Source organism: Paenibacillus sp. Soil787 (genome assembly GCF_001429545.1).
Classification (GTDB): Bacteria; Bacillota; Bacilli; order Paenibacillales; family NBRC-103111; genus Paenibacillus_E.
Window position 1 is genome coordinate 1 of sequence record NZ_LMSP01000027.1, and the last position, 43,902, is coordinate 43,902.

Sequence of the window (43,902 nt, forward strand, 5' to 3'; positions counted from 1 at the left end):
ATTGCTCATTTGCGTTGCTAGCGAGATTTTGCAATCTCTTTTTTGAACGATTTCTCGTTCGTGCTTACTCACTCGTTGTTCAGTTTTCAAAGATCAATTTCTTTCGTATTCCTTCGCCATCCGTTTAGCGGCGACTTTTATAATATATCACATCTAGGCTACTCAATGCAAGCTTTTTTTATTTTTCTTTTTTCTTGCTTTGCTTACATCTTGGTATTGCGTCGGCTTCGAATGCGAACCGTTTTTAGCGGCGAGAGTTAATTTATCATAGAATCGCAATCAAAGTCAAGCAATAAAATAAGAATAAAAAAAGAACCAGAATAATACCTGATTCTTCTTGGGGTTGGCCCGATTAAACACGCGTATATCTTAACTCGATTTCCGAATTCTCTTCATCAATGAGAACGGCCACTTCTTTAATCAATCCTTTTTTGACAAGCTTATTCAACAGCAAGGGAAGCTCCGTCCTAAGCTCAACTAACTGAGAATGCTGCTGCAGTTCGTCTGTACTTAAAGGCATTTCATTTTCTTTTAGGATTTGAATAAATGCCTCACAGCAACGCTCCATTTTCGACATAACCGAAAATTCACAGGCGAGTAGAACAAGCTGAACTCTCTGTTTCAACGTTTCCTTACTCATTGTCAGTTCCTCATATAGCTTATACACGCCAGGATTAATCGCACGGATCTGCCTCCATACGGTGATTTCCGGGTGATAGCCATCTTCGATAATAACAATGCGAGCCCAGTGATGAAGCGCTTCTAGAATATTATTGTAAGCATCCAACAAATGCTCATCTAAGATGTATTCCTTGCTCTGAAGATACTTACGTAGAAAAAGGGAGAATTCAACAAGTAGTTTGTGCTCACGTAAGTCCCCCGGAAACTCGAGTATTCGGTGACGCAAGCCTTCTAAATAAGTGTTCTGATCCAGAAGTATCTCCCCTTTTAGCAGCCAGTGAAGGATATTTCGGTTGACGCCATGACGTATCCATTGCTCTATGGAAGACGGATCTACCCATCTTTCTTGTATCCTCGAATCGTCTCTTATATAATTAGTCGTATGATTGTTCAGGCTCAGGTCGTTCGTTACTATAAGAAGTAGCGTATCAAAACCATCTGTCAGTGAAGGAAGTTGCTTAGGATTATCTACCGCCATGACACTAATGATTCTCTGGTCATTTCGGAACTTAAGCAAAAACTGCTCTTTATCGATTCCCATGGGTCTCCGAAGCTCCTGTCTCCAAATTGTTTATATCTATTTCTACATCGTAGAATGAGTTTCCTGCTGATTTCTGTGACAATTCATACAATCATGTAGCTATTTAATGGGGAGGAACAACGCGTGCGTTTCAGATCAAGTAAAGTAAATGAATTTCGCTTATGGGGACTCGCCATGACCATGGGTGGAATGCTGCTTATGATTATAGGACTTGCGGGCATCGTTTTTGACTGGGGGAAGGTTGGGCGAATCATTGCTGTGATCTTCATGATCATTGGTATGATAAGTATGATGGTTAGCATGGGGATATACTTCTGGGCAGGGATGCTTTCCACATCTGCGACTGTCATTGATTGTCCGGAGTGCGGAAGAAGAACGAAAATGCTGGGGAAAACGGATCGCTGTATGTTTTGTAAAACTATTTTAACAGTTGATCCCCAATACGATCCAACAGCCGAGAACGAGACGGCCGCCACACAAACTGTTCATATCGAAGTAGATAGAGCTCATGAACATAAGCCTCATTGATCAAGGGTAAACGACTCCGTCGTCCTTCCGGGACGAGCGCATTTGTCAAGATAGATGCGAAGCAAAAGTATAAAACTTATACTTTCTTTCTATTGAAAAATAAAAGCCGCAACCCTTTTGGGTTCGGCTTTTTGTTTTGTTATGGCTTAGTTTGTTGCAAAGCATCCTGAATGACTTTCCACGTTGCCGGCTGTTCAAATCCTCTTCGCCATGAGGCGACTCCTGCTAAATCGTACTTCTTCACGAGCTCAAGCCTTACTTTGATTGATGTTTCATCTTCTAACCAAATACGAATGAGCTTCTCTCCCTCTTTGTACTCCACATAGTTCTGACCAGTTTCCTCCATGAAAGTAGGGGTTAGTTTCTTCTCTTTAATAATCGTCTGGGCGGCTTCCATCGTTAAAGTTTTGGAGCTAGTTGTCGTTTTACCATTTTTCGTCTCTTCGGTCCACTGACGTGTATAGAATGGCACACCTAGGACAAGCTTAGATGGTGGCACTTTTTCGCTTCCTAAGAGCTGGGTAACAGAGCGCTCTGTCCATGGCAGCGATGAAACCGAGCCGGATTTGGGGCTAGACGCCCAGTATTCGTCATAAGCCATCAACATCATATAGTCAACAACTTCGGCAAGAGCAGGTCTGTCATAAAACATAGACCACATCTCATTCGTTGATTTCGGTGTAACATCGATGGAAACGGCAAGACCTTGTTCATGCATAAAAGGCGTCAATTCGCGGACGAATTGGACTAGATTATCTTTATCTTTGAGATTCACATTTTCAAAATCAATATTGATGCCCTGCAAATTGTACGTTTGTGCAAATCCGAGCAACTGTTTTATCATTTTCATACGACGATCATAAGTCGATAGCGCTTGAGACGTTCGGTCGGGTTCAAAGCCGTTGCTAAACAACGCCCAGACCTGGTAATTACGCGTTTGCGCCCATTTCACATAGGAAGCATCGGCTAAGTTCTTAATTTGCCCCTCGCCGTCAGCCAGAGAGAACCAGGTAGGGCTAACAACATTTAAGCCGGGCATATCGCCAAGCTTGGAAGTGTCAGGATTCTTCGTAATAACGTGCTCCCAAGTCAGATTTAGTTTACCGTTAAGCGGCTTCCAAGGTACATAGGCTGACGCCTGCTCCTGAGCTGGTATGGTTTCTTCATGATCCTCCAAAATATCGGTTTTACGTACAAAGCCTATAGGACCACTTTGCTGCTGTACGCGATACCAATCTCCCTCTACGGCTAGTATCATAACTTGCTCGTTGTTTGCGACCGTAGAGACTACTGGTGCTTTTATAGAAGCAAATGTCCGAAGCTGGGCATCTTCAGCAGCCACATGCTTCCCCCACTTGACGAGGTCACCTTTTTTGAATAAAAGAATGGCACCTGACTTCTCGGACTCTCTTATTTCAAAAGGATACAGCTGCCGTAAAGGCTCTATGGGCACGTAAACATCATTCCCTTTCTTTTCAACAGGAAAAGATAAGGTGATTGGTTTCTCGTTCATTAACGCTGAAAGCTCTGTAGTCTTTAACCGCAATACTTTATCTTTCGTTGTGATAATAACGGAATCACTGCTTTTTTCATATATAATCGATGGGTCCATCCACTCCTGTATAAGCGTAAGCGGAAGCTTCAGTCCCTCTTTTTCCCCAATTGCGCTGGTCTTATAGTAATTCCCTTGATAAAAAACCGGCTTGCTCAGCTCGTGATACTCTGGCTCTACCTTCGTCCGGTTCGGCGCTAATTGCTGCCATAAGAATGCAGCTGCACCCGCGGCAAACATTCCAATAAAAAGACCACTTATCAAGAGAATTCTCTTCGTTGATCTTCTGTGTTTCGGTTGCTGATCTGTAGGTGTTGAATGCAAAGTTTCACTTCCTTTATGATATATATAAAAAGAAAAAACGTGTTCTCACCTCTCTACAGCCGAAAGGTAGGATCACGTTTCATTATACATCATAGGTACAGATAATGAGGAATTCTGGTTAAGTTAATGCTTGGTAATCCCTGTACAATCCGGGCAAATGCCATAAACCTCTAGTCGATAACCGCCAACTCGGAAGCCCGTTTGCTCAGCAGCGGTAGTTTCTATATCCGAAAGCGGCGGATACTCAAAATCCGAAATTTTCCCGCACAACTCACAAACAGCATGATAATGGTCCGTCATATCCGCATCAAAGCGACTCGAGCTGTCTCCATAAGTCAGTTCCCGAACGAGTCCCGATTCAATAAATACTTTGAGATTATTGTAAACAGTCGCAACGCTCATGTTAGGAAATTTCGATTCAAGAGACTTGTAAATGTCATCTGCTGTCGGATGAGTCATGGAGTCCAGCAAAAAGGATAGAATAGCATGCCGCTGCGGCGTCATCCGAACACCTGTTGTTTTCAACTTAGCTAAAGCCTGTTCTAATTGTGCTGCCATGGTACTCACCACCTGATGTTAGTCATTAAAACCTTACATTATATTGTACGTGTGGTAATTGACTTTTGTCAATGATGGTTGTGCATATAGCACCATTTGGCTATTTATTTTTACGGGAATCTAGTACATACATAGCCAAGCCAGCAAGGACGAGGATAACGGATCCTATATACGAGCCCATGAGATCAAAGAGCCCTGTAAACCAACGAGGCTTGTTACTGAGCAGAAAAAACAATACACCTGCGGCAATGAAAATAACACCAAGATTCGTGCCTTTGATCAGCTTCTGTAACGGATCTTCACGATCATAGAGACCAACAGCAAACTCGCCAAACTCATTGCGCCGATTCACATTGTCTGTGGTTTGAAGCGCATCGAATAGATTATAGAAGTAAATGACTGGAATGAACAATGCAAAGAGCGTTACCATAGGTACACTTGTGTCGGATCGAGACGCGAGAGACGTGATAATAAAAATATCGAGAATGAGAAGCATCATAATAAATAGACCGCGCTGCATAAGGCCTAAGTAAAAGTGTCCAGTTCCCGGGACAATGAACGATAGTATGCCTGCGACCCATTTGCGTTTTCTTGGGGCAGAATAATATGGAGGATAGTGTTGAAAAGATGGATTGGGCGAATACTCCGGAATGTGCGGATTGTCTTTGGGCAGATTCATGCGAATGCCTCCTATCTATTATTTATAAGTATTGGGATAAATGCTGGATATACGCTGTAATCTGAGTGATCCCCGAATTTATATGCATAATTTTGTTGATAATCCCTGATTGCATGAGGAGTACAGTAGCTGCTATCGCAACAAAACTGTTCACCCACTGTTTTCTTCTGCCGACTTGAGGATTCTTTGCAATCTCAGGAATTTCAGCAGATTGTACCCTGCGCATCACACGCTCCGTCAACATTGGGCTTGGTTCGCTAAGCGGCATCTCGTCCAGCAGTTTATTTAGGTATTGCGTGAGCCGAGTGTCTTCCTGATGTTTGGGATTCATGTGCATTCACCTCTAACCATTTTTCTTTGAGCATTGCCTTCCCCCGATAGAGTCTAGTTTCAAGCGTTTTCATGGGCAGCCCGGTCACCTCAGACATTTCTTGGTACGAGAGCTGCTTATAATGAAACAAATACATGATTAATCTATACTTGTCTGGAAGTTCGGAAAGCAGATTCCGCATAAGCTCCTGATCCTCCTTCAGATTAGCTATTTCCTCAGGCTGCTCACGGGCATCTGTGAACCAGCCCTTCATTTTATCGAGCAGTGCTTCATACGGCTTACGCTTCTGAGAACGCCGAAAGTCGGTCACGAGATTCGTCGTCATGCGATACAGCCAAGTTGTGAACTTCGCATCGCCGCGAAAATGAGCTAATGAACGAAACAGCTTAACGAACACTTCTTGGGTTAAGTCTTCAGCAGTTTCCTTATGCCCGATCATTCGGTATACCAGTGTATAGATGTAACTCTTATGCCGTTCTACTAATACACGGTAAGCATCGGAGTGACCCTGACGGACCCGATCGATCAGCTGCTCATCCGTCATTTTATCCATGCCTGATTTCCCCCCCTTTCTGTTCGTCCAAAAGCTTAGACGCTTCTTATGGGCTGACCCCTTCAAATTTTACTTTTTTCGAGGGTAACGCCGGTAACTCCTTTCATTTGATTGATTTCTTCAAGAACGGTCTCGATAATGGACGGCTTAGGAATGGTGACGTGGAAGGTAATTTGAACCTGATTCGGTTTATTCTCGATTTCTTGCTCTTCCATTGCGATCTTACGGATGTCAACTTTCTGTTTACCAAGCAGGGTCGTAATAAGTCCAAGCGTCCCCGGTTGATCAACCGCCAGAATTTTGAGAATACGAATTTTCTTCCCATTAAAATATTTATGCTCCACTTTATTTAAAATCCATAAGGAGATGAGTACCATGAAACAAGCAAGAACTGCCGGATAATAGAAGCCAGCCCCAATGGCAAGGCCAATCCCCGCAACTACCCAAAGGGAAGCTGCTGTCGTCAGACCCGTAATGGATCTCCCATTAAAAATAATCGTTCCAGCACCTAAGAATCCGATACCGCTAATAACTTGTGCAGCTAAGCGCGAAGGATCAATACGGACATTCACTTCATTTACAAAGGCACTAAATCCATACATCGAAAGCAACATAACAAGAGCTGAGCCCACACATACCAAAATATGTGTACGAAGGCCAGCTGCATGGCTGCTAACTTCCCTCTCAAACCCTATTAAGCCGCCAAGAAAAAGCGCCAGAACTAATCGTATAGTGATATGGACTTGATCAATAACCCAAGGATTGTTCATCATGTAACCGCTCCCTTTTTTCATACTGATAGTGCCTTATATCACACATGATAGTGAGAACCACTGAAATAATACTTAGGAGATGATGGCTGGCCGTTCGAAAGTGGTTAAGCTTACTCCCGGTGGAACTGTGAATACTCGGCGTAAGGCGAAACCGAAACTCTCGTAAAGCTGAATAGCAGGTAAATTGTCTGTTCCGGTGGATACAATAAAACGCGTCGCCCCACTTAACTGTTGATCCATTAGTATATGTTGTAAAAGTGACCCAGCAATCCCGCGGCGAAAATAATTCGGATGCACCATCATGCGGCAGATCGTGACTGTGCAGCCTTCACGGGAGTAGGAGATGGCGCCAGCAAGTGTGCTCTCCTCATTCTCATCAACGAAAAAACCATAAAATGTTTCCTCCGCTTCGCGTATTGATTGAATCCCATCCTTCAGCGGCGGGATGTCATCGAAGCCAATAAGGTCTGCTTCCACACGATAGGAAGCCATCTGTAGAGATAACAGGACCAAGATATCCTCGTTTGTTTCCAAAAGAAGTCGTTGAATAGACATTTCTGAGTCCTCCTCTCTAGAAGTTACAAGCTAATTAACTGAAAAAAGTGGCGTCCATAACATCGGATCACCACTTCAACTTTAATCATTTACTGTTCAGGCACTCCACAATTAATTTGTTGACCAGCCCTGGATTAGCTTTACCTTTGGTTTCTTTCATGACTTGTCCGACTAAGAAGCCGACGGCTTTTTCCTTGCCGGCTTTGAAATCCGCTACCGATTGCGGACTGTTCTCCACAACCTGTTCAACTATAGCTTTGATCGCACCTTCGTCGCTGATTTGTACAAGCCCCTGCTCTTCAACGATCTTTTGCGGCTCTTTGCCTGATTCGATCATTTCCTTGAACACCGTTTTGGCGATTTTGGTGGAGATTGTACCTTTCTCAATTAGACCAATCATCTCACCTAAGCCCTTACCCGTGATTTTCACATCAGCTAGTTCCAGGCTATTCGCGTTCAAATACCCGAGCAGATCGCCCATGATCCAGTTCGAGACCGCTTTGGCATCTTGGGTATATTGCAAGCTCTCTTCAAAGAAATTAGCCAGCTTCATGGATGAAGTAATTACATCAGCATCATAGCTTGGTAACCCGTACTCACTGCTGTATCTCGCTTTACGCGCATCAGGCAATTCAGGAATAGAAGCTTTGACGCTCGCTTTCCAAGCATCGTCGATATGCAGGCTGACGAGATCCGGATCTGGGAAATAGCGATAATCATGCGCATCCTCTTTGCCGCGCATAGATAACGTCTTGCCTTGCGTTTCATCCCAGCGACGGGTTTCTTGCTCTACTTCGTCACCGCTGCGGAGAATTTCGGCTTGGCGGTATTCCTCGTACTCGAGTCCTCTTTGGACACCGCGGAACGAGTTCATGTTCTTCAGCTCAGCTCTCGTGCCGAATTTCTCTTGCCCGAAAGGACGCAAGCTGATGTTGGCGTCGCAGCGCAGCGAGCCTTCCTCCATTTTCACATCGGAAACATCGCAATAGATCATGATCGCTCTAAGCTTCTCCAGATAAGCCCGTGCTTCCTCCGGCGAACGGAGATCAGGCTCGGATACGATTTCAATCAGAGGCGTTCCCGCACGGTTCAAGTCCACAAGTGAGGTGTAACCACCATCAACGTGTGTCAGCTTGCCTGCATCTTCCTCCAGGTGAACGCGAGTCACGCCAATACGCTTGCTTACTCCATTCACTTCGATATCGATCCAACCGTTCAAACCGATCGGCTGATCATATTGCGAAGTTTGGTAGGCATCCGGTGAATCCGGGTAAAAGTAGTTTTTACGGTCAAATTTACTATGTGTGGAAATCGTGCAATTGAGTGCCATAGCGGCTTTCATCGCATATTCAACTGCTTGACGGTTAAGTACCGGAAGTACACCTGGGTGACCTAAACAAACCGGACATGTATTCGTATTCGGAGGTGCTCCGAATGAGGTTGCACAACTGCAAAATATTTTGGAAGCGGTATGAAGCTCTACATGAACTTCAAGACCGACTACAGTTTCAAATTGGGTATCTGTTGCCGACAAAATGAATGCCTCCTTCGTTACTCATGAACTATTAACCTACAATTGCGGGCGCTGCTTATGATGATCTGTATGCTGCTCGAAAGCGTGGGCTACACGCAGAAGGGTAGCTTCATCCAACGCTTTGCCGATGACTTGCAGGCCAACGGGAAGTTCGTTCACGAATCCGCAAGGTACGCTAATCGCAGGAATGCCCGCCAAACTGACCGGAATGGTCATGATATCGTTCAAATACATCGTGAGCGGATCACTGCTTTGCTCACCGATTTTGAATGCAGGTGTCGGAGCCGTTGGCCCGATGATGATGTCGTATTTCTCGAACACTTGATCGAAATCTTGCTTGATCAGGGTGCGGACTTGTTGTGCTTTCAAGTAGTAAGCATCATAGTAACCCGAGCTTAACGCATAAGTTCCGAGCATGATGCGGCGTTTGACCTCGGGGCCAAAGCCTTCGCTGCGCGACATGTGGTATAAATCCAGCAAGTTGCGAGCGTTGTCCGAACGCACACCGTAGCGCACGCCGTCAAAGCGCGCAAGGTTCGAGGACGCTTCGGAAGAAGCGAGCAAGTAGTACGCAGCTACCGCATACTCAGTATGAGGCAGCGTCACTTCTTCCCATACAGCGCCTAAGCCTTCAAGCACTTTGAGCGCTTCAAGCACTTTCTCTTTGACGGCAGGGTCGATACCATTGCCCATGTATTCTTTGGGTACACCGATACGCAGACCCTTGATATCACCGGTCAATGCGCTGAGGTAATCAGGGATATCCACTTTCGCAGACGTGGAATCCATCGGGTCGTAGCCGGCAATGGCTTGCAGCAGGTAGGCGGAGTCTTCAACGTTCTTCGTTAGCGGCCCGATCTGGTCGAGTGAGGACGCGAACGCGACTAAGCCATAGCGGGACACAAGTCCGTACGTCGGCTTCAGCCCGACGATACCGCAGTAAGCGGCCGGCTGACGGATCGAGCCGCCTGTGTCTGAGCCCAGCGCGAAGTAAACTTCGCCTGCAGCAACTGCTGCAGCGGAGCCGCCGCTGGAGCCGCCTGGTACGTAATCCGTGTTCCACGGATTACGGGACGGATGGAAAGCGGAGTTCTCGTTGGAGCCGCCCATGGCGAATTCATCCATATTGAGCTTGCCGATCGTAACGGTTTGAGCATCCTTGAGCTTGCTAACTACGGTTGCATCATAGATCGGCGTGAAATTGGATAAGATTTTGCTTGCACAGGTCGTTTTTAAGCCTTCGGTGACCATATTATCTTTGATCCCAATCGGAAGGCCGAATAAAGGGCCACGTTCACTGCTGCTCGCGAACTGCTCGTCCAACTTGGCGGCAGCTTGTCTAGCGTTCTCTTCATCTAATGTAAGAAAGGCGCGAACCTTGTCCTCCACTTGCTGAATTCTTGTATAGGATTGATCCACGAGATCGGCAACTTTAAGTTCTTTGCCTTGAAGCTTCGCGTGAATTTGCTGTAGGTTTAAGTCAAACAAAGACAACGACAGGCACTTCCTTTCATAATGGTTCTTATTCTAAAACAGCTGGGACTTTGAATTGCCCGTCTTCGTGATCGGGTGCGTTCATCATCACTTTCTCTATAGGCAGCGATGGCTTCGTGACATCTTCACGCATGACGTTGACTAACGGCATGGCATGGCTTGTCGGAATAACACCTTCGGTATTCAGTTCATTAAGCTGCTCGGCATATTTTAAAATGGCATTTAGCTGCTCGGTAAATAGTTCTTTCTCGTTATCACTCAGGTCGAGTCTAGCCAACTTCGCAACGTGCTCGACATTTGTTTTCGTTATGCTCAAGTTCTCTACACCCCTTTAATCAATCAGCATTTAGTCATTCTTTTCATTATATCCCAGATATTTTACGAACTCAATCCAGAAAAAACCACATATCAAAAACCACAGTCTCTCTTCAGCTTGGTTTGGAGGCCATCGCTAAGAAGAAGCTGTGGTTGAGTTTGTGGTTAAGAATTATTGGATAAATCCCGTATCCATCGCTTTCGCTTTTTCATTAAACACGTAATATTTGAGCTTAGCAGCGGCTAAGGCCGTTTCGTTCTGACGGACTTTGATCTCGAATTTATTCAGATCATGCTTGGAGATGACGCCAACACTATAGCGAAACTTCATTTTGGACAAATCGGCCTGTACATCATTCAAGTTCCGCTGTTCCGTGAGAACGGCTTGATACGCATTCTTGGCATCGTTGTACGTCGCTTGAATTTTCTTGGTCAGTTCAAGCTTGCTTTGCTCATTTTTCTGCCCGTTTATAGCCAGATTAACGCCTTGATATGTCTCACCATATGTGTTCTGAGTAACCGTGTGACCCGTTTCCCATACGGCTTCGTCGATGTTATTGCCGGCTGTTTTCATCTGATAGGAAGCCTTCAATAAGGTAGTCGTGTCTGTCTCCAAAATGGGATCTACTGAAATAGACTCGATATCCTTGATAACTAGATCAGGGTCGTAGGAAATCCCAATATCGGTCGAAAGCTGAACTAGCCCCAACCGATAGTTATTAAGCAATGTTGCGATATCGTCTTTTTGCTTATTAATAGCTTTCTGCACCGTCTGCACGTCGTCAGGTGAAGCTAATCCTTGCTGCGCGAAAAGCGTAGCTTTCAGCAGGTCTTTGTCCATTACAACTTCGTATTCCTGCATGAAATCAAGCTGCTTCTTCTGTGCTACTAGCTGCACATATTGCGCGATGGTTTGCAGGCGGATGCCCGCCTTAGCTTCATCTGCTTGCAGCAGCGAATTCCGCCCATCCGTCCCGAGCTGATGCGCAGCTGTGCTCATTTGGGCGCGTTGGGAGGATATGATTTTATTCATGCCGCCCGCGAGAGCCCCCATCCCCTGCATCATTTGGTTCATCGCCGTATTTTGCATGACAGTCCAAGCGATATCGGTTGGGCTGGTGAGGTTAGGCAGCTGAGGATTTCCTGTATGGGTGACCTCCGCAGGAGTGCTCGGCAAATGACCGGGCGTCATCGAGGCAGAACCCATTTCGTTCATTTGCTGTTCCAGATCGCCCTTTTTACTGCCTTGAGCTGCGTATTTTAGCGTTAACAAGGCAAGGTTATGGGAATCCTTCAGTGCTTTATCCAGCACATAGGTCAGATCCACGGAAGATACAGTTTCCAGATCGTCTACATTGACGTATACATTTTGATTTGGATCTTGGACCGTATCGGCGAATACGAGAGTTTGCGTTGTGCTTGAAAGGAGTAACAGGGCTGCTGATAAACTTATGAGCGTTTTTTTCATAAAAATCGCTTCCTTCCTCATCAGTTATAACGAGATATTTGATCCGGATGGCAGCATAACTTGCGTGCCCGGAGCAGTATCTTTGGACTTCTTTTTAGAGAAAATAACGAAACGAGTTAATAACATAGCAATGAAATAAGTGAGTGCACCGGTCAAAATCAATGAAACGCAATCATGCCAAATGACAGAAAAGTCATTTCCTTTAACAAATACGTTGCGTACGCCATCTAAAAAATAAGTGAGCGGAAGCATATGCCCGAGCACCTGGAGCACCTTAGGCATGGCTTCGAATGGCCAAGTGAACCCCGATAGCATGAAAGAAGGCACCGCAATTAACATCGCAGTCTGCGTCGCTCCAAGCTGATTGCTCGAGAATAAGCTGATAAGATAACCGATACCGCTGACGGCAAAGGTAAAGCTCAGAACGATAGCCAAGCCGACAAGCAAACTGCCGCTCATAGGTGCACCAAATGCATACAAAGCGATAACGAAGGTAACCGCTGTGTTAAAGAAATTGATTAAGAAATAGGGAGCTGTCTTCGCATAAGCGATGCGCCACGGATTTCTTCTCCACGCCTCGAAACGCTGCCACGTCCCAGCATCTTTCTCGCGAGTGATGGTTAAGGCTATGCCAAGAAACAGAACTTGCTGTAAAATCGCGCCAACTAATCCGTATAGCATAAAGTCACTATAGTTGAAAGCTGAATTGTACATAATGCGATACCGGAAAGGAATCGGAGAGAGTGTGTTCATCACTTCTTCATTCTGCAGTCCTTGCTTTAATTGAAGCTTTTTTTGTGAGTAACCCATGCTGAAGGTTGTGATGACTTCGTTTGCACCCTTGGTAGCGGAGTTCGAAATCATCATGTTGCTGCCGTCGATCAGTGTGAGCAGCGGCAACGTCTCGCCATGCTTCAGCTTCGCTTCGAAATTAGAGGGAATGATAAGACCTACCTTGGCCTCTCCCATAGAAAGCGCCCGCTTCACTTCTTCCTCCGAGTGATATTCCTTCTTGATCTGGAACGTTTCACTTTGCTCGAAGGCTTGAATAATTTGACGACTAAGAGGACTTTGGTCTTCATCGATAACAACCGTGGCCATTTCGGTCACTTTATGGTGTAAGTAAATCGATCCGAAGAGCACCGTATAAAGAATCGGAACGAAGAACAAGATCAGAAAAAGACGCCGGTCCTTCAGAATGTGCTTCCATTCTTCTGTAATTAGCTTGCCAATCTGAAGATCCATCTCCTTCATCATCCTTCCGTTTTACCGTTCCATTGCAAGGTCATCCCTGTTGTTGCTGTGTCTGGCAATGTGTTCAGTTCGATTCTGATCCCAAACGAACGAATGTCCGTTTCGCCTGAGGTTTGTGTCGCTTTCTTGATGGCGAAATCCGGAGCAGCCGCTACAGTTCTAACTGTACCAACGATTTTCTCGCCCGTTGACAGCATGGTCATGCTGATGTTGTTGCCTACTTTCAGTCCTGCTATAGATGTCTCCGGCAAGTAAAACTTAGCCCAACGTTTCTCCGTTGACTCGACCGAGAGTACCGGGAATCCAGAGCCTACAAGCTCGCCTGCCTGTGCTGATTGACTAAGAATGACTCCGTCGACTGGTGCGACCAACTCTGTGTAGCTCAAGTAAGTCTCTGCTTCCAGCTGAGCCGCTTTCGCTTGCTGTTCACCGGATTGCGCTGATTGAATTGCTCCTTGAGCTTGCTGCACAGCCGCTGTCGCCGCCGCTACATCGCCCTCTCTTACCTGTACGTTGCCACGATTAGCTTCAGCCAGCTTCAAGGTCGCTTGCGCTTGGGCTAGCAAAGCTTCCGCACCACGAATTTCTTCCTCACGCGGTCCTTGATTCGCCATGTTTAATTGCTGCTGGGCCAGGTCGCGTTTCGTTTTCGCTTCTTCGAAGCTAACCTTCACTTTATCCACGTCAGCCTGGGCAACAAGTCCTTGCTCCAGCATCGCTTTCATCCGATTCAAGTTCTGCTCAGCAATAGTGTATACTTCGGAAGCCGCTTGGAACTGGATCTCAGCTTGCTTCTTCTCTTCCGGACGCGCCCCATTATGCAGCCCATCTACTTTGGCTTGTGCCGCGCTAACCGCTGCTTTGGCCTGCTCGACTTGCTGCTCGGCAGTATCAGCCGTTACGTTAACACCGGCAATGCCCTGCTGCTTCTTCGCTTGAGCGGTCGCAGTAGCTCCTTGCGCCTCTGCGATCTTGCCTTGAGCGAGCGCGACGGCCGCTTTGGCCTGCTCGACCTTCGCTTCAATCTCGGTGCTTTGCAGACGGGCCAGCACTTGCCCTTTTTTCACAACATCCCCTTCTTTCACGAGGATTTCGGTGACTCTTCCGCCCACTTTGAAGCTGGCGCTTACTTCGTTCGATTCAATATAAGCCGTAGGATGCAGCTGGTTAACGACATCTGTTTGGCTAGTTGCCTGTTTGGTTGTTAATAGAAATGCACTCGTTCCGATGACAATAGCCATCGCGGAATAAACCATTGGTCTAATAAAACGCATAATTACCCCTCCATGAAATAAAAATGAAAAAAAATTACTTAATCAGAAAGTTATCAAAATAGAGCTGCAGCGTGTTCATAATCCGCTCGTCGGTTAATGGCACGTTCTGCTTCTGCTTCTCCCAATCAAAAACTAACGCGACATACAGCTTGAATAAAATGAAAGCCGTCATCTTCGGGTCACAGTTCTTCATCGTGCCGTTATGTATCGCGCGATCCATATGTTCACTCATGAACTGGATCACTTCTGTTTCGATACTAGCTAGCGCTTCGATTGTTACTGGACTGCCAAATTGTTGAACCTCGTGAGCTAATTGAATGAGCAGCTCATGCTCTTTGCGAAAAACGAGAATCCCATAAATAGCACCATGAATTTTCTCGAAGGGTGTAGCCCCTTCTGCAATTGCTTTATCGGCAACTGCTTTCATTTCAGCAATTAACGACTGTACAATTTCATGCAAAAGATCTTCCTTATTGGCGAAAAACGTATAGATCGTCGCTTTGCCGACACCGGCAATTTTGGCGATTTGATCCATCGTTGTACCTTTGTACCCAAAAAGTGAAAAAGATTTCTTCGCTGCTTCCATAATCAACAATTTTTTGGCATCCATATGCGCACCTCAGAACTGAAATACTAAAATAGTTTTGTGTTCGGATATTAATGTACCACCATTTCATGATTTTAGCAACTAAATTAAATAAGGATAAACGATTCCGTCGTCCTTCAGGGACGAGCGCGTTTGTCAAGACTGATGACGCGAAGCAAAAGTATAAAACTTTTTGTCCATCCTTTTAGTGCGAAAGCAAACGTTCCTCCAAATGATTATCTGGCACACACAATCCCTATGGGCAGCGGTTTAGCTCGAAATGAGTTTAAGCAAGATCAGCCTGCTTATTCAATCTACAATCGAAGCATCATGTCAGATAAGACCAATGTACATGCTTATTAGCTAAACAACGTTATATTTCCCAAAGGGGCTGTCCCAATAGTCATTTTAGGATGTTATGCCACTCTACTACCCTTTACTATACGATTCGATGGTAACCAGACTTTGCTGAGGGAACGTCGATGCGTTATTTGGATGAAAAGCACCAGAATTCATGAAGAAGTGGAACAACAATGCGTTATTTCTCTGTTTTTTGCCTCGGATCGTTCTTTTTGAGCAAATAACGAACTGAAGTTCCTCATATTCGGTTTTTATTGCAGATTTCCCAAAATAACGAATCGACGTTCCGCACAGAAACAAAAAATGAGATGGCAAAACCTTGCCATCTCATTTTTTTGTTTTCTGCGCTCCTAAGCGAAAATTTCTATTTTTGAGACAGCATCAAAACAAAACCCGCACTAGTGAGCACTAGGCGGGTGTTTGATGAAACATGTATTAAATCCAGGCCTTCAGCCCGATTTGTTTAATGAAATCTTCGGTTGATTGAACTTCCTTGTCTCTTTCAACTTCCTGTTGTTCACTCGGCTCACCGTTCATAATCTGACGAAACAGCTCTTCGTTCCTCGTGGCAAGCGCGAAATCAATTAACGCTTCTCTCTCGACCTGGTCCGCTTGCTGATGGAGAAGAACTTCTTCAAGCTCGATATCAGACGCAGGTACGTAGTAGTGTTTATTTTCCTTGGGGACACGAACGACGTAGTCGAAAATGTTATCGTTATTCCTGTCGTAAGCAATAATATATCCATACCCGCCTATTGGCAGATTCTGTTCTAAACTATCTGCAATTACTATTATTTTCTCACCAAGACGAAGCATCTGAATTCCCCCCACCTATATAAACCCATAATCTATAAGTCAACCAGACTTAACCTATACTCTACTAAAAAAAATAGATTGTGTCCAATTGATAGAGGGATCACTTGTAAAAAAAATCAGAACAGCTGTTGAAAAGAGCTGATCTGATTTATTGATAATCATTGAGGGGGTAATTATCCTTTTACCGCCCCGGCAACCATACCTTTGATAATAAATTTCTGCATGAACAAGAAGAACAGGATCGGAGGCATCGTTGTGAAGACAACCGCTGTCAACGCGTAGTTCCATTCACTTTTATACTGGCCAAAGAATTTATAGGAAGCTAGCTGTAATGTGGCTTCTTTGCCATTTAACATGATGAGTGGCAGCAAGAAATCGTTCCAAATCCACATCACGTTTAATATCGCTACCGTGCTGATCACCGGTACCATGATTGGAAATACGATCTGATAGAATATCCGATACGAAGAGCAGCCATCTATGGCCGCGCACTCTTCAAGCTCCATCGGGATCTGTTTCACGAAGCCGTGAAACATGAAAATCGCAAGCGGACAGCCAAGTCCCCAGTAAATGACATTCAAGCCGCTTAAGCTGTTAATGAGATGCAGCTCTTTGGACAGCTTCGTCAGTGTAATCATGAACGATTGGAACGGCAGCATCATAGGCGAAATCGCAAGGAAGAAGAGGAATGCACTCAGTCTAGTTTTGGTGCGGGACAATTTATAACCAGCCATCGATCCGAAGATGAGAATACCTATGACACTGACTCCGGTAATAAACAAAGTATTCCAAAACAATTTCGGATACTTCATCAAATCCCAGACTTGCATGTAATTCTCAAAGCTGAACGTACGCGGCAAGCTAACTACATTCGTGACGACTTCCTTATAGTCCTTGAAGGTGTTGATCAAGACTAGGAAGAGCGGGTACATAAACGCACAAGTCAGTAATATGACGAAGATCTCCAACAGAAGCAAATTTCTTCGGCTTCGTCTTGTCATGCTTCCACTTCCTTACTTTTGAAAAATTTAACTTGAAGAATAGTAATGAGCAGGATGAGTATTACGAACAGCAGCGATTTGGCCGTTGCATATCCGAACCTGTTATTCACAAAAGCCTCGTTGTAAATGTCCATCGTAATGCTCGTTGTAGCGCCGCCGGGGCCGCCGAAAGTTAACGTATAAATGATATCGAACACCTTAAGGGAGTTCGCGATTGTCAAAAAGAAGGTGACTGTCAATGAAGGCATCAACAAGGGAAGCGTAATTTTGAAAAAACGCTTCAAGCCTACCACACCATCAATGGATGCAGCTTCATTCAATTCCGAAGGAATCGATTGAAGGCCTGTAATGTAAATCATCATGTAAAAGCCTACGGACTGCCATACACTAACCAGGACAATCGAGATAAAAGCCAGATGCTGATCTCCTAACCAGCTCCATTGGAACAAAGACCAATGTGTTACTTCGTGCAAAGCTTCGAAAACCCGTGTAAACACAAACTTCCAAATGAAACCGATAATGACCAAGCTAATAATGTTCGGGATGAAAAAAGCCGCTCTAAGTATAGCTTTCGACTTTAGCGCCTTCGTTAAAATAACAGCAAGCGTAATGGCAATCACGTTTGTCAGAATCACGTTCAAAATACCATATAACAACGTAAACAGAAGGGATTGCAAAGATCCTGTATCGGTAGTGAAAAGCTCAATAAAATTATCGAGGCCGATAAATTTGATATTTTTCCCTACCCCATTCCATTTGGTCAGCGAGTAATATAGCGACATAAGGAAAGGAATGATGGCTGCAAGCAAAATGAAAATCATCGCCGGCGTAACAAAAACCAAAAATTCCGTATAGCTTCTGGCTGTTTTATTATAAGTTTTCATTATTTTCCACTCCGGTACTCACGAATTCGTAATAATCGAGCCAGAAGATCTATCCTCCCGGCTCCGATTGGTGATTATTGGAACAAAAGCGGAGCTTACTGAGCGGCCTTGGCCAGTTTAGCCCACGTTTTATCCAGGTCATCTTTGACCTGATCTCTTGTCGACGCGCCACCTACATATTTCTGTAAAATTTCACCTGCTTTTTGCTCATAACCGTCAGGCCAGTAGCCTTTAACCCAAGGATACGTAACACCGTTTTTCACAAATTCTGATGTTACTTTAGCCAGCTGCGCATCTGGGAACGGTGCGTCTTTTATTGTAGAAATTTGTTTAGTTTCTACTGGAACGAATTTTTTACCGTAGTCGGAAGTGGTCAGCCAGTTAAAGAACTTCAACACTTCTTGAAGATTTTTGGAGTCTTTGTTAATGCGGTACACAATGTTGGAATCGACCATGAGTCCTGCTTTGGAAGCATCTTCGCCTACAGGTCCTGCCATGAAGCCGATGTCCAGATCTTTGCTGATTTTGCGAACCGATTCTTCAGCCCAAGTTCCTTGGTGCATCATAGCGGCTTTGCCTTGCGCGAACAAGTTCACCTGCGCATTGAAATCTGTTTCAAGCGGCTTCGGATTCCCGTATTTGGTCGTAATATCAAGCAGATCGAAGATATTCATCGCCGCCGGAATATCGCTTAATTTTTTCTTGCCTGCACTGATGTCTGCAAACGTTGCGGCATAATCCCCACCCATAGCGGACATGACTTGCGTAAAGGTTTGCTCTAAAACCCACCATTCTTTGTAGCCGTTGGCAAAAGGAATAATGCCTTTGGCTTGAAGCTTTTTCGCTGCATCCTCCAGTTGGCTGAATGTTTTCGGCAGCTCGGTAATGCCTGCGTCGGCGAACAGCTTTTTATTGTAGATGAAGGAATGTGATTGAAGAATTAACGGATAGCCGAGAACTTTGCCGTCCAACGTTACTCCTGTTTTAGCGGAGTCGGCAATATTCTTCATAAAATCCTCTTTCGACAAGTCGTACGCAAAGTCTTTGTACGTTTTATTCTCGTTATAAGCACCCGACATGAAAATATCAGGGATGTCGCCGGAATTAATCCGCGTTTTCAACAAAGTATTATAGTCGTCTTGATGAATGGTAATATCAATCGTGACATTCGGATTCTGTTTATGATACTCATCGGCCAAATGGTGCATAGCGTCTGTCATTTCTGGCGCATATTGAAGGATGCTAAGCGTCACTGGCTTGGCATTTGCAGGTGAAGCAGTTGCCGCTGCTTTATCTGTGGAATTCGCGCTAGTTGCCTCAGGCTTAGAGCCGCTTGCGCAGCCAGCCAGCAGCGACATTATTAGCACTGACGTGCTAAGTACGCTTAAGGATTTTTTATTCATGTAAGTGTGCCTCCCTTTTGTTTGTAAGCGTTTTGCTTACCTTTATTTAACTAAATTCCAGCGTTAGGGTCTATGTAAAATGGTGCCTACATTAGGGTAAAAAAATGTCATGTGAGTACGGGAAGGAGTTTTCTTATTTTTGCCCATGCAAGGATAAACGACTCCGTCGTCCTTCAGGGACGAGCGCGTTTGTCAAGGTAGATGCGGAGCAAAAGTATAAAACTTATACTTTCTTATCTACATGAAAAAAGACTGCACAGGACTTCGTCCGATGCAATCTTTTTTCAATTACTGCTGCCAGAGGGATGTCTTCTGAATGCCAGAGGCGATATGCCGAAATGTTTTTTAAATGCTTTACTGAAATAATTGGTATCGTTATATCCTATCTTTTCGCTTACTGTTTGTATCTTGAGTTCGGGATCCATCAGCAGTTCCTTGGCCTTTTCCATACGTACCTGCAGCGTATATTCGTAAATGCCGCAGCCATATCTTTGCTTGAACAAACGGAGCAAATGCTCTTTGGAAATAAAGTATTTTTCAGTAAATAAGGCAATCGATATATCTTCAAAATAATGATGATCAATATATGCCTTGATCAGCTCGACATCCAATTTTTCCGTGGATTTATGACTTTGCAGCAGTGCGGCAAACCACTCATCTAGAAATGCGATCATCGAAAGCGTGTACCGGTCGAAATTCATGACCTGCTTATCATAAAGAAGTTCAAAACGTTCGAGAAGAGAGGTAAGCTGCGGTGACAAGGCGTTTCCCTCACTAACAAGCCGCTGAGCAACAATGTTAAATTCCGTACTGCACTGCAGCATCATCTCCATGCTGAAATAGCCGGATCCTTTAACTTCTTCGAAGAAATCCCTGACGATATTTCCTGCATACATCGCGCTGCCCATTTCGAGAGCATGAAGCAATACATCCTTCTTCGATAAAATAGATATTCGATTGACTGTACACATGGTTTCGCTTGTATAAACGGCTTGGGGGTCCAGCATATTGGCATGCAGCAAGAACGACTTGGCCGACTGATAGGAGGAGTCCAACTGATCCAATCGACCTGTCCTCTCCCCCACAGATGCCATGAGTTCGATTCCAAAGGCTTCCCTTAAACGAAGTGCAGCTTCTTCAACGGAACTATTTATGGTATGGGTTGCAGCGTCGGAAGGCGTCAGCACAATAATGAATTCCTGCTCTTCTCTGCTGTTTTTAAAACTAAAAGGTCGCCCTGCCGTAGATAAAAGCTCATTAAGCGCATTCGTAATCGCATAATGGGCAGCATGGGTGTCCCCGCGGAATTTCTGTTGACTGACAATGGATAAATTCGATATGGTCATGATAATCACTTGAAATTGGTCATTCGGCTTAGCTTCGATCAGCTGCTCTAACTCTTTAATTTTATGAAATTTACCATTCTGGTCAATAATGGACGCGAAAATTTTCTCCTTCACCAGCGGCATCGAAATATTGTGTAAAATCGCCTCAGAAAGCTGACTTTTTCTCTCTGCCCGCTCCTGATCAAGCTGCGAAACCGCTTTGGCAATTGCTTTATTTAGTTCTAATTTCTTGATTGGCTTCAATATATAATCCAGAGCTCCGGAAGTGATCGCGCCGTGAGCAAACTCAAAGTCATCATAGCCACTCACAACAATAAATTTACCAGATGATATAGACTTCGCTTTTTGCAAAAATTCAACCCCGCCAATGAAGGGCATTCGCATATCTACGAATATCAAATCTGGCTGGATAGCGGTGAGCAGGTTTAACCCTTCCAATCCGTCTTTCGCTTCTTCTATGGAAGTGATCCTGTGGTCTTGCCAAGTCCCAAGTGCATGAATCGCACGTCTTGCAGGCTCTTCGTCATCGATGATCAGTGCTTTATACATACGATCCTCCTAGGAATTTCTGACGGGCAGTCCGATTTCTATCTCGGTCCCTTGATTCTTTTGACTTCTTATCGTCAAGTGGGCTTCGCTGCCGAACATCAGCTTGATGCGGGAATACAAGTTTTTCAAGCCGATCTCCTCTTGCACCTCCATGTAATTCTCATTCAAGCTCGATGTCACTTGTTCAAGCCGACTCTCGGTCATCCCCGGACCATCATCTGCCACATAAATGACGAGCCATTGTCCGTCAAAGCCCGCACTGATTTCGATATAAATGGCTTCTGACATTTGCTCGAGCGCATGCTCTATGGCATTTTCGAGCAGGATTTGAAGCGTCATTTTCGGGATCAGGAACGCCATAGCTTCCTCAGGGATATCCACAGCGACCTGCAGCCGATCCCCGAATCTCGCTTTTTGCAAAATCAAATAGTTCTCAATATGCTCCAATTCATGCCTTAAGCTGACAGTTTCTCCATCTTTGATACAGTATCGCAGGGAAGATGCCAATGCATCGACCATCAGCTGTATAGCGTCCACTTCATGGATAATGGCTTCCGTCGAAATTGCCTGCAGTGAATTGTAAAGGAAATGGGGATTGATCTGCGCTTCGAGCGCCTTCAACCGGGCATTCCGCTCATTCAGTTTGATTTCGTACCGTTCAGCGATCAAATCATTGATTTTGAGCACCATTTGGTTAAATTTTCTCGATAAGTGGGCAATTTCATCCTTCCCTTTCAGCTCATAGTCCAATTCGAAATTGCCTTCTCCAAGCTGCTCGATGCGACGCGAGAAGTCTTTCAACCTCCCTGTAATGGCATTGGAAACGATAATAACAACGATAATAAAAAACACAACGAATGCACTGCCCACAATTAAATTTATGGATCTCGCATTAGCGGCGGCTTTGTTTAGCTCCGCAATGGGGGTCAATTTAACCAACTTCCACTTATTTTGGGATGACACGTTGTAGATCGTCAGAAATGCCTCGTGTCCAATCCGCTGCTTCGTATACGCTGTATCCTCATTCTGTCCATCTACAAACTTCAACAAATCCGACCATTGAAGCTCTGATATCTCATCCTTATTTATATAAAAAGGCTGGTTCGCGTTGTTAAAAAGTCCTACCACTTCGCCTGATTTGTCCGACAAGTCACCAAAAATGCGATTTAACTCGCGGTAATTAATAGTAATGGAGATAACCGCTAAAGGCCTTTTATCAGCAATATTGATCAAAATCCGGTGAAACACGAGAAATTGATGCGTCTGAGACGCTGGCTCCATACTGCGGAAATTAGGACTTTCCGCTGCCTCTTTGTACCAAGCTTCCTGCTCGGTCCGGTAATCACTTTGCTGCGTTAAATTGACGGTTGATCGTGAAAGGCGGTACTGGGTATGGTTAATGGGTGTGTAAATCGTCATTTCCTCAATATCTTCACGAGAGTAAAACATATTTTTCATTTGATTCTGAATATTAAATTGTGACAAATACTCACTAGAAATAATGGCGTCCATGAAAACTGGATCTTTCCGCGGAGTAAGGGAAAATTCATCAATTTTGCTGATGTAATTATCAAAATTTTGATTGACCAATTTCATAATCTTCTGATTGCTGACAATGAAATTATCCTCATTCATTAATGAGGATTGCCGGTAAGAGAGATAAGAGAGAAGGATTACGATCAAGATAACAATTAGCGAAAATACGACAATCAGTTTGCTTCGCAGCCGCCCGTTAAATAGGCGAAAAATACGTTCCATGGTTGTACCTCATTTCCCTGCCTTCCATGTTTCCCACATCCAAGCACCGATTCCTCAATCATATATTGGCATCCCAGTTACCGCAAGTCGGGTCGTTGCCGAATTCCAATACAATGGTTGAGATGGGACTTTATTAGCCTTTGACGGCACCTGCCGTCATACCGTCAATAAGGAAGCGCTGCATGAAGACGAACAGAGTGATACCGGGCGTAAGGGTGCGATGGGCTTCATCATTAATGAACACAAAGCCGAACATAAATTCATTCCAAGCATTCACGAAAGCGAATAACGCGGTGGCAATTAAGCTTGGTATGGAAACCGGAAGGATAATCCGAAACAGGATGCCCACTCTCGAGCAACCGTCGATTTCGGCCCATTCCTCCATCTCGTATGGAAGGGTATCGAAGTAACCTTTTAACATAAAGGTACATAGGGGTACCATAAAGGTCGTATAAGCCAAAATCATGGAGTAATACGTGTCTAGCAGATGATAGTTTTTCATCAGTAAATACAAGGGAATGATCAGCAGCACTCCCGGGACCATTTGGGACAGCAGCATCGTTACACTGACAGCCTTTAGGACCACGGTAGGAGCTGAATCGACTTAAAGCATAACCGGCAAAAATCGAGATGATCAGCGAAAGGATCGTTGTCGTCGCCGCGACATACATGGAGTTGCTGAAAAACGTGACAAATTTGGATTCCAACAGCACCCTCGAGAAATTGCCAAATGTTGGGTCGCAAAGGTGGCCCACCGCAAAGCACCTTTCCACCCTCACACCCATCCCTCTTCTACAAGATGGCTCTATTATTCGGTATTCGCCGGGGGGCATCTTTTTTAATGTCGATTGATAACGATTGCTACTTCGATAGAATGAGTTCGAAGTGCCCAAAGTAAGCTTTAACCACAGTTAACTTGGCAACTTCGATTTCGATGAGCTATCGTGATTACCAATGTTGTAGATTCTGCAACAATTCACCTGCCAAAAGGCTATTTTGCTAGTAAAAGTTGTAGTTTGTACAACAATTCGAGCCCATTTGTCGCAAAATCTCCTGTTTGAGGCTAAATTATTGTACATTATGCAACATCGAAGGGATATGAGGTGGATTCTAAGCAGAATTGTTGCACTTTATACAACATCATTCGACCAAGAATGTGGATTCCACATAGCAATTCTAACCAAAAGTAGCTCTACCTCCTCTAAAAAGGCTAAATTACTCCAAAATAAGGTATCTATGTTCGCGAGCATAGTGGATATAAGCTGCTTCTGGGTTGATGGGGAACGAGGATCCTCTATTTCGGCGAAAATGCAGATATGGAGCTGGTATGCGGAACGTAGCGGCGCTATTTTGGTGTTTTTACAGCTTTTACAGCACGAATACAGGAAATAGCGGCCCCTAGTTCCGCGAAAACTGGAAATAAGGCGGCTTTGAGCAAAATAGGGTATCTACGTTCCGCGAGCATAGTGTAGTGCTGGGTAGAACAGATAACTACAATTGATACAGCGAAATAAAGCCAGCAGCTATGTTTCCCAAAAAAATTAGAAAGGGTGTACCTCTAGCTCTACCTCGAAACCTATACTATCTATTATCTCTAAAAAAACCTAGCGGAAGATTGATCACCGCTAGGTCCTCTGTTTGCTATGCGATACGTTTTATGCATTGGGAGGGAATTGGACATGGGTTCCAACCGTTCCTTGAAATCGTGCTCTTTGAATTGGGAAAGTTCAGTTGAACATGGACTAAAGTTGCAAGAGATCTTTATGTATTTTAATAACAATTTTCTTGTTCGTCGTCTCCTCCGTGATGGAGCAATTCGGACGATGAATATCCGATGGGAAGCAAACCGCAAACATACCGGGCTTCAGAAGAATTCCCGTTTCTTGCTGTGAAGAGTCCGATTCATAAAAGGCTATATCATGCGAGTCGAACTTATTATCGACCACTTTGGCGTCTGGATGGAGCTTGTAGAAACAAAGCTTTTCCTCACCGCGGACTAGAAACTGAATATCCGTGTATATCACATGGGATTCAGGCATTTGCTCCTCAGATGGTCGAGTCACGACCTCCTGCACATTGGCGAACATCAGATGGCCTTTATCACCCTCCAGGTCATATCTGCCCGCTTCCGCTTCACCTAAGTTGCGATTCAAAATGTAATCGATACCCCGCCCAACCGCTGGGGGCCACAGATGGCGTTCTTGTTCAAAATGCTTCACGTCGCTAATAATCATTCAGGCACATGACTCCTTTTGGATAAATGGAATAAAGATAAAGATTAATCCGCAGGACGAGGGCCAGGATCCATACCTGTTTCAGATGCAGTCATTAACGGTTTAACCGTGAGCTCCGCATGTACATGAATTTGGCAGGCTAAGCGGATATTGTCTTCTGCGATTCCTTTGCTCTCTCGGATCGCAGTCTCTATCTCATTCATGGGGCCAGCATCCCCCTCAATGATTTCAACACGGCAGGTTGCACATCTGGCGTTACCTCCACAGCGATGCAGAATATCTACTCCTTGGTCCATGAGGGACAGAACGAGCTTTTTCCCTTCTTCAACCTCGAATGCACTTTTTCCTTCAACTTGAATCGTCGGCATCACAAATTCCTCCTTTTTAACCTTTGTTGCCTTATTGGTGTCATACCAAACACGAAGCTAAGCTAATCAGTCAAGGAGAAACGACTCCGTCGTCCTTCTAGGACGAGCGCTGTCAGGTAGATGCGAAGCAAAAGTATAAAACTTATACTTTCTTATCTACTAAAAAATGACATGATAACGTGACAAATATGAAAAAACGTTCACACCATTGAAGGTAAATTATCCCCCGAACAGTGTGAACGTTACTAGGCTATCTTATTACTAAAGCTTAAAACTTTTCTTGTTTTGCGCCTTCCCAATCTGCCAAGAACTTCTCAATCCCCGCATCTGTCAGCGGGTGCTTGCTCATGGACTCAATAACTTTGTAAGGTACTGTAGCAATATGGGACCCTGCAAGCGCAGCTTCAATCACGTGAGCAGAATGACGAACGCTGGCAGAGATGATTTCGGATTTGATACCGTGTACTTGGAAAATTTGGCTGATTTCTTTGATAAGATTCATACCCACTTGGTTGATATCATCCAAACGTCCGATAAATGGAGACACATAAGTTGCTCCAGCGCGTGCAGCAAGCAAAGCTTGCGTCGAGCTGAAGATCAAGGTTACGTTCGTTGGGATGCCCAGCGATCTGAAAACGCTAGTCGCTTGAAGTCCATCCAACGTCATTGGAAGCTTAATAACAACATTCGGGCTTAGTTTAGCAAGCTTCTTGCCCTGTTCAACCATTTCGTCTGCTTTCAGTGAAACGACTTCTGCACTAATCGGTACATCGCCGACGATGGAGATAATCTCTTTCACTGTTTCGAAGAAATCTCTGCCTTCTTTAGCAATCAGTGAAGGGTTAGTCGTTACTCCTGCAACAACACCTAATGCGTGAGCTTTGCGAATTTCGTCTACATTGGCTGTGTCGATAAACAATTTCATCCTGTATCCCTACCTTTTCTCCCTTTTGTGGGCTCTTATTGGAAATACTTCTGTTTGATTTGTTGAACGATTGCATCTGCCGTAAAGCCGTATTCACGAATTACTCGATCTGCCTTCGCAGATGCACCAAATTTACGGATGCCTACAACGAAGCCATCGCCTCCCGTAATTTCTTCCCATCCAGCAGGATAGGCCATCTCAAGGACAACATTCGCTTTTACTTGTGGTAAAAGGACGGCATTCCGCACCTCTTCAGGCTGCTGCTCGAACAATTCACGGCTTGGCATGGAAATAACACGAGCCCCAATACCATCTTGCGCCAACTGCTTCTTCACGTCAAGTGCTAAACTCACTTCCGAGCCCGTTGCGATGAGTTGAATATCAGGGGTCGCTGATACGTCAACATCAGATAACACATAAGCTCCTTGATGAATATGAGCATAAGCAAGATGATCCGTGCCCGGAAGCACCGGCAAATTCTGACGCGAAAGCGCGAATACGAATGGGCCTTCCTTCGCCCTCAGAACATACTCCCAAGCTGCTGCGGTTTCGTTTGCGTCCGCAGGGCGGAACAGTGTCAGATCCGGAATCATCCGCAGGGATGGGATCTGTTCGATCGGCTGATGCGTCGGGCCGTCTTCGCCGACAGCAATGCTGTCATGCGTGAACACGTACGCAACAGGGAGCTTCATAAGCGCGGACAAGCGAATCGCGCCGCGCAAATAGTCGCTAAACACGAGGAACGTTCCGCCGAAAGCGCGCAATCCGCCGTGCAGCAGCATGCCGTTCAACGCTGCGCCCATGGCGAACTCGCGGACGCCGAACCAGAAGTTGCGACCGCTGTAATCGGCGGCGCTGAATGCCGCGGCGTCGTTAATCATGGTGAAGTTGGAGCTCGCTAGGTCGGCGGAGCCGCCTACTAGCTGAGGTACCCGCTTCGCCAAGCCGTTAATCACTTTGCCAGAAGCTGTGCGCGTCGAGATAGCGCCGCTTTCTGGGGTAAAGCGCGGCACATCGGCGTTCCAGTCTGCTGGAAGGTCGCCGCGATTTGCGAGCTCGAATTGCTGAGCGAGTTCGGGGTAAGCAGCCTGGTAGCTATTCCACAGCTGCTCCCAGCTTGTTTGGGCTTGAGCGCCCAGTTCCTTGTACTGGGCGAAGTGCTTGTAGACCTCGGCTGGGACGTAGAAGTCCGGCTCCAGCGGCCAGCCCAGAGCCTGCTTCGTCAGCAGCAGCTCTTCTTTGCCGAGCGGCGAGCCATGCGTGCCACCGTGGCCGCCTTTGCCGGCTTTGTTCGGACTGCCGAAGCCGATCGTTGTTTTGATCTCAATCAGGGTTGGACGCCCCAGATCCGCCTTGGCTTCTTCGATCGCGGCGGAAATCGACGCGACGTTGTTTTGCTCTTCCACACGTAAGTATTGCCAACCATAGGATTCAATACGCGTCCGGATATTTTCAGAGAACGACATATTCAACTCGCCATCGAGCGAAATATCATTTGAATCGTAGAGCACAATTAGCTTGCCCAATTTCAAATGGCCTGCCAATGAAGCAGCTTCGGAGGAAACACCTTCCATCAAGTCGCCATCTCCGCAAATAGCATACGTGAAATGATCAACGATTGGGAAGTTCGGTTTATTATAAACGGAGGCCTGATGGGCTTCGGCCATTGCCATTCCGACAGCCATAGCCACCCCTTGGCCGAGAGGACCCGTTGTTGCTTCAACGCCTGCCGTATGACCATACTCCGGATGCCCTGGTGTGCGGCTTCCCCATTGACGGAATTCCTTGATGTCATCAAGGGTCACATCATACCCGCTTAGGTGCAGCAAACTATAAAGCAGCATCGAGCCATGTCCTGCCGAAAGAACAAATCGATCACGATCAACCCATTTCGGATTCGTCGGATTATGCTTCAAATGCTGTGTCCAAAGTGCATACGCCATAGGCGCCGCACCCATTGGCATACCAGGATGACCCATAGCCGCTTTCTCGACTGCATCGATTGTAAGCGTTCTAATTGTATTGATACTTAACTCTTCAATGCCAACAGTTGTCTGATTCAAAAGAGATTCGCCTCCATCAATTTGGTTGTAATACTTCCATCTACTCTTTATTATAAGGATAGATGAAGCATTCAAATAATTGATAGTTTCGATACTCGTTATAGAAGGTGTCTATATGGTGAATTTTGAGCTTTATAAGGTATTTTATCTGACTGCCAAATCTGGCAGCTTATCTAAAGCAGCAAAAGAGCTGTACATTACCCAGCCCAGCGTCTCTCACTCGATCAAATTGTTGGAGGATACACTCGGGCTGCAGCTGTTTGCCAGAACGTCCAAAGGCGTTGAGCTTACCAAGGAAGGAGCTGTCCTATTTTCCTACATCGAACAGGCGTACAATTTTATTTCACTTGCTGAAGAGAAATTAAGCGAGCTGCGTAATTTCTCTAGCGGAGAAATCAAAATTGGCGGCAGTGACTCCTTGTGCAAACACTATCTGCTCCCTTTCTTGGAGTCCTTCCATGTTCAGTATCCGCATGTGCAGATTAACTTAGTCCACGGAACGACACCGGAAATTGTGAAGCATCTGAAGGAAGGCAAGATTGATATTGGCATAGTCAGGACGCCTATTCTAGATGATCAATTACAGTTGCGAGAAGGCATTACCATTCAGGATTGCTTCGTAACGGGGCCAAAATACCGAGAGCTGTCATTGGAAAAAGTCTCCCTCGCTAAGCTGTTAGCCTACCCGATCATCTTATTTTCGAGTAATAGCTCTTCACGGAAATTCGTAACCCGGCTGTTCAGTGAAAATGGTTTGCTGCTGGAACCGGAAATTGAACTCGGCAGCGTGGATTTACTCATTGAATTCGCTAAGACCGGCTTTGGCGTTTCGTTCGTAACCAAAGAATTTGTAGCGAAGGAGCTGGCTGACGGAAGCTTGTTTGAGGTGAATATTGACGCTACCATTCCGTCGACTAAGATCGGTATTATCACTTTGAAAAATATGCCGCTCTCGACCGCAGCCTCTGCTTTCGTTGCAGAGCTGGAGAGCCCGGGGAGTTGAGCCGAGGTGAGGTGAGGTGAGGTGAGAATAACTTGGAGTTGGTACCTGACAAGCCTCAACGTGCCTGAGAGCGCCAAAAAGGCGCGCTCAGCCAACCTGAGCACGCCCTTTTCATAAACTAACGATCGCCTTGATAACCTTCGACTCTGGCTTCAGCCAAGTCTCGAACTGCTCAATCATATCCTCAAATGTTGCGCGATGCGTGATGTAGCGCTCGATGTCGATGATACCGTCTTGCATGGCTGCTCGTACGGTGTCGAAATCCTCCATCGTCGCATTTCGGCTGCTCATTAAGGTCAGCTCCCGTTTATGAAAGTCGGGATCATTGAAGGTGATATCGGCCTTAACAAGGCCGACATACACGAGTTTACCGCCATGTGCGACAAGTCCGAACGACTCCGTCATCGACCTGGCATTTCCTGTCGCATCGAATACGACAGTAGGAAATTCGCCGTTCGTGAGCGCGGCTAGCTGCTCCTTCGGCTGCTGCAGGGCATTAACCGTATGATCGATGCCTGCCCAATCACGGCAAAAGGCCAACCGCTCATCGTTAATGTCCATCGCAATAACGTTCGCACCTAGCTGCTTAGCTAGGATCATGACGCCGAGTCCGATTGGACCAACCCCAATCACCAGTACGTTTTCACCAGCGCGAAGTTCGGATCTTCTCACTGCGTGGGCTCCGATGCTGAGCGGCTCTAACATAGCTGCTTGGTCCAGCGATAGCCCATCGGTTTTGATGAGATGGCTGACAGGCAAGGAGACCAGTTCTCTCATCCCCCCATCGACATGTACGCCAAGAACCTTCATATCTGTGCAGCAATTCGTCTTGCCATTCCGGCAAGCAATACAAGTCCCGCAGTGCATATAAGGGACGACGCTTACCTGGTCACCGACTTGCAGCCCTGTAACACCCTCACCGATCTGTTCAATATAACCAGCCAGCTCATGCCCGAGAACACGCGGATAGCTAAAAAACGGCTGATTCCCTTTATACGCGTGCAAATCCGTTCCGCATATGCCAATCCTTTTGATACGAACAATGGCTTCGCCTGCTCTTAAACTAGGCTCCTGCAAGTCAACTAGCTTAAACTTCTCGACCTGTTCACATATGATCGCTTTCATACTTTGTTTCCCCCTGTCTGATTACAAATAGGTCTTCTCGTTATATTCGGGTCTTCCGCTTATCCATGACTTATTGTGAATGGGCTTCAGGATTTCCAGTACCTCTTGAAGCAGCTCTATGTCGATTGGTTCATCTGTCCATGCAATGTTTTTACGAATGTTGTCGGGGTTAGCTGTGCTGACTAGCGTTGTAGGGATACGTTCATTCGCTGTTGCATACTGCACAGCCAACTTGGCAATGTCAGTTCCCTTAACTGCACAGTGTTCTGCTGCCTGTTTACATAATCGCTGAATTTCGCCTGAGGCTGGATGCCATTCGGCCGCTGGTCTAGTACTCAATAGCCCCATTGACAGCGGTGATGCATTCACCAAACCAACTCCATGCTGCTCCAAAAGCTGAACTATATCCAGCAAGGAAGTATCGTTCAAAGCATAGTGACAGTACGACAAGACGGAATCCAGTTCTTTGTGAGCCAATGCCTTTTCGAATACAGATACCGGTAAACCGGATACCCCAAAATAACGAATCTTACCCGACTGTTTCAATTCATCCAACGCAGGGAAGGCACCTTCCAGAATCTCGTTAAAGGGTGCAAACTCAATATCGTGCAAATATAAGATATCGATATAATCCGTCTGCAGCCGTTGTAAGCTCTCATCGACACTTTCCAGAATTCGCTGTTTCGAGAAATCAAAATCTTCGGATCCGTACCGCCCTGCCTTCGTCGTCAGGATGAATCGATCTCGATCCAATTGGGTTATCGCCTTACCTAGTACTGTTTCTGCCTTGGTTAACCCATAAAATGGTGATACATCAATCAGATTAATGCCCATATCGATCGCTGTATGAACGGTGCGAATGCTTTCTGCTTCGTTCGTTTCTCGAAATACAGAGCCTAGTGAGGATGCACCAAAGCTCAACACGGAGACGTCAAGTCCGGTTTTGCCTAATTTACGATATTTCATAATTTATAAAACTCCTTTGCATTTAATCCGAATAAGCGGGCTTTATCTGCTTCCGACCAATTTCCTGGCAAATCTTGAGTAAGCACATCTACAACGTCATCATACTCAGCTGCGAGCAAACAAACCGGCCAATCACTGCCGAATAAAACACGCTCCGTTCCAAATACCTCTAGCACATGCTGGATATAAGCCGTAAAATCCTCACGCTTCCAATCCGTATGATTAGCTTCTGTCACCATACCGGATAGCTTACAATATAGTTTTGGATGCTTCGCAATAGCCGCCATTTGACTTTTCCAAGGCTCAATAACGCCATCCGCAATTCGCGGCTTAGCCATATGGTCAATAACTGCGCGTAAACCTGGAACCAAATTCAAAAGCTGAACCACGGGCTCTAATTGATGAGATACGACAAGCAGATCAACGGGTACATCTTTTTCAGCAAAATAACGTAACGCTTCTACAAAATGAGGCTCAAGTATTACACACGCATCCGGCATTTCTTGAATCATGACCCTAAAACCTACATATTTGGGATGCTGGCTAAACCTTTTATAATGGATATGGAAGTCAGGGTCATTCAGATTGAGCCAACCTACGACTCCGGCAATTGTATCTGAATCCTCGCTTAGAGATAATAGATAATTCGTTTCTTCTAATGTGGGCGCCGCTTGAACAACAATGGTTTGATCCAAGTTGTGCTGGTGCAGGTGAGGCAGCAAGTCATCCGGCAGAAAATCACGGTACAATACCGACAGCTCCGGTGTAAGCCACCCATAGTCACCCCGATCCATCTTCCAATAATGTTGGTGTGCATCGATCCGCATTGTGATTCTCCTCTTCATGATCCATATTGGCACCGCTTTCTTCTATTGTAACACCAAATAAATCATATGAAATAACGATATCTCGCATCTTTATACGGTTTTTTGATATCATAGGATTACGTATTAACTTGAAGGAGTGATCTTATGTATCCTGTACGTAAAGTGTTCGAAGCGAACGACACCTTCCCGTTTTCATTTGCCTATAAAAACACAAAAAACTCGCAAAGCGAGCTTCCTGATCATTTCCACGATTGGTATGAAATTGTGTATGTGTATCGAGGAAAAGGAACCTTTTTTATCGATCATACTTTTTATGAAATGAAGCAAGGCGATATCTTCCTCATCCCTGGCAATACGATTCACCGTGCAACCCCGGATAGAGAGATGCCTGTAACGTCCACAGCTATTTATTTCAGCCCCAGCATCGCACAAGCTCCTAACCTGGGTGACTCATTCTCTTATTTGCATTGCTTCGAGCAAGCCACAGAACACCGCAATTACAAACTTGAAACGCTTCTCTCGCAGCGTCAACACCTAGATGTGTGGTTGGAATCCATTCAATATGAATGCAAACATCAGAGTTTGGGTCACCGGCAAGCTATCTTGCTGCAGCTCCTTCAATTCCTGCTTTTTTTGAATCGTGATTTGGGTGCTGGCACGAAGTCTATCACAGGGGATTCCATTGCTCCCCCTATGTGGATGAAGGAAATCTTGCTCCATATCGATCAACATTTCTGTGAGGACATCGGCCTTAAGACGCTTTCGAAGCAAGCCTCCGTCACACCTGCTCATTTCAGCCGGGTATTCAAACAGTTAATTGGGATGAATATTACTACCTATATCATGACCAAACGAATTATCCGAGCAAAGCAGCTGCTTGGCGAAAACGACCTCAACATTAGCGTCATCGCAGAAATATGCGGCTTCGAGAGCTTACCCCATTTTCATGCCATGTTCAAAAGAGTACTGGGGATGACTCCCGCGGCTGCTAGAAAGTCGACTAGATAGCTAATCTGAACTATTTAGAGACGTTAAATCCAGCAATTGTGATCAAATACGTGGTCCCTTTGCCCACTTCACTCTTGACCTCTATCTTACCTTGCATCTTTTTAATAATGCTAAACGAAACCATTGTGCCAAGGCCCGTCCCTTTATCTTTGGTAGAATAATACGGAGTTCCAAGTCGATTGATTTGCTCTTTGGTCATACCTATACCTGTATCTCCAACCGAAATGACAACATGTCCGTTGATAGAATGGCCAGTAAATGTCAAAATCCCACCCTCAGGCATGGCCTCAATGCTATTTTTCCCGATATTAATTAGTGCTTGCCGTAATTTATTTTTATCACCGAGAACAAGAAGCTCATCCTGTTCGACTTGTTTGACGATTTGTACATTTTGATAATTCGCATAGGAAGTAAGGACGTTAGCGACATATTCGATCTCATTCTTCATCTCGATGACTTCTATTTTTTCCGGTTCAGGCTTAGCGAAGGTTAAATAGTCGGAAATGATGTGCTCCGCACGATCCAATTCCTCCAGACAAATTTTTTGATAGTATTGTCTATTCGATGTCTTAAGGTCATCTTTTCCCATCAATTGTATAAATCCTCTAACTGAGGTTAAAGGGTTTCTTACCTCATGCGCAACAGATGCCGCTATATCACTGACAATCTTCATCTTCTCGCTTTTTATGATTTCTTCGCGCATCTGGGCATTTCTCTTGAAAGTCTCGAGTGCATACACAAATATCCCGGAAATCGTGCATTGGACAATAATTACACCGTAAAAAACCGGATAATTCGTATTAAATAATGTAGACAGATTGCCTATGAGATAGCTATAAACGGTTAAACTAATAAGACGAATACTAGTATAGACAAGAATGGACGAGATCATTTTTTGGATCAATGATAATCTCTGGAACTTGATTACAAACCAGATAATCACCAAAAAAGTAGGTAGAAAAGCGATGATATATGCCAACTGATTGGGACTGCCTAGTATAAACCGATAAACAACAACAACCGCATATAAAAAAAGAGAGACGTAAATGCCTCCGTATAAGGAGCCAATACTTAGCGCAACAGCACGTAAATCAAAGGTAAGACCATTAAGTACAACAGGAAATGTCATTGTGACCACGAGTGTGAAACTAAAAACAACGGCAATTATCATCCGAGTATAACCATTTTCACGGTCTCTCTTCATGATATATGGGTAGATAATAACTGGTAGAAATACAATAAATAAATTGAATAGAAGATCTCGAATGTTATTAAACATATAGCCTCCCAATAGCGTCCATACACCTAACAGTACCACTAATAGTGATACGGAAACAATGAAAAAAACAACCTCCATAGACGTCTATGGAAGTTGCTTATGTCAAAGCCGCAACCTTTTAATTTTAGAATCAACAGTAAGCTTTTTCACGTTCTTTGTAATAGTCAAAGGTCTCTTGCAAGCCACTTCTTAATGTATAAACCGGACTCCAATCCAAACCGATAAACGCAGCGCGATTATCCAATCGACTGTGAATGATATCTCCAGCGCGAGAAGGTGCGTAGTTGGGGTTGAAGCTCATCCCGCTGATGTCGCACATTTCCTTAAGAAGAGCGTTAACACTTGTCTGCACGTTCCAACTGATATTGTATAAACCTCGGCTCCCCAAGTTCAGTGCAGCCATATTTGCGCGAACGATATCTTTCACATAAATAAAATCTCTTGTTTGCTCCCCATCACCAAAAATCAAAGGTTGTTTACCCGCTAGAAGCTTATCTACAAAAATGGAGACTACGCCTCCCTCACCCTTTGGATCCTGTCTAATCCCATATACATTCGCATAACGCAAAATCGTATAATCCAGCCCATAAAGAGAAGAAAAGCTCTCTATATAGTGTTCCGGTGTATGTTTAGAAATACCATAGAAGGATAGCGGCTTTATCGGATGCTTCTCATCAACGCCCAAATATTGCGGGGTTCCATATACTGCTGCGGATGAAGCGTAAATCAGCTTCTGAACTCCATGCTCCCTGCATTGTTCTAAGACGGCAAGGGTTCCGAGAATGTTTATTTTAGCGTCTAATAAAGGATTAGCAAGCGAGGTCTGAACATCGGTTTGAGCAGCATGATGAATCACGACTTCTGGGCGTGCAGCGGTGAAAGCCTCTGTTAATCCATTATCTAACAAATCTCCATGATGGAAGACAGCAAGGGGATTCAAATTTTCTTTACGACCTGTAGATAAATTATCAAAAATATGAACGAGATGTCCCGAAATAATCAATTGATCAACAATATGAGAAGCGATAAAACCGGCTCCCCCGGTAACTAAAATATTCATCAGAATTCACCTCCATCGCGTTAACGTAAAAAAGTCAAGGATAAACGACTCCGTCGTCCTTCTGGGACTAGCGCGTTTGTCAAGGAAGATGCGAAGCAAAAGTATAAAACTTATACTTTCTACTAAAAACAAGATTACTCAACTTGAGTTTTATTATATTATAGATCTCCTGTTTGTAGTTAGAATGTTAAAAAAGAGCCATTATTTTGAACTAGATCAACTAGCTCAAGATAATGGCTCTTTCCTCTTTTGTTTGACTTGGATTTAATTCTTCACGACTCTATCATATAAAAAGTCGGCAATATGGACGGCCTCCATGCGGCCTTTTTTCCCGTGCTTTTCAATACCCAACTTCATTTGCAGCAAGCAACCAGGGTTGCTTGTAACCAAATACTGAGCGGCAGCAGCGTTCACATTTTCCATTTTATGTTCAAGAATTTGGTTCGCCATAACAGGCTGTGTGACATTATAAATTCCGGCCGAACCACAGCAGGAGGCTGCATCTTTCATTTCTATATAGGCAACATTGCCTACCTCTTTCAGAAGCTGTCTGGAAGGATTGCTGCCTTTCATGACATTGCGTAAATGACAAGAGTCCTGATACGTAACGCGAGTGGCTGCTCCGCCATCAATGGTCTCTGCGAACTGGAGTGGACGCCCTTGCTCAACAAGAATTGTACTGATGTCCTTCACTCGTGAGGCGAACCAAGCCGCTGCTTCCTTCCATTCCGGCTCCTCATGAAGCAAATGATCATACTCCACTAGAATGGCGCCGCAGCCACCCGCATTGGACACGATATACTCTACACCGGCTTCTTGGAAAGCGCGAATGTTATTCTTGGCCAAAGCTTTCGCCTGATCACTCTCACCGCTGTGCGCATGAAGGGCCCCGCAGCAATTCTGAGTCTCTGGAATGACCACGTCAAATCCCGCTTCAGAAAGCAGTTTGACCGTTTTGATATTCGTTTCGGTAAACAAAACATCCATTAAACAGCCGCGGAACATGCCGACCGTAGCAATCTTTTCCCCTTTTGCCGGAATGAAGGCACCCAATTGCTCTACGATCCCTTTGTTGGAAGCGTCAGGGAGTATTTTTTCCATATCGGATAAGTGCTTGGAAAACATCTTTACAGCGCCTGTTTTCCTAACGACGGTTTGCAACCCTGACTTTTTATAGAATTGAAGGCCTGACCCCAATAGACTCATCCTTTTTTGATGAGGGAATAGCTCCTTGAACACCAGCTTACGTACACCGCTTACCCACCATCTGTGCTGCTTCGTGTGCGTCTCAATCGCATCGCGGGCCTGCTCAATTAACTGTCCATATTTCACATCAGCCGGACAGGCTGGCTCACAAGCGCGGCACCCCAGGCAATGGTTCATTTGGTCTTCGAAGCTGATACCTGGCTCCATAATGCCATCCACAGCCGCTTTCATAAGTGAAATTCGTCCGCGAGGGGATTCGGCTTCCACACCGGTCTCCTTGAATGTCGGACAAGCGGGCAGACAGAAACCGCAGCGCATACAATTGGTTAACTGTTCGTAATCCAGCTTCTGTACCAGCGTTTCTTGAAGAGTTGCTGCTGCGAGCTTAGCCACGATCAATCACCACCCTGCGTCTGGACTCTTTGGCAAACATTTTACCTGGATTTAAAAGATGGTGAGGATCGAAGACTTCCTTAATCCCTTTCATCATAGCGATTCCGGCACTTCCCACTTTCCATTCCAAGAAAGGTGCTTTGACTAAACCAACGCCATGCTCGCCGGTAATCGTTCCCCCCATTCCGATAGCCGCTTCAAATATTTCTTCGAAGGCTTGTTCCACACGATGTATTTCTTCGTGATCCCTGGCATCGGTCGTCGCCGTTGGATGAAGATTGCCATCTCCTGCATGTCCAAAGGTACAAATTTGTACACGATGTTTCTCGGCTATGCGATTTATCTCTAGGACCATATCAGCAATCTTAGAGCGTGGAACCGTCGCATCCTCTAATATCGTAGTTGGGCGTAGGCGAGCGAGAGCGGTAAAGGCGCTTCTCCTTGCCGTTAACAGCTTCAGGGCCTCTTCTTGATTGCTTGCAATGGTGACTTCATCCGCCAGCTCCTCGCGGCAAATTTCCGTGATCCGTTCGATATCCCGCACTACGGTTTCCATATCCCCATCCTGCTCGATTAACAAAATTGCTGCCATATCGAGCGGAAGTCCCAACTTGGCGAAATCGTCTACAACACGAATCGTTGGATTATCCATGAATTCTAAGGTAGCCGGAATGATGCGATTCTCAATGATTTTGGATACCGTACGAGCTGCTCCATATAAATCTTTATACATAGCGAGCATCGTTTTCTTATATTTGGGAGGCGGCACAAGCTTAAGCGTTGCTTCGGTAATAACAGCTAATGTACCCTCAGAGCCAATGAGCAGCTTCGTTAAATCATAACCGGCCACGTCCTTCATCAGCTTCCCGCCTGTACGCATAATTTCGCCAGAGGCTAGGACACATTCTAATCCGATCACATAATCTTTGGTGGTGCCGTATTTTAAGCCGCGAAGACCTCCGGAGCATTCCGCAATATTTCCGCCTATCGTCGAGATCGACATACTGCTTGGATCTGGTGGATAAAATAAGCCAAGATTTTCGATATGCTCTATGAATTGCTTCGTAATGATACCCGGTTGAACCGTTGCCGTTAAATTTTGCATATCAATGTCGAGCATCGCATTCATACGATGCATGACCATCACGATGCCCCCTTGAACGGGGACCGTTCCGCCGCAAAGATTCGTGCCTGAACCTCGGCTGACAAGCGGAATGCGATGCTCATTTAACACCTTCATAATCGCAGATACCTGCGCCGTATCTTTGGGATAGATCACACCTTCAGGCAGAGATTGGAGCATGGGTGTTCCATCATATGAATGCGTGACAAGCGATTCCATATCATCTTTGAAAAATGCTTCGCCTACAATATCCTGCAGTTTTTGTCTTACTCGGCTTTCAAGCATAAATACCTCCCATGGGACTATTCATTTATTCAAATTTGATCATGTGATCAGATGACTTTTTTTCTATTTTAACTTATGATTGAATAGATGTATAGAGACTTCATGGGGGAATTATATGACATTTCAGCAGATTCGACCGCAAAAGGGCTCGGAAATCGTGCTACAACAAATTAAATTGCAAATCGAGACGGGGACTTATGCCCCAGGCTCGAAACTTCCAACTGTTGTTGAACTTGCAGCCAGCTTTCAGGTTGGCCGTTCTACGGTTAGAGAAGCGCTTAGCGGATTAAAGGCAATGGGGTGGGTAGATATTCGACATGGCGGAGGCACCTTCGTTACGAACCATTTACCCATAGACAGCAGCAGCCTCTTCGACTTTGACCAAGGCCAAACACTGCAGGAAGTGCAGGAGGTGCGAAGATTCATAGAGGCAGGTTGTGCTTCATTAGCCGCAAGTCGCCGTACGGAAGTAAATATGACAGCACTTAGGCAAATCCTCAGCACGATGGAAGCTTCGCTAGAAAACGAAGAAGAAAGCGAGCAAGCCGACATTCGGTTTCACCTAGAAATCGCCAAAGCCTCCCATAATTCCCTCTTGATCGGGATGATGGAGTCATTGACGGAGCGGTTGCAGCAAAGTATGAAGGCTTCTCGCCGTCTATGGTTTTTTGCTGAACGTGCTTCCGCTGAGAAGCTCCTTCAGGAACATCGTGACATTGTCGATGCCATTGAGACGAAAAATGAGCAGCTTGCAGCGGAAAAGATGTCGCAGCATATTCATAAAGTGGACCAAGTTATTCAAAAGCTTGCCAAATTATCTAAGGATACATTCTGAGGAACTTCCCTATCTATTCTTCCATAACTGGTATCCGCTCGATTCGAGGATCGGTAAAGATGTCATACTCATCCCGGCTAGTGCTGGAAAACTCAGAAACGACTGCGCCTTGATCCCCTGCTTGAAACCAGTGTTTAATGCCAGGTTCGATCGTATATTGTTCACCTGGATGCAATTCAATCTCGTGAAACACGGTATAGTAAGCCTCACTCCCGGCAGGAATGATTGCTTTGAGGCTGGAAGCCGCTTCTCCCTCTACATAGAGCAAGACGTTCCCTGAACGGCAGCGAAACGTCTCCATTTTACCAGGATCACCGCCGATTGGCGGATGCAAATGCTCCGGGCAAGTTTGACCTGGGAACAGAACCAATTCTTTGGCACAATAACGATCCGTGTTCACATAAGTAATTAATTCAAGCCCTTGAACTTCCAGTTGCTCCAGCCCAAAGTCAGCCACTTCAATGTTCGTGATTTCGTTGTCTGTCAGTACAATACCGCTAAGCTTAAGTACTGTTGCTGTACGCTCCTGAGCCCTCGTGATTTCGCTTCTTTTCATCTCTTCTCGCCCTCTCTAAAAGTACCATCGGAAATGCATATCATAACATCACTCAAAAGAATCTAAGGCAGAACCTAAGGCAGGGCTAACTTGCCCATGATTGTGGGCCGCTCTGCTCCAGTAGCAGCTGGCAGATTATTAGGCACACCATGAATCCAATCATTACCCAGCAAGGCAAAGAGGACAGCTTCTTTGGCATCACTTGATAAGCCAAGATCATCCGATGTAAGAATGGATTGCTTCGGAAGCAGCTCTCGGAGCAGCCGAAGAAGCGTCTGATTATGCGCCCCGCCGCCGCTAATAATTACTTCCGCAATGTTATACTCCGGAAAAACGAAGTCGTTGTAAGTACGGGCGATGGAATGTGCAGTAAATGAAGTCGCTGTTGCAACGATGTCTTCAGGAGGTAATCCTCGCTCAAGAGCAGCTGCCAAATAAGTGGAGGCATAATCTTTACCAAAGAGCTCCCGCCCTGTTGTTTTGGGCGGAGGGAGTTTGAAATAAGGATGCGCCAGCATATTATTAAGCAGCTCTTCGTCGACAAAGCCGATAGATGCCCATGCGCCATTCTCATCATAAGTCAGCCGGCCTTGTGAAAGCTCAAAGACAACTTGATCCATAATCATATTGCCTGGGCCAGTATCAAAGGCGATAAGACGATGAGCTTCGGTCGATGCGGAAGCCGGAATCGCGGTGCAATTGCCAATCCCGCCGATATTTTGGAGAATACGCCCCTTTTCCTCATGTCGGAACATAATAAAGTCACCGTAAGGGGCAAGCGGTGCACCTTGACCGCCGACCGCCATATCCGCTGTACGGAAATCGCCAACAACAAGTCTTCCCGTCCGCTTAGCTAGGACGGATAAATCGCCGATTTGTAGGGTTGATTTCGGCAGAAATGGATTCGCTTCATCCGCGACTGGAATATGCCATACGGTCTGACCATGAGAGCTGATGAGATCAATTTGCTCCATGGGAATGTTAGCCGCTGCTGCCGCACGCAACACTGCATAGGCAAAGCGTTCTGCTATCGCGAAGTTCATACCGCATAGTAATGACACATTGGAGTGTTCGATGGAACATAATTCTTTGAGCTTTTCTCGTAATTCATCTTCATAGGCAAAGCTCTCAAAGTGGAGCACCTCGATCTTCGCGTGGGCACCGTAGCCGTCAATCCGGACTATCGCGACGTCAATGCCGTCGAGGGAAGTACCCGACATGATTCCAGCAACGGTCAGGGACGTTTGATTCAATAAGGAGCGCAGCATCACAAACCACCCTCCCATTTCCATCCTGCCGGATACTCAAGACCGAGCGAGACCGGCAGCCGGCCTTGCGGAGTAAGATGTCCTAGCAAGCACTTAGCTGTACTTTGCAGGGCAAGCGGCCGGCTTTCATACGCTGCGATGAAGGTTGAAATTTCCGGCAGCTCCAGCAAATCGTACGGCACTCGCAGTGCGACGACGACAAGCGGCTTGCCTAGCGCCTGCAGGATACGCACCAGCTCGGCCTGCGCGGGATGGAATCGGGCGTTGTACGTCCCGATCACGATTTGCTCCGCCTGCTGCGCATCTGCGAGCAGCGCAGAGCTGCTCGCAGCCACCTCCGGCAGCGGCAGCACGCGATCGAGCACGTCTAGGCCGTGCTCGGCCAGCGCAGCCCCCAAGCTCGCGGGGCCCGCGTACGTTTCGTCGACACCCGACGAAACGGCTGCGGCCACGGTGACCGCGAGCGTCTTCACCCGCTTCAGCGGGAGCAGCTTTTGCTCGTCTTTGACGAGCGTGATGCTCGCCTCGCTGAGGCGCTGGGCGACCGCGCGGTGCGCCGCGGTCCCGACCTCTTGCGCGGCCGCTGCACTTGGCCGCGCTTCAAACAAGCCGCGCCGCTCCTTGAGCGCGAGCAAACGGGCGACCGAATCGTCAATCCGCGCTTCGGTCATGCGCCCTTCGCGCACCGCGCGCTCCAGCGCAGTGATGGCCGCGAGCTGGCGGTCGCGGCTATGGCTGATCAGCACGAGATCAGCCCCGGCTTCGACCGCCATGACAGCCGCCGGCGCTGTGCCGTAGTGCTCGGAGATCGCATTCATTTCCATGCAATCGGTCATGATAACTCCCTTAAAGCCGAGCTCCTCACGAAGCAGTCCAGTAAGTACCGACTTCGAAAGAGTAACAGGCAGCTTAGCCGATTCTAAAGCGGGAAAATAAATGTGCGCTGACATAATCGCATCCACGCCATTCTTGATCGATTCAACGAAAGGCACCAATTCAACCGCACGAATATTTGCTTCAGAATGCTCGATCGTTGGTAAATCCAGATGCGAATCCACGTTCGTATCACCATGACCCGGGAAATGCTTGGCCGTTGCAACGACCCCAGCATCCTGGTAACCTTGCATCGACTGCCGTCCAAATTCAGCAACAAGTTCCGGAGACTCGCCGAATGATCGAACACCGATAACGGGATTATCCGGATTATTATTTACATCCAGAACAGGGGCGAAGTTCATATTAACACCCAGCGTTCGCAATTCCTGCCCTGAAATGAAGGACGCCTCGTAGGCAATCTTTGAACCGTCAGTCGCTTCAAGAGCTCCCGCTGCAAGTGCCATCTGCCCTGGCATTAACGTCACGCCTTCCGTCAAGCGAGCTACCATGCCGCCCTCTTGATCGATGGATATCCATAACGGCAGATTCTGAGACCGTTTTGCTGCTTGTTGGAGCTGCTTAGACAATTGAGCAACTTGCTGTGTATCCTGTACATTGCGAGCGAAGTAAATGACCCCGCCAATGTGGTTTTGTTCAATAAAGTTCTCCAGATCCTCGCTCATGCTCATGCCTTCAAATCCACAAAGGATCATCTGTCCGATTTTTTGCCGAAGCGTCCATTCGCTGAGGTCTGTATGGCTCCTGCTCATATGATTCTTACTCATATCGTTTACTAGCTCCCCTCGCAAAGCCAAGATGATTTCCGCAGCTCCAAGCTGTCATGTAAGTGTTTACAATGTGAACCGAATACCTATTATTATAGGAAAAATAAAATATTATTTCAATATATAATAACAAATATGAAACTTTATTTTTAAGCATCAGAACCGCAAAGAGTAAGAAAAACAGCTTGTGCCATCCTTAGTCGAGAGTGTTTATAAGGGTTGATGCAAAGCAATCTACGCCCAAGTGAAGTAATGCTGAAACATTTGCATACGATATTTTGATCTAAAATTGTGAATTCGAAATCTATCAACAATGAATCGACAGTCAACTTTATACAACTTTAAGCAAGCTAATTCGCGTATTCCAACCGATTGTTGCAAAAAATACAACAGTTTTAGTCCGATTTTTCCAAGTATGGATCCGGGAGAATGCAGTTGGATGAGAGCCTTTAGAGACTGATATTTCTTCATTTCCAGCGTATTTTTGTAAAAATAAGAGTCCCTAGAGACTCCCTCTGGGGCCAACGTTTTTCTCTCATATACTCGCTCATTCGTAAGATTTCAACCTCTTGATCAAAAGATGACATATTCAGTTAGACA

The 43,902-nt window shown here is 45.7% G+C and carries 40 protein-coding genes; 4 read left to right on the top strand and 36 right to left on the bottom strand.

Features of this window, described 5'->3' with window-relative positions; genetic code table 11:
* Positions 1–352 precede the first annotated feature (352 nt).
* Complete coding sequence (locus ASG93_RS22450; RefSeq protein WP_056835493.1) at positions 353–1,222, bottom strand: nucleotidyltransferase-like protein; 870 nt, start codon at positions 1,220–1,222, stop codon at positions 353–355.
* 123 nt (positions 1,223–1,345) lie between these two features.
* On the opposite strand from ASG93_RS22450, the gene ASG93_RS22455 reads away from it, so the two are divergent.
* Positions 1,346–1,750, top strand: a complete 405-nt coding sequence (locus ASG93_RS22455; protein WP_082615032.1) for a DUF2614 family zinc ribbon-containing protein — start codon at positions 1,346–1,348, stop codon at positions 1,748–1,750.
* Positions 1,751–1,889: 139 nt separating this feature from the next.
* Here the strand turns inward: ASG93_RS22455 and ASG93_RS22460 are convergent, their stop codons facing one another.
* The 25 genes from ASG93_RS22460 to tkt all read right to left on the bottom strand — a co-directional run bounded on the left by ASG93_RS22460 (position 1,890) and on the right by tkt (position 28,707).
* Positions 1,890–3,626, bottom strand: coding sequence for a glycosyl hydrolase family 18 protein (locus tag ASG93_RS22460; RefSeq protein ID WP_056835495.1), 1,737 nt, complete (start codon positions 3,624–3,626; stop codon positions 1,890–1,892).
* 123 nt (positions 3,627–3,749) lie between these two features.
* On the bottom strand, positions 3,750–4,184 hold the full coding sequence (perR, locus tag ASG93_RS22465) for a peroxide-responsive transcriptional repressor PerR (RefSeq protein WP_047682430.1): 435 nt from the start codon (positions 4,182–4,184) through the stop codon (positions 3,750–3,752).
* Positions 4,185–4,284: 100 nt separating this feature from the next.
* Positions 4,285–4,863, bottom strand: a complete 579-nt coding sequence (locus ASG93_RS22470; RefSeq protein ID WP_056835497.1) for a DUF6677 family protein — start codon at positions 4,861–4,863, stop codon at positions 4,285–4,287.
* A gap of 22 nt (positions 4,864–4,885) precedes the next feature.
* Positions 4,886–5,194 carry a hypothetical protein gene (locus ASG93_RS22475; RefSeq protein ID WP_156411007.1) on the bottom strand — a complete coding sequence of 103 codons (309 nt, stop codon included), beginning with the start codon at positions 5,192–5,194 and terminating at the stop codon, positions 4,886–4,888.
* The gene (locus tag ASG93_RS22480; RefSeq protein ID WP_056835501.1) at positions 5,145–5,747 is read right to left on the bottom strand and encodes an RNA polymerase sigma factor; all 603 of its coding nucleotides are present in this window, start codon (positions 5,745–5,747) and stop codon (positions 5,145–5,147) included. The genes ASG93_RS22475 and ASG93_RS22480 overlap by 50 nt, the downstream gene beginning before the upstream one ends.
* A gap of 62 nt (positions 5,748–5,809) precedes the next feature.
* Positions 5,810–6,517, bottom strand: a complete 708-nt coding sequence (locus ASG93_RS22485; protein ID WP_056835569.1) for an MgtC/SapB family protein — start codon at positions 6,515–6,517, stop codon at positions 5,810–5,812.
* A 75-nt stretch (positions 6,518–6,592) separates the two neighbouring features.
* Positions 6,593–7,075 carry a GNAT family N-acetyltransferase gene (locus ASG93_RS22490; protein WP_063891945.1) on the bottom strand — a complete coding sequence of 161 codons (483 nt, stop codon included), beginning with the start codon at positions 7,073–7,075 and terminating at the stop codon, positions 6,593–6,595.
* Positions 7,076–7,160: 85 nt separating this feature from the next.
* Entirely contained in the window at positions 7,161–8,612 is a 1,452-nt protein-coding gene (gene gatB, locus ASG93_RS22495) for an Asp-tRNA(Asn)/Glu-tRNA(Gln) amidotransferase subunit GatB (RefSeq protein ID WP_056835503.1), read from the bottom strand.
* A 33-nt stretch (positions 8,613–8,645) separates the two neighbouring features.
* A complete protein-coding gene (gene gatA / locus ASG93_RS22500) occupies positions 8,646–10,103 on the bottom strand; it encodes an Asp-tRNA(Asn)/Glu-tRNA(Gln) amidotransferase subunit GatA (RefSeq protein WP_056835505.1) in 1,458 nt (485 codons plus the stop codon).
* A 28-nt stretch (positions 10,104–10,131) separates the two neighbouring features.
* Entirely contained in the window at positions 10,132–10,419 is a 288-nt protein-coding gene (gene gatC, locus ASG93_RS22505) for an Asp-tRNA(Asn)/Glu-tRNA(Gln) amidotransferase subunit GatC (protein WP_056835506.1), read from the bottom strand.
* 171 nt (positions 10,420–10,590) lie between these two features.
* Complete coding sequence (locus tag ASG93_RS22510; RefSeq protein WP_056835508.1) at positions 10,591–11,886, bottom strand: TolC family protein; 1,296 nt, start codon at positions 11,884–11,886, stop codon at positions 10,591–10,593.
* A 24-nt stretch (positions 11,887–11,910) separates the two neighbouring features.
* A complete protein-coding gene (locus tag ASG93_RS22515) occupies positions 11,911–13,131 on the bottom strand; it encodes an ABC transporter permease (protein WP_235550942.1) in 1,221 nt (406 codons plus the stop codon).
* 8 nt (positions 13,132–13,139) lie between these two features.
* Positions 13,140–14,414: an HlyD family secretion protein gene (locus ASG93_RS22520; RefSeq protein ID WP_056835512.1), complete on the bottom strand. Its 1,275-nt coding sequence runs from the start codon at positions 14,412–14,414 to the stop codon at positions 13,140–13,142.
* 34 nt (positions 14,415–14,448) lie between these two features.
* Entirely contained in the window at positions 14,449–15,024 is a 576-nt protein-coding gene (locus tag ASG93_RS22525) for a TetR/AcrR family transcriptional regulator (RefSeq protein WP_056835514.1), read from the bottom strand.
* Positions 15,025–15,795: 771 nt separating this feature from the next.
* On the bottom strand, positions 15,796–16,176 hold the full coding sequence (locus tag ASG93_RS22530; RefSeq protein ID WP_056835516.1) for a hypothetical protein: 381 nt from the start codon (positions 16,174–16,176) through the stop codon (positions 15,796–15,798).
* Between the two features lie 173 nt (positions 16,177–16,349).
* Positions 16,350–17,177, bottom strand: a complete 828-nt coding sequence (locus tag ASG93_RS22535; RefSeq protein WP_056835518.1) for a carbohydrate ABC transporter permease — start codon at positions 17,175–17,177, stop codon at positions 16,350–16,352.
* On the bottom strand, positions 17,174–18,061 hold the full coding sequence (locus ASG93_RS22540; protein ID WP_056835520.1) for a carbohydrate ABC transporter permease: 888 nt from the start codon (positions 18,059–18,061) through the stop codon (positions 17,174–17,176). Before ASG93_RS22540 ends, ASG93_RS22535 begins: the two co-directional genes overlap by 4 nt.
* A 95-nt stretch (positions 18,062–18,156) precedes the next feature.
* The gene (locus ASG93_RS22545; protein ID WP_056835522.1) at positions 18,157–19,464 is read right to left on the bottom strand and encodes an ABC transporter substrate-binding protein; all 1,308 of its coding nucleotides are present in this window, start codon (positions 19,462–19,464) and stop codon (positions 18,157–18,159) included.
* Between the two features lie 284 nt (positions 19,465–19,748).
* A complete protein-coding gene (locus tag ASG93_RS22550; protein ID WP_056835525.1) occupies positions 19,749–21,359 on the bottom strand; it encodes a response regulator transcription factor in 1,611 nt (536 codons plus the stop codon).
* Positions 21,360–21,368: 9 nt separating this feature from the next.
* On the bottom strand, positions 21,369–23,117 hold the full coding sequence (locus ASG93_RS22555; RefSeq protein WP_056835527.1) for a sensor histidine kinase: 1,749 nt from the start codon (positions 23,115–23,117) through the stop codon (positions 21,369–21,371).
* 133 nt (positions 23,118–23,250) lie between these two features.
* The gene (locus tag ASG93_RS22560; protein WP_056835530.1) at positions 23,251–23,676 is read right to left on the bottom strand and encodes a carbohydrate ABC transporter permease; all 426 of its coding nucleotides are present in this window, start codon (positions 23,674–23,676) and stop codon (positions 23,251–23,253) included.
* Positions 23,677–24,859: 1,183 nt separating this feature from the next.
* Positions 24,860–25,351 (bottom strand): YhcH/YjgK/YiaL family protein, encoded by a 492-nt coding sequence (locus ASG93_RS22570; protein ID WP_056835534.1) that lies wholly within the window; start codon positions 25,349–25,351, stop codon positions 24,860–24,862.
* Positions 25,352–25,395: 44 nt separating this feature from the next.
* Positions 25,396–25,719: a 2Fe-2S iron-sulfur cluster-binding protein gene (locus ASG93_RS22575; RefSeq protein ID WP_056835536.1), complete on the bottom strand. Its 324-nt coding sequence runs from the start codon at positions 25,717–25,719 to the stop codon at positions 25,396–25,398.
* 268 nt (positions 25,720–25,987) lie between these two features.
* Positions 25,988–26,644, bottom strand: coding sequence for a fructose-6-phosphate aldolase (gene fsa, locus ASG93_RS22580; RefSeq protein WP_047682483.1), 657 nt, complete (start codon positions 26,642–26,644; stop codon positions 25,988–25,990).
* Positions 26,645–26,679: 35 nt separating this feature from the next.
* Positions 26,680–28,707 (bottom strand): transketolase, encoded by a 2,028-nt coding sequence (tkt, locus tag ASG93_RS22585; protein WP_056835538.1) that lies wholly within the window; start codon positions 28,705–28,707, stop codon positions 26,680–26,682.
* A 115-nt stretch (positions 28,708–28,822) separates the two neighbouring features.
* Here tkt and ASG93_RS22590 point away from each other — a divergent pair, with 115 nt between their 5' ends.
* The gene (locus ASG93_RS22590) at positions 28,823–29,710 is read left to right on the top strand and encodes a LysR family transcriptional regulator (protein ID WP_056835541.1); all 888 of its coding nucleotides are present in this window, start codon (positions 28,823–28,825) and stop codon (positions 29,708–29,710) included.
* 111 nt (positions 29,711–29,821) lie between these two features.
* On the opposite strand, the gene ASG93_RS22595 is transcribed toward ASG93_RS22590, so the two are convergent.
* Genes ASG93_RS22595 through ASG93_RS22605 form a run of 3 tightly spaced genes read right to left on the bottom strand, consistent with a single transcriptional unit; the run spans position 29,822 to position 32,628 of the window.
* Positions 29,822–30,835, bottom strand: coding sequence for a zinc-binding alcohol dehydrogenase family protein (locus tag ASG93_RS22595; RefSeq protein WP_056835543.1), 1,014 nt, complete (start codon positions 30,833–30,835; stop codon positions 29,822–29,824).
* Positions 30,836–30,856: 21 nt separating this feature from the next.
* Entirely contained in the window at positions 30,857–31,801 is a 945-nt protein-coding gene (locus tag ASG93_RS22600; RefSeq protein ID WP_056835544.1) for an aldo/keto reductase, read from the bottom strand.
* A complete protein-coding gene (locus tag ASG93_RS22605; RefSeq protein ID WP_200984515.1) occupies positions 31,798–32,628 on the bottom strand; it encodes an amidohydrolase family protein in 831 nt (276 codons plus the stop codon). Before ASG93_RS22605 ends, ASG93_RS22600 begins: the two co-directional genes overlap by 4 nt.
* A gap of 144 nt (positions 32,629–32,772) precedes the next feature.
* On the opposite strand from ASG93_RS22605, the gene ASG93_RS22610 reads away from it, so the two are divergent.
* Entirely contained in the window at positions 32,773–33,636 is an 864-nt protein-coding gene (locus ASG93_RS22610) for an AraC family transcriptional regulator (RefSeq protein WP_056835546.1), read from the top strand.
* A gap of 10 nt (positions 33,637–33,646) precedes the next feature.
* On the opposite strand, the gene ASG93_RS22615 is transcribed toward ASG93_RS22610, so the two are convergent.
* The 4 genes from ASG93_RS22615 to ASG93_RS22635 all read right to left on the bottom strand — a co-directional run bounded on the left by ASG93_RS22615 (position 33,647) and on the right by ASG93_RS22635 (position 38,982).
* Positions 33,647–34,915, bottom strand: a complete 1,269-nt coding sequence (locus ASG93_RS22615) for an ATP-binding protein (RefSeq protein ID WP_056835548.1) — start codon at positions 34,913–34,915, stop codon at positions 33,647–33,649.
* A 130-nt stretch (positions 34,916–35,045) separates the two neighbouring features.
* On the bottom strand, positions 35,046–35,975 hold the full coding sequence (locus ASG93_RS22620) for an NAD-dependent epimerase/dehydratase family protein (protein WP_056835550.1): 930 nt from the start codon (positions 35,973–35,975) through the stop codon (positions 35,046–35,048).
* A 264-nt stretch (positions 35,976–36,239) separates the two neighbouring features.
* Positions 36,240–37,574 carry a (Fe-S)-binding protein gene (locus tag ASG93_RS22630; RefSeq protein ID WP_056835554.1) on the bottom strand — a complete coding sequence of 445 codons (1,335 nt, stop codon included), beginning with the start codon at positions 37,572–37,574 and terminating at the stop codon, positions 36,240–36,242.
* Positions 37,567–38,982, bottom strand: coding sequence for an FAD-linked oxidase C-terminal domain-containing protein (locus tag ASG93_RS22635; RefSeq protein ID WP_056835556.1), 1,416 nt, complete (start codon positions 38,980–38,982; stop codon positions 37,567–37,569). The genes ASG93_RS22630 and ASG93_RS22635 overlap by 8 nt, the downstream gene beginning before the upstream one ends.
* A gap of 115 nt (positions 38,983–39,097) precedes the next feature.
* Here ASG93_RS22635 and ASG93_RS22640 point away from each other — a divergent pair, with 115 nt between their 5' ends.
* On the top strand, positions 39,098–39,817 hold the full coding sequence (locus ASG93_RS22640) for a FadR/GntR family transcriptional regulator (RefSeq protein WP_056835559.1): 720 nt from the start codon (positions 39,098–39,100) through the stop codon (positions 39,815–39,817).
* A gap of 13 nt (positions 39,818–39,830) precedes the next feature.
* On the opposite strand, the gene ASG93_RS22645 is transcribed toward ASG93_RS22640, so the two are convergent.
* The 3 genes from ASG93_RS22645 to nagZ all read right to left on the bottom strand — a co-directional run bounded on the left by ASG93_RS22645 (position 39,831) and on the right by nagZ (position 43,302).
* A complete protein-coding gene (locus ASG93_RS22645) occupies positions 39,831–40,373 on the bottom strand; it encodes a D-lyxose/D-mannose family sugar isomerase (protein WP_056835561.1) in 543 nt (180 codons plus the stop codon).
* 74 nt (positions 40,374–40,447) lie between these two features.
* Positions 40,448–41,641: an anhydro-N-acetylmuramic acid kinase gene (locus ASG93_RS22650; RefSeq protein ID WP_056835563.1), complete on the bottom strand. Its 1,194-nt coding sequence runs from the start codon at positions 41,639–41,641 to the stop codon at positions 40,448–40,450.
* The gene (gene nagZ / locus ASG93_RS22655) at positions 41,641–43,302 is read right to left on the bottom strand and encodes a beta-N-acetylhexosaminidase (protein ID WP_235550943.1); all 1,662 of its coding nucleotides are present in this window, start codon (positions 43,300–43,302) and stop codon (positions 41,641–41,643) included. Before nagZ ends, ASG93_RS22650 begins: the two co-directional genes overlap by 1 nt.
* Positions 43,303–43,902 lie beyond the last annotated feature (600 nt).

What these genes read in the sequence shown, in the direction of transcription:
- ASG93_RS22520 (WP_056835512.1), bottom strand. Translation starts at nt 14,414, where the DNA reads ATGCGTTTTATTAGACCAATGGTTTATTCCGCGATGGCTATTGTCATC.
- ASG93_RS22515 (WP_235550942.1), bottom strand. Translation starts at nt 13,131, where the DNA reads ATGGATCTTCAGATTGGCAAGCTAATTACAGAAGAATGGAAGCACATT.
- fsa (WP_047682483.1), bottom strand. Translation starts at nt 26,644, where the DNA reads ATGAAATTGTTTATCGACACAGCCAATGTAGACGAAATTCGCAAAGCT.
- ASG93_RS22610 (WP_056835546.1), top strand. Translation starts at nt 32,773, where the DNA reads ATGTATCCTGTACGTAAAGTGTTCGAAGCGAACGACACCTTCCCGTTT.
- ASG93_RS22620 (WP_056835550.1), bottom strand. Translation starts at nt 35,975, where the DNA reads ATGAATATTTTAGTTACCGGGGGAGCCGGTTTTATCGCTTCTCATATT.
- ASG93_RS22550 (WP_056835525.1), bottom strand. Translation starts at nt 21,359, where the DNA reads ATGTATAAAGCACTGATCATCGATGACGAAGAGCCTGCAAGACGTGCG.
- ASG93_RS22490 (WP_063891945.1), bottom strand. Translation starts at nt 7,075, where the DNA reads ATGTCTATTCAACGACTTCTTTTGGAAACAAACGAGGATATCTTGGTC.
- ASG93_RS22470 (WP_056835497.1), bottom strand. Translation starts at nt 4,863, where the DNA reads ATGAATCTGCCCAAAGACAATCCGCACATTCCGGAGTATTCGCCCAAT.
- ASG93_RS22540 (WP_056835520.1), bottom strand. Translation starts at nt 18,061, where the DNA reads ATGAAAACTTATAATAAAACAGCCAGAAGCTATACGGAATTTTTGGTT.
- ASG93_RS22590 (WP_056835541.1), top strand. Translation starts at nt 28,823, where the DNA reads ATGGTGAATTTTGAGCTTTATAAGGTATTTTATCTGACTGCCAAATCT.
- ASG93_RS22545 (WP_056835522.1), bottom strand. Translation starts at nt 19,464, where the DNA reads ATGAATAAAAAATCCTTAAGCGTACTTAGCACGTCAGTGCTAATAATG.
- ASG93_RS22640 (WP_056835559.1), top strand. Translation starts at nt 39,098, where the DNA reads ATGACATTTCAGCAGATTCGACCGCAAAAGGGCTCGGAAATCGTGCTA.
- ASG93_RS22475 (WP_156411007.1), bottom strand. Translation starts at nt 5,194, where the DNA reads ATGAATCCCAAACATCAGGAAGACACTCGGCTCACGCAATACCTAAAT.
- ASG93_RS22510 (WP_056835508.1), bottom strand. Translation starts at nt 11,886, where the DNA reads ATGAAAAAAACGCTCATAAGTTTATCAGCAGCCCTGTTACTCCTTTCA.
- perR (WP_047682430.1), bottom strand. Translation starts at nt 4,184, where the DNA reads ATGGCAGCACAATTAGAACAGGCTTTAGCTAAGTTGAAAACAACAGGT.
- ASG93_RS22555 (WP_056835527.1), bottom strand. Translation starts at nt 23,117, where the DNA reads ATGGAACGTATTTTTCGCCTATTTAACGGGCGGCTGCGAAGCAAACTG.
- ASG93_RS22525 (WP_056835514.1), bottom strand. Translation starts at nt 15,024, where the DNA reads ATGGATGCCAAAAAATTGTTGATTATGGAAGCAGCGAAGAAATCTTTT.
- ASG93_RS22595 (WP_056835543.1), bottom strand. Translation starts at nt 30,835, where the DNA reads ATGAAAGCGATCATATGTGAACAGGTCGAGAAGTTTAAGCTAGTTGAC.
- ASG93_RS22560 (WP_056835530.1), bottom strand. Translation starts at nt 23,676, where the DNA reads ATGCTGCTGTCCCAAATGGTCCCGGGAGTGCTGCTGATCATTCCCTTG.
- ASG93_RS22570 (WP_056835534.1), bottom strand. Translation starts at nt 25,351, where the DNA reads ATGATTATTAGCGACGTGAAGCATTTTGAACAAGAACGCCATCTGTGG.
- ASG93_RS22650 (WP_056835563.1), bottom strand. Translation starts at nt 41,641, where the DNA reads ATGCTGCGCTCCTTATTGAATCAAACGTCCCTGACCGTTGCTGGAATC.
- ASG93_RS22530 (WP_056835516.1), bottom strand. Translation starts at nt 16,176, where the DNA reads ATGCTTCGTCTTGGTGAGAAAATAATAGTAATTGCAGATAGTTTAGAA.
- nagZ (WP_235550943.1), bottom strand. Translation starts at nt 43,302, where the DNA reads ATGAGTAAGAATCATATGAGCAGGAGCCATACAGACCTCAGCGAATGG.
- ASG93_RS22635 (WP_056835556.1), bottom strand. Translation starts at nt 38,982, where the DNA reads ATGCTTGAAAGCCGAGTAAGACAAAAACTGCAGGATATTGTAGGCGAA.
- ASG93_RS22615 (WP_056835548.1), bottom strand. Translation starts at nt 34,915, where the DNA reads ATGTTTAATAACATTCGAGATCTTCTATTCAATTTATTTATTGTATTT.
- ASG93_RS22485 (WP_056835569.1), bottom strand. Translation starts at nt 6,517, where the DNA reads ATGAACAATCCTTGGGTTATTGATCAAGTCCATATCACTATACGATTA.
- ASG93_RS22605 (WP_200984515.1), bottom strand. Translation starts at nt 32,628, where the DNA reads ATGCGGATCGATGCACACCAACATTATTGGAAGATGGATCGGGGTGAC.
- ASG93_RS22535 (WP_056835518.1), bottom strand. Translation starts at nt 17,177, where the DNA reads ATGACAAGACGAAGCCGAAGAAATTTGCTTCTGTTGGAGATCTTCGTC.
- ASG93_RS22480 (WP_056835501.1), bottom strand. Translation starts at nt 5,747, where the DNA reads ATGGATAAAATGACGGATGAGCAGCTGATCGATCGGGTCCGTCAGGGT.
- ASG93_RS22645 (WP_056835561.1), bottom strand. Translation starts at nt 40,373, where the DNA reads ATGAAAAGAAGCGAAATCACGAGGGCTCAGGAGCGTACAGCAACAGTA.
- ASG93_RS22575 (WP_056835536.1), bottom strand. Translation starts at nt 25,719, where the DNA reads ATGCCGACGATTCAAGTTGAAGGAAAAAGTGCATTCGAGGTTGAAGAA.
- ASG93_RS22600 (WP_056835544.1), bottom strand. Translation starts at nt 31,801, where the DNA reads ATGAAATATCGTAAATTAGGCAAAACCGGACTTGACGTCTCCGTGTTG.
- ASG93_RS22450 (WP_056835493.1), bottom strand. Translation starts at nt 1,222, where the DNA reads ATGGGAATCGATAAAGAGCAGTTTTTGCTTAAGTTCCGAAATGACCAG.